Raw genomic sequence first — 53,739 nt, 5'->3', positions numbered from 1 at the left:
CCAGGGCTGCGCCGCATGGATGGCGGCGATCCGCGCGAAATCCACGGAGATGCCGTCGAGGAACGCTTCCAGTGCCGCGCGGGCACCTTCGGAAGCAAGCGCGCGGAACAGGACCGCCGTGCCTTGCGGGTCATCCCGCGGGCTTGCCTTTATTTCCAGTTCCTCATGCCCGTCGAGCACCTGCCGGTAGGTACCGGGGTGCAAGGGGTAGAAGCTGTCGTAGTAGCGGAGCGCGAGGGCATCGTGCTTCGGGTCGAGCGCGAGGCGGATGGCGCCGTCCGACAGTTCCTCGGCAAAGTCCTTTCCAAGAAAGGGCAGGGTCAGCCTCTCCGACCAGTCGATATCGAAATAGGTGGAGAACGGGCTTTCCGCGCCCCAGGCGATGACGCTTCGCCACCACGGGTTTTCGAGGCTCGCGGCCATATGGTTCGGCACGATGTCGAGGATGAGGCCCATGCCTCGCGCGTGGAGATCGCCCGCCAGCCGGCGCAAGCCTTCGAGGCCGCCGAGGGATGGGTCGATTTCGTCCGTGCGGGTGACATCGTATCCGTGCGTCGATCCGCCGACCGCCGTCATGACCGGCGAGGCATAGAGGTGGCTGATACTCAGCCGTTCCAGATAGGGCAGAAGCCGGCGCGCGCCCTCGAAGTCCATGCCGTTGCGGAATTGAAGGCGATAGGTCGAGCGGGGAAGTTTCATGGGGCCCTGGAAGGTACGATGACGGCGGTGCGCAACGTGCCCTCCCCACGATTTGTTCCAGCGGCGGCCTCAGATTCGGTGGCGGGCGAAATCGGTTCGCGAAACGACGCCCGACAGGCGGTTCTGCCGGTCGAGCACGGCAAGGCGGCGAAGGTGCAGCGACTGCATGTTGGCAAGCACGCCGGCGGCCTCCTCGTCGTCGTAGCAATAGGTGATGTTGGTCGTCATGATGTCGGCGACCTTGGTCGTCTCCGCGTCCAGTCCGGGCGCCACCGCGCGCAGGATGATGTCCCGGTCCGTCAGCGTCCCCACGAGGCCGCTCGCATCCGCCACAGGCAGGAAGGCGATGTCCCATTCCGCCATCAGGCTCGCAGCATATTGCAAGGTCTCCTCCGGTCGGACGAGGTGGACATTGCGGGTCATGATCTCACCGATATGCATTGGGGGGACCTCTCGCTCAACCTTTCGTCTAAGAACAGATGAGGGGCATGTTGGTTCCCGCCCTATCGCGGCGACCGGTCGACGGCGGCGACGAACGACGGACCGGCCGTGCCCCCCGTGGAAAGCTCGAAGATCGCATCGCCCGCGATCGCCGGCCAGGGCTTGCGCTCGTTCGTCAGGTTGGCGCGGATGCCGAGCGTTGCGTCCCGAAAGCGCCAGTCGATGGCGAGGACGCCGTCTTCGGAAGGCAGGACATGCGGTTCGGCCGTTCCGGGGCCGGCCAGCAGCGGCGCGACATGCGCCTGCCGCAGCCGGATCAGTTCACGCACGAAGCCCATCTGCCGCCGGCCGTCGGGAGAATCGGCGCGCGGCCAGTCGAGCTTCGAGCGGCGGAACGTCTCTTCGGCAATGGGATCGGGAAGGTCCGCCACCGTCTTTCCCTCGGGCATGCCGCCGAAGTTCTCCGCTTCCGCCTCGCGGCCCTTTCGTATCGCCTGGGCGAGTTCGCCCCCGAAATCGGCGAAGAACAGGAAAGGCCGCTGCTCGCCGTATTCCTCGCCCATGAAGAGCATGGGCACCGCCGGGGCGAGGAGCAGGAGCGCCGTCATGACGTTGAGGAGCGCGGGATCGACGAGGGTCGACAGCCTTTCGCCGAAAGCGCGATTGCCGACCTGGTCGTGGTTATGCAGGAAGTTGACGTTGACCTGCGGCGGCAGGGGATCCTGCGGCGGCGGGCCGACCCGGTCCTTCGTGCGGTCCGTATGGACGAAGCCCTTGGCCGTCGCCTCCCGAAGGATTTCGTCGGTGTTTTGCGCGAAAGGCGCGTAGTGGCCCCGGCTTTCTCCCGTCGCAATGACGTGGAGCGCATGATGGAATTCGTCGTTCCAGCCGGCGGTGTAGTGGTGCACGATGCCACCGTCGCGGTTCAGCAGGCTTTTGCGGCTCGTCTGGTCCTCGACGACGAGGTGGACCTGGCGGTCCGGCACGGCCTGCCGGATCGTTTCCGCCATTTCGATCAGGGCATGCCTTTCGCTTTCATCCTCGATCTCCTCGGTCGCGTCGAAGCGCAGGCCGTCGAAGCGGTAGTCGACGATCCAGTGAAGCGCGTTCTCGATGAAGTACCGCCGCACCGCCTCCTGCTCGAAGGCCAGCGCCGCGCCCCAGGGCGTATGGCGCTCCGGATGGAAGAAAGGCGGCGCGATGCGGGGAAGGACATTCCCGACCGGGCCGAAGTGATTGTAGACGACATCGAGCAGCACCATGATGCCATGGCCGTGCGCCGCATCGATGAGCGCCTTCAAATCGTCCGGCGTGCCGTAGGCGGGATGCGGGGCATAGTGCAGGACGCCGTCGTAACCCCAGCCGCGGCTTCCGGCGAACTGGGCGACGGGCATGATCTCGATGGCCGTGATGCCGACATGGCGCAGATGCGGCAAGCGGCCGATGGCGGCGCGGAACGTGCCCTCGGACGTGAATGTGCCGATATGCAGCTCGTAAACGACCGCCTCTTCCCAGGCCCGTCCCCTCCAGCCAAGGTTCTGCCACTCGTAACCGGTGTGGTCGACGATGACGGAAGGCCCCTCGACGCCGCCCACCTGGGCGTGGGAGGCAGGGTCGGGTATGATGGAGCCGTCGGCGAGCAGGAAAGCGTAGGTTTCTGCGGGGCGGGCAAGGTCCGTCTCGACCTCATGCCAGCCGTCATCCGCGCGGTGCATGGCGATCTCCCGCCCGCCGGAAAGAAGCGTGACGGCCTTTTCGGCGGGAGCCCAGAGACGGAACCGCACCCTGCCATCCTTCAATACGCTCGGTCCCCAGGTTCTCGGCGTCGTCGATGGCTGTGTCATCCCCGTCCTCTCCTGCTGTTCAACCGAGGGTCGGAACCGGGCGGCGGCTAAAAAGTTCCGGAACAATCCGTGTCTTTTCGCGTTGCACCATCGCATTTTCGTGCTCTGGCAAGCGGCCTTCATTCCAGGAGGCCGCTTCTCATGTTCATTCTGGGGAGGCCACTTGCTCGACCGAAGGGGACCGATCGCATGAGCTACTCATTTTCCGAACTCGACTTCATGAAGCCGGAGCTCGGCGCCGAATTCACCGGCGAGGGCACGCATTTCGCCGTCTTCTCCGCCCATGCCGAACAGGTGGAGCTCTGCCTCTTCAGCGAGGACGGCAAGGAAGAGACCGCGCGCCTGCCGCTGCCCAAGCGCGAAGGCGACGTCTGGTCCGGCTATATCTCGGGGCTGAAGCCCGGCACCGTCTACGGCTACCGGGCACACGGACCCTACGACCCGAAGGCCGGCCACCGCTTCAATCCGAACAAGCTGCTGCTCGATCCCTATGCAAAGCAGGTCCTCGGCGAGATCACCTGGGACGATGCGCTCTACGGTTATCGCATCGGCGATCCGGACGGCGACCTTTCCTTCGATGAGCGGGACAGCGCGTCCTTCATGGTCAAGGGCGTGGTGCAGGACCCGGATTTCGACTGGGCGGGCGATGCCGCCATCCGCCGGCCCTGGACGGAGACGATCATCTACGAGGCGCACGTGCGCGGCATGACGATGCGCCATCCCGGCGTGCCGGAGGAGCTTCGCGGCACCTTCATGGGCATGGCGAGCGACCCGATCATCGAACATCTCGTGGACCTCGGCATTTCCGCCGTCGAGCTCCTGCCGATCCAGTATTTCCCCGACGACCGCCATCTCCTGGAAAAGGGCCTGCGCAACTATTGGGGCTACCAGACGCTCGGCTTCTTCGCGCCGCAGCCGCGCTTCCTTTCCGGCCGCGCCATCACAGAGTTCAAGACCATGGTCAAACGCTTCCATGCCGCCGGCATCGAGGTGATCATGGACGTCGTCTACAATCACACGGCCGAAGGTTCGGAACGTGGCCCGACCTTGAGTTTCAGGGGCCTCGACAACCTCAGCTACTATCGCCTCTCGCCGGACGATCCGCGCCATACCTACGATACGACCGGCACCGGCAACACGGTGAACATCGCCCATCCCATGGTGCTGCGCATGGTGCTCGACAGCCTGCGCTACTGGGTCGGCGTCATGCATGTCGACGGCTTCCGCTTCGACCTTGCCAGCACGCTCGGCCGCACGCGGCACATCGAGTTCGACCGCGCGGGCACGTTCTTCGATGCGATCCGCCAGGATCCGATCCTGTCCGGGGTGAAGCTGATCGCCGAGCCGTGGGACGTCGGCGACGGCGGCTATCAGGTCGGCGGCTTTCCCCATCCGTTCCGCGAGTGGAACGACAAGTACCGCGACGACGTGCGCCGCTTCTGGAAGGGCGACGGCGGGCTGGTATCCCGGCTTGCGGCGCGCCTCACGGGCTCCGCGCCGCAGTTCAACCATTCCGATCGCGGCGCGACGTCCTCGGTCAACCTGCTCAGCGCCCATGACGGGTTCACCCTCATGGACACCGTCTCCTACGACGGCAAGCACAACGAGGCGAACGGCGAGGACAATCGCGACGGCCATTCCGACAACCATTCGCACAATATGGGCGTCGAAGGACCGACGGACGACCAGGGCATCCTTTCCGCCCGCGACCGCCGCCGGCGCAACATGATCGCGACGCTGATGCTCAGCCAGGGCGTGCCCATGCTGCTCGGCGGCGACGAGCTCGGCAACAGCCAGAACGGCAACAACAACGCCTACTGCCAGGACAACGAGATCGGCTGGACGGACTGGAGCGGTCTTGACGATCCGTTCCTGAATTTCTGCAAGGGCGCCATCGCTTTCCGCAAGGCCCATCCGGCGCTGAGGCAGGAACGCTTCCTGACGGGCGAGGCGGCGGAGGACGGCACGATCGAGATCGCCTGGTATCGGCCCGACGGCGCCTTCATGGACGATGCCGCCTGGAAGGACGGCGATCTGAGGGCGCTCGGCCTCTTCCTCTGCAAGCCGGCGAACGGAGAGGGGCTGGACCAGCTCTTCCTCGTCTGCAACGCCGGCGGCGACTGCGAGGTGACGCTGCCGGAGGTGAATGGCATCACGGCCTGGAAGCGGGTGCTCGATACGGGCGCGCAGGACGGCGCCTTTACCGACCACCCCGCGGAAAGCCCGGCCATCGTCTATGGCGCCAGCGTCGCGGTTTTCGAGCCGGCGGTCTAGCATCCGACATGGCGCCGGAGGATCTCAAGGAGACCGGTCTCGTCTATGTCTCCGACAGCGAGCCCGGAATCCGGCGCCGTCGCACGGGCCGCAGCTTCTGTTATCGCCTGCCGGACGGTTCGCTCGTGCGGGATGCCGCGGTGAAGGCGCGCATCGCCGCCCTCGGCCTGCCGCCGGCCTACGAGAATGTCTGGATATGCATCGAGGACAACGGCCATCTCCAGGCAACCGGTTACGATGCGCGGGGCCGCAAGCAGTATCGCTATCACGCCGACTGGCAGGCGCTCAAGAGCGGCGACAAGTTCGACCAGCTCATCGCCTTCGCCCGGGTGCTGCCGAGAATCCGGCGCGCGGTGCGGCGCGACCTCGACGGCCCGCCCGGCACGGCCGACGCGATGCTGGCGGCGATCACGGTCCTGCTGGACGAGGCGCAGCTTCGCGTCGGCAACCGGGCCTATGCCGAGGAGAACAAGACCTATGGCGCGACGACGCTTCTGAAGCGCCATGTTTCGCTCGCCGATGGCCGCATAGAGCTGCGTTTCACCGCCAAGGGCGGCAAGCGGGTGCGCCGCACGCTGAAGCATCCGCGCCTGCAGCGCCTGCTGGAGGACTGCGCCGACCTGCCGGGCCGCCAGCTTTTCGTCTGGAAGGACGAGGCGAACCTGGTGCGGTCGATCGATTCCGGCCGGCTCAACGCCTACCTTGCCGATATTTCCGGCACCGTCGTTTCCGCAAAGACCTTCCGCACCTGGGCCGGCAGCCTTGCCGCCTTCTCCACCGCCCGCCATGCGGTCGAGGAAGGCAGGCGGCCCGTCATCAAGGACATGGCGGCGGCCGCCGCGGAGATCCTGCACAATACGCCGGCCATCGCGCGCTCGAGTTACATCCATCCGGAAATCATCGCGCTTGCCGACGCGCCGGAGGCCCTGCGCCTTGCGCTTCGCCGCCCTGCGCTCAACATTGCGGGGCTGCGGGCGGAGGAGGAGCGCTTGCTGCGTTTCCTCGAAAGCCGGAAGAACGCAGCGCGTCGACCTGCGCGCAGGAAGACGCCGGCTGCGCGCAAGGCGCAGCCGGCGTCGCAGTAGCGTGGAAAAGGATGGTCAGGCCGCGCGGCGTTCGTGGCGGCCTTCCTCGATTTCCTCGACGATCTTGGCCACGAAGGCATCGAGGTCTTCCGGCGAGCGCGACGTGATGATGCCCTTGTCGGTCACGACCTTTTCATCGCGCCAGTCGGCGCCGGCATTCTTCAGGTCGGTGCGGATCGACGCATAGGACGTCGCCTTGCGGCCGCGCAGCGCATCGGCCTCGACGAGCAGCCACGGCGCATGGCAGATGGCGGCCACGACCTTGCCGGAGTCGAGAAAATCCTTCACGACGCGCATCGCCTTTTCGTCCTTGCGCAGAACGTCGGGATTGATCTGCCCGCCGGGGAGCACCAGGGCGTCGAAATCCTTGGACGACGCTTCCTCGGCAGTGAGGTCCACATCGACCGTGTCGCCCCAGTCCTTCTCGTCCCAACTCTTGATGGGACGCTTTTCCAGCGAGGCGATCTTCACCGCCGCGCCGCGTTTCTTCAGTTCGTCGAGCGGCACGCGCAGTTCGGAACGCTCGTAGCCGTCGGTGGCAAGAATGAGTATGCGTGCTTCCTTGATGGAGGGCATGACTTTTCCTTTCTCATGATAGGGCGGGCCTCGGGGGCACCGCAGATGCCTTCGACGGACCGGCTGCTCGGCGGACGGAAGGCTTTTCGACGCTGCCCTCGGACAGCGTGTCGCGGGTCAGGTCGACAGCTCTGCGCGTGGCGGCGTCGGCCTCATCCGAATTGCGTTTCTTCCTGAAATGTTCCGGGAGGGCGACCCTTTCGAGTTCGGCGCGTTCGCGCTCGGCCTGTTCCCAATGTTCGCGGTCCTTGCCTTGCGGGCGGCCTTCCGCCTCCCACAGGACGTAGGCGCGCTTGCTGATCCATTCCTGGCGTTCGTCGTCCACGATGATGTCCCTTCGAGAGTGGCAGCGGTCTACGCCGCCGTCCAGGTGTTCACGCGGAAGCCGGCTTCCTTCGCCGCTTCGATGAAGGCCCGGCGGGCGAATGCCGGGTCGTCGTCACTCGTCAGCCCCTGCTCGCAGACGCTTTTCGCCGTCAATGCCGCAGGTCCGTCTTCGATCGGCCAATGATTCTTGAGACACAGCAGGGCATCGCGTGTGCTTTGCACGCGGATGACCTGCCTGTCGCCCTCGAGCACGACGGCTTCGTCCCAGAGCCGGTCGGTTGCAAAGATCGTCATTGCAGGCCCTCCTCGGCGGCTTTCTCGGCGGGAATGTCGACAAGGCTGACGATGCCGACGACGCGCCGGTCGTCGTTCACGACCACCAGGCGGCGCACCGCAAGCTCGTGCATGCGGGCCGCCACCGCTGCCGTGTCGTCGTTCTCGTTACAGACTTCGGGCGACACGGTCATGAATTCGGCGATGGCCGTGGAGGTGGAAAGTCCCCGCGCCAGCACCGACACCACGATGTCGCGGTCCGTGATGATGCCGACGATGGCGCCGACGCCCGGAACTTCGACCGGGAGGGCGCCGACTTCGGTTTCGAGCATCAGCCGGGCGGCCGATTGGGCGGTGTCATTGGGCGAGACCGTAACGATTTGAGCGGACATCACGTCCTTCACACGCATCTCGTGCCCCTCAGAAGCGCCCGTTGATAAGGCTGCGGCCGTTCGGGGCGGCGGGAACGACCACCTCATCCCGGTCCGGCTGGTTGAGCGGCAGGTCGACCTGTTGCGGCACGATCACCTGCGGCTCCCAGGAATTGCGGCGTTTGCGGGTGTTGCGGAGGTCGGCGTCCGGGTTGACGGCGGGTTTGCGTGGTAGCGGCTTCTTCTTCTGGCGCACGTTATCCTCCTGCGAGCTGGCTTCCTCATTGACGCAAACGCGAGGGGTCCCGCTTGGTTCCGAAAAAATCGGGGAACCGACGCGCGGTCCGGGCATTTCTGTCGAGCCGAACCCTCACGTCGCACGACACACGAATGGAGTCGCCCATGCTGTTTGCCGGAAAGGTCGCCCTCGTCACCGGTGCCGGATCGGGGATCGGCAAGGCCACGGCGCTGGCGCTGGCCCGCCATGGCGCCAGCGTCGGCGTGCTGAGCCGCACCGGGAACGAAATAGAGGCCGTCGCGACGGAAATCCGCTCGCTTGGCGGGGAGGCGCGCGTGCTTGAGGCGGACGTGGCGGACGAGGCGTCCATGCGCGCCGCAGTCAAGGAGCTTGCCGACACTTTCGGCGGTCTCGACATCGTGGTCGCCAATGCGGGCATCAACGGCGTCTGGGCGCCCATCGACGACCTGAAACCGGATGAGTGGGACGAGACGATCGCCATCAACCTGCGCGGCACCTATCTCACGCTGCATCTGACGGTGCCGTATCTCAGAAAGGCAGGCGAGGGCGCCATCATCGTCGTCTCCTCGATCAACGGCACCCGAACCTTCTCCACGCCCGGCGCGACCGCCTATTCCGCCACCAAGGCCGCGCAGGTCGCGATGGTGCAGCAGCTGGCGCTGGAACTCGGCAAGGCCCGCATCCGCGTCAACGCCGTCTGTCCCGGCGCCATCGAGACGAACATCGACGAAAACACCGAGCAGCGCGGCGCCGGCGAGGCCGGCATTCCCGTCGTCTGGCCGGAAGGCGACATTCCCGTTTCGCACGGCAAGCCCGGAACGGCCGACGAGGTGGCCGACGCGATCCTGTTCCTCGCCTCCTCCAAGGCCAGGCACATTACCGGCATTCCCCTGTGGATCGATGGCGGGCAGGGCCTGCTTCGCTGATCGTATTGTCCCGGCCGCCGCCTCACGCTGAAGGCTGGCGCCGTTCCCGCGCAAAATGCCGCTTGAGGATGTCGAGCACCTCGCCAGCAAGCTCGCCGACGATGCCGTTCCGCTCCCAGGAGTAAAGCGAGGCGACAACCGGCGGCTCCGCGCCGAAATCGGCGAACGGCTTCACCCGCCATCCTTTCGTGGCGTCGACGGGAAGCAGCGAGAGGCCAAGGCCCGCCTCGACGGCCATCAGGACGTTGCGCAGGCTTGCCGAGGTGAAGGCGACGTACCAGCGCCGGCGCTCACGCTCCAGCCGCTCGAACATGGCGTCGCGATAGAGACCGCCCGGAGGGAAGGTGACGAGGGGGACCGGATCGGGCAGGTCGCCGGTCCCATCCATGGCCGCGAACCAGGCGATCGGCTCCTCGAAGCTCGCCCAGCTGTCGGCGCTCGGCGTGTCTTCTTTCAGCACCACGATGTCGAGCTCCCCGGAGCGGTAGCGGCGCGTGAGATCCGAGCGCAGCCCCGTCGTCACGTCGAGACGGGCCTCCTTGTGGCGCTTGGTGAAGGCGGCGAAGGCGCGGGCCATTTCGGGCGTCGCGATATCGTCCGGCATGCCGATCCGGACGGAGGTCGTGCCGGAGGTTTCCGCCACCAGCGCCATCGCCTCGTTTTGCAGCGCAAGGATGCGCCGCGCGTGGCCGAGCAGCCGCTCGCCCGTCACAGTCAGGCGTACGGGGCGGGCAGCGCGGTCGACCAGCTCGCGCCCGACCGCCTCTTCCAGGCGCGCGATCTGCTGGCTCATGGTGGACTGGGTCATGTGGAGCCGGTCGGCCGCGGTTGTGAAGCTGCCGGCGTCGGCGATCGCCACGAAGGCCCGGAGCAGGCGCGGGTCGAGCATGACACCTCCATCGAAACTCGGAATACCGTCTATCTCAACATCCAATTTGCGCATGATTCAAGCCGATGATGGCGATAGGGCATGACGGGCCGATGCGCTGCGGGCAGGTGATGCCCTCTGCGGCTGAACGAAAAACCCGCGCCGGCCGGGCGCGGGTTCGTTGAGGGGCCGGCCGATGCCTAGCGGCGCGAGCCGAAGGGTTTCAGCGCCATGTGGCGGTTGACGTCCTTGTAGAGCAGGTAGCGGAACGGCTCGGGGCCGCCGGCATAACAGGCCTGCGGGCAGAAGGCGCGCAGCCACATGAAGTCTCCCGCTTCCACCTCCACCCAGTCCTGGTTGAGGCGATAGACGGCCTTGCCTTGCAGCACATAGAGGCCGTGCTCCATGACGTGGGTTTCCGCGAACGGAATGACCGCGCCAGGCTGGAGCGTGACGATCGTCACATGCATGTCATGGCGCAGATCCGACGGGTCGACGAAACGCGTCGTCGCCCAGCGCCCTTCCGTGCCGGGCATGGCGGCCGGGGCGACGTCCTTTTCGTTGAGGACCAGCGGCTCGGGATGATCGAGGCCGTCGACCGCCTCGTAGGCCTTGCGGATCCAGTGGAAGCGGGCATGGGCGCCCGAGCGGTTGTGCAGCGACCATTGCAGGCCGGGCGGCAGGAAGGCATAGCCGCCCGGTTGCAGGGTATGCCTGCCGCTTGGCAGCGTCAGCTCCACGTCGCCGTCGACGACGAAGAGCACGCCTTCGGCTTGCGGATCCTGCTCGGGCCGGTCGCTGCCGCCGCCCGGCGCGACCTCCATGACGTATTGCGAGAAGGTCTCGGCAAAACCGGAAAGGGGGCGGGCGATCACCCAGCAACGCGTGTCGGTCCAGAAGGGCAGGTAGCTGGTGACGATGTCCTGCATCACCCCCTTCGGGATCACGGCGTAGGCCTGCGTGAAGACGGCGCGGCCGGTCAGGAGGTCGCTCTGCGGCGGATGGCCGCCGAGAGAGGAATAGTAGCTTCGTTGCATCGTCTCAGGCCCTTTGTCTTGAGTGTTTCCGGTGTTTTCGGCGGATTTGGCCTCCGCCTTGTTCCTGGGAGCGGCGTTACTTCGCCCCCGCATCCTCCAGCAGCGCCACGATCCCGCCATAGCCGCGTCCCCGGGCATGCTGGAGCGGCGTCACGCCGTCATTGTCGGCAAGGTCGACGTTCGCGCCGGCCTTGATCAGCAGTTCGACGATCTTCACGTGGCGCGGCCCGCCGTCGCCGAGGAGGATCGCCTCCAGGAGCGCCGTCCATCCGAGGCGGTTGACGTGGTCCACGTCGACGCCAGCCTCGATCAGCGTGTCGACCGTCTCGACGTGGCCGCGCTCGGCGGCCGGGATGAGGGCGGTGCCGCCGTAGCGATTGACGCTTCTGAGATCGGCGCCATGGGAAAGCGTGAGCTTGAGGATCTCGAGATGGCCGCGTGCGCCGGCGTAGAGATAGGGACTGTCGTCGATGCCGTCCTTGGCGTTGACGTCGGCGCCGGCCTCGATCAGCGCGCGGGCCGCGTTCACCTTGTTGCCGTGCGCGGCGACGAGGAGCGCGGTTGCGCCGCTGGCGTCCCGGGCGTCGATCTCGGCGCCCCCGGCGAGCAGTGCCCGGATGGCCGTGACGTCGTCGGCCGCGGCCGCTTTGTGTAGTCGAATATCCATGGCGTCATCGGCGGCAAGAAGGGGAGGGCAGAGCGCCGCGAGGAAGAGCCAGGCCGAGAGCAAAGCGAGTTTCAGCATGCGCTATCCCGTTGGTTTGCGGAGGCGAAACTAGCAGGCGGCGGCGCCATTAGAAAATTAAATGTGTAAATCCATATCATTCAGAAGATGGAAGTCGGCCGGCTGCCGGCAACAAGCCGGGACCATTTCGCCGGCTCACCATCGCATTCACGGGCGGTCGAAGAAAACCCGGGGCGGATCGCTCCGTCCCGGGTTCCCGCCCCGCCCCCGAAGGAAGAGTTTACAGCCCCAAGGCCGCGATGGCGGCGTCCATGCGCTCGCGGGCCTTCTTCGGCAGCTTGCCGGTCTTGACCGCATCGAGATTGGCCGGCGCATCGCCGACGACCACGACGCCCACCATGCCCATGCCGAGATGCGGCGTGCATTTCAGGCCGTAGGCGCCCGCCTTGTCGAAGGTGACCTTGTAGGTCTCGTTCATCTTGCTCTTGAAGGCCTCCGCGCCGTCGGGGGTCATGCCCTTGATCGTCTCGACATTGTGCCCCTTGTCGGTCGGGATGAAGGTGACGGTGTCACCGGGGGCGACCTTCAGGAAAGCCGGCTCGAACACCATGGCGCCTTCGGCGCCCTTGTTCAGCATATGCACTTCAAAATCCGCCGCCGCTGCCGGAAGTGCGAGCGCCAGGATGACTGCTGCCGCGCCGACGATGCTCTTTGCCATGGTATGCACTGGAATTCTCCTTGCTGACGAACGTCTCTCGTTCATGAGCAAGGAGGTAGACCCGCCGGGTCGCGCTTTCTTTGACGTTGATCAAACAAGCCCGCGATGGCGCGTGGCGTCCTGTCGCAGGTTGGCGGCCGCCGGTCAGGTGACGATGACGGTGATCCCGTCCAGCCCGTCGACATGCGCCTGCATCACGTCGCCCCTCGCGATCGCGCCGACGCCGGCAGGGGTGCCGGCGAAGATGAGGTCGCCCGGCGCGAGCGTGAAGAGACGGGAGAGATAGGCTATCATCTCCGGCACCTTCCAGATCATCTGGTTGAGGTTGCCGTCCTGGCGGACGGCGCCGTTGACCGCAAGCCGGATCGTGCCCTCCCGGGGATGGCCGACCGTGGCGGCGGGATGGATCGGCCCGCAGGGGGCGGAATGCTCGAAGGCCTTGGCGACCTCCCAGGGCCGGCCGTGTTTCTTGGCTTGCGCCTGCAGGTCGCGGCGCGTCATGTCGAGGCCGACCGCATAGCCATAGACGCAGTCGAGCGCGCTGTCGGCGGGAATGTCGCTGCCGCCGCTTTTCAGGGCCACGACCAGCTCCACCTCGTGGTGCACGTCCTTGCTCGCAGCAGGATAGGGAAAGCCGTTTTCGGGCGGAACGAGCGTATCGGGATTCTTCTGGAAGAAGAAAGGCGGCTCCTTGTCCGGATCGTGGCCCATCTCGATGGCGTGGTCTGCAAAATTGCGGCCGACGCAGTAGATGCGGTGCACCGGAAAGAGCGCGGATGTGCCCTTGATCGGCAAGACCGGAACCGGTGCCGGTTTGAAGATGTACTCCCGGTCGGGCGTGTTTTCAGATGTCATGGCGTGCGGGGCTTTCGGGTAGGCATGATTGCAGCGCGGACGCTAGCATGCCGCAGGGCGGTGATCGATACCGTCTTTCGATTGCGTGGACCCGAAAAATCGCCGATAGAGGCAGAATGACGAACGGTGCCCCTGCGGACATGAACGCTCCCGACAAGACGAAAGACATGCCGCAGCGCGACCGCCGGCGCTCGCTGGCGATCGGCCTGCTGAAAGCCCGCGAGGCGGTGATGAGCCATTTCCGACCGATCCTGGCCGATCACGACGTGACCGAGCAGCAATGGCGGGTGCTGCGCGTGCTGTCGGAAGCGGGTATGCTCGACGCGTCGGAAGTCGCGGAAAAGGCTTTCATTCTCGCGCCGAGCCTGACGCGCATGCTGCGCTCGCTGGAAGAGCGCGGCTTGATTTCCCGGCACAAGGACAAGGGTGACGGACGCCGCGTGTTGCTGAGGCTCGCGCCGGCCGGGCAGGCGGTCATCGACGAGGTGATGCCGGATTCCCGCCGCGTCTATGCGGATATCGACGCCCGTTTCGGTGCCGAAAGGGTCGAACGGCTCCTCGACATGCTGGAAGAGCTTGCCGCCCTCAAGCTCGACGGCAAGGCGGGCGGCGAGGAGTAGCGTCAGCCGCCGAAGCTGCCGGCCTGCGTCGGCACGTGAACGTAGTTGCGGTCGAAGTAGAGCAGCGCATGCCCGTCGCGCCGGCAGCGAATGTCCACGACCTCGCCGATGAGGATGTTGTGCGTGCCGACGAGCCGCGCTTCCGTCAGCCGGCAGTCGAAGGAGACGATGGCATCGGCGAGCGCCTGGTTGCCGGAAGGCAGGTCCAGCCATTCGGCTTCGCTATAGCGCGCCTCCATGTCCGCCTCACGCCCCGCGAACGAGGCGGCGAGCGTCTTGTGCTCCTGGGTCAGCACGTTCACGCAGAACCGGCGGTTCTCGATGAAGAGGCCCGTCTGCGCCGAGCGGCTGTTCATGCAGACGAGCAGCGTCGGCGGCTCGTCCGTCACCGAGCACATGGCGGTGGCGGTGAAGCCGCCGCGCCCGGCGGCGCCCTTGGTGGTGATGACGTTGACGGGGGCGCAGACCCGCGCCATCGCATTGCGGAATTCCGTCTTGGAAACGCTGAGGTTCATGGCGCTGCCCTCACTCGGCGGCGTTGCGCACGGCGTCGGCGCCGAGCGGCGCGAGCCAGGTGTCGCCCGTCCAGCCGTTCTCGTCGTAGTCGGCCATGCACTGGTCGACGAGCGCCTCCATCTCCTTCAGCCGCCCGCCCCGCTCGGCGCCCTTCAGCACCTGGAGGCGCACTTCCTCCGGCGCGCCGGCATAGTTCAGCTCGTACAGCGCATGGCGGCCGCCGAATTCCGTGCCGGTGGCATCCCAGAGTAGCTTCATGATCTTGATGCGCTCGATATGGCCCATGTCGTTCGAGCCGCGGACATATTGCGCGAGATAGCGGTCGATCTCGGGATTGGAAAAATCCCTGGCGGAGGAGGGCAGGTAGATGAGGCCCGAGGCGACCGTGCGGCGTACGATGTCGATGACCCTCGGGTAGGCCTCCGACATGAAGGTGCGGTAGCAGAGCGCGGCTTCCAGGTTCGGCAGCACCGCGCCGCTCGCCCAGGGGATCGGGTTGTAGGCCATGGCGTTCGAGAAGGACCAGAATTGATGGCGGATGGCGATCACCTCGCCGAGCATCGCCTGGTTGCCGCGGAAGGCGTCGCCGCCGGTGGCGCGCAGCGCCTTGGCCAGCAGACCGGCGAGGAAGTCCATCTTCACCGCGAGGCGCGTGCAGCCCTGGAAGCAATAGCCGTGCATGAATCCGGAAGCCGGGTGGAAGGAAAGGATCTTGGCCGCATCGCGCAGCACGAGCACGTCCTCCCAGGGCACGAAGACGTTGTCGAGCACGAGGATGGCGTCGTTCTCGTCGAAGCGGGAGGAGAGCGGATAGTCGAAGGGATGGCCCTCGGCGTTGGCCGTCTGCTCGTAGGAGACGCGGCAGAACATCTTTATCCCCGGCGCGTTCATCGGCACGATGAACATGACGGAAAGCGAGGGATCCTCGGTGACGGTCGCCGAGCTCTGGGCGAGGAAATTGTAATGCGTCAATGCCGAGGAGGTGGCGACGACCTTGGCGCCCGACACGTAGATGCCCGCGTCCGTCTCCTTGGTGATGTGCACGAAGACGTCCTTGACGGCGTCGGCCGGCTTGTGGCGGTCGATCGGCGGATTGACGATGGCGTGGTTCATGAAGAGCACGCTTTCCTGGGCCCGCCTGTGCCAGGCGAGCGCATTGTCCTTGAACGGGCCGTACCAGTCGGCATTGGCGCCGAGCGTGTTCATCAGCGCGGCCTTGTAATCCGCCGTGCGTCCCATCCAGCCGTAGGACATGCGTGCCCAGTCGGCGATGGCGCCCTGCTGGGCGACGAGATCGGCCGAGGAGCGGGCGACACGGAAATATTTGTGCGTGTAGCCGCCGGAGCCGGTGTCGGTCGGGGATGTAAGCCTTTCCTGACGCTTCGGATCGTGCAGCGCATCGTACATGCGGGCGATGGAGCGCGCCGAGTTGCGCATCGAGGGGTGGCTGGTGACGTCGGCGATGCGCTCGCCGTTGATATAGACTTCGCGCCCGTCGCGCAGGCTCGCGAGATATTCGGCGCCGGTGAACGGCCGGGTCCTGTCGTTGCGATGCTCTTCCGCGCGCATGGGTATCTCCTCCTCGAAATCCTGACGAACGCTAAGTCGGAGGCGGGCGGCGCGCCATGGACAAACCAGCCAATTCGCTGGTACTTTTTCCGGTATGAGCACGCGCAACGAGGTCCCTGCCTTCTTCGTCTACGGCGAGCCGAGCCGCGCGCTCGACGTCGGTTTCCTGCATGTCGAAACCGTCATGGAACGCAAGGGCCTGCATTTCGGCCGCGTGGCGCCGCACAAACATCCGCTGATGGGACAGATCACTTATTGGTTCCAGGGCGGGGGCCGGTATCAGATCGAAGACCGTACTTGGAATTTTTCCGCTCCGGCGATCAGTTTCGTGCCGAGCAACGTGGTGCATGGATTCGATGTCGGCGAGCAGTCGGACGCGATCGTCGTCTCGATCTCGGACGACCTCCTGCGGGCCATGGCGCCGCAGGTGGATCTCGCGCTCGATGCGCCGGTGCTGCTCACCGGCAAGGCTGGGGCGCCGGGCTGGGCGCGGATCGGTGCCCTGCTCGGCATGGTGATGGAGGAATATCGCGGCGAGGCGGCGGCGGGCGAGCGTGTCTTGGCGGGGTTGATCGGCGTCGTGCTGTCGATGATGGCCCGCCTGGGCGGCAATGTCGGTTTCGAGGCGGCCTCGCCTTCGCTCGCGCTCGGGCTGGAACTGCGCCGGGCCATCGACCGCCACTACAGGGAGGATTGGCCCGTCGGCCGCTATGTCGAGGCGCTGGCGACGACGCCGCATCTTCTCGACAAGGCGGCGCGCACGGTCTTCGGCCAGACGGTGAAGGGCATGGTGCTGGAGCGGCGCCTGCTGGAGGCCAAGCGCCTGCTGCGCTTCACTATCCGCCCGGTGGAGGACATCGGCTGGGAGATCGGTTTCGAGGATCCTGCCTATTTCTCCCGCTTCTTCCGCAAGCGCACGGGCCTTTCTCCGACGGAATGGCGCCGGCGGAATTCGGAGGCCGCCGGCCCGGGCTGATCAGCCGGTCTGCCAGTCGATCCGCAGTTCCTCGCGGAAGGCGAAGCGGACGAGGTGGCGCACGACCACGTCCTTCAACTGCTCCAGGTCGTCCGCGCCCGGCGCGGTGAGGTCGATCAAGAGGGCGTCGCGCTCTGCCTTCAACCGGCAGTCGCCGATGGGGAAGGAAATCTCTCCCGCCTGTTCGTCGAAGGTGACGGGACGCTTGTGCGCAAAGTGCTTGCAGAGCTGTTGCAGGTAGCGGCTCGCGTGCCCGGTGGGAACGGCGGCTTTGCTGTTAAGGGTGGTCATCAGCTCTTCTCCACGGTGCCGGCGGCAAGATCGAGGGCTGCGGCAATGGCTTCGGCCGCTTCGTCGCTGAGGTCTCCGCGCCGCAAGCGCAGCCGCATGGCGAGTTTGAGGTTTTCCATGGCGCGGACGACGGGCGCGGGCACGCCCTCGCGCCCGCCGGGACCCCTGCCGCCGGCGCGGGCCATGAGTTCGTCGATGGCCGCGCGGTTGGCGGCAAGGAAAGCCCTGCCTTCCGCCGTGATGCTGTAGCGCTTGCGCCCGCCCTCAGCCGGTTCGATCACGGCGTATCCCATGTCGTCCAGCCAGGACAGCGTCGGGTAGATGACGCCGGGGCTCGGGCTGTAGCTGCCGCCGAAGCGGTCCTCGATGGTCTTGATCAGCTCATAGCCATGGCTCGGCGCGTCGGCGATGATGGCGAGCAGGAGAAGGCGCAGCTCGCCGTAGTCGAAGAGGCGTCCGCCATGCCGGCCGCCCCGGCCGTGATGCCGGCCGCGATGGAAAGGACCCGACCTGTCGTCGGGAGGTGAAAAGTGGCGGTAAGGGCCGCATCCCATTCTGTGCTTCATGATTTCGATATAAATCACGATATATCGAAAGTCAAGATATATCGGAATTTATATCTTTCAACGGGTGCCTTCGGACGCTATCGTCGTATTTCAGGGAATATACCGATTGGAGAGGCGCATGGTCCGGCTGAACGAAATCCGCCAGAACGAGGTTGCGGTCACGCCGCCGGCGGCGGCGGACGCGGAACTCGTCTTCATCGGCCGGATCTCGGCCCCCTGGACCTCCCGCATGGAGACGCCGCGGCAGGGGCGCCATGACGGGCCGGTCTGCACGATCGAGATTTTCGACCCCTGGGTGCAGGCGCTTGCGGGCGTGGAGCGTTTCGAGCGGCTGGAGGTGCTCTACTGGCTGCACCAGTCGCGCCGCGACCTCGTGCTGCAGAGCCCGGCCTCGAACGGCGAGGTTTACGGCACCTTCTCGCTGCGCTCGCCGGTGCGGCCCAATCCGATCGGCACGTCGATCGTCCTTCTGGAAAAGGTCGATGGTGGCCGCCTCTTCGTGCGGGGCCTCGATTGCCTCGACGGCACGCCGCTGATCGACCTGAAGCCGGACCGCACGCTCTTCAAGCCGATAGCGCCGCCGCAGCCGGGCGATTTCCAGGCCGGCCAGGCGCATATGTGCAAGAAGATCGGCGATTAATCGTCCACGGCCACCATCACGTCCGATGCCTTGATAAGCGCATAGGCTTCCTGGCCGGCGGCAAGGCCGAGTTCGTTCACCGCATCGTTGGTGATCGAGGCGGTGATGACCGATCCCCCGATATCGATGCGGACGTGGGCTGTCGTCGCGCCCAGGACGACTTCGACGACCTTGCCCTTGAAGCGGTTGCGTGCGCTGATCTTCATCCGTTTTCTCCCGTGGCTGGAACAGGAAAACTAGCAAGGCCGCGCCGGATTGAAAGGTCTTGGGGCCTGTTTTCCTACGGCCGGAACGTATAGGCTTCGATCGATTCCGGTTTCATCTCGATGGAAAAGCCCGGCAGCGACGGCGGCATGTAGGCGGCATTGCGGATGCGGCACGGATCGATGAAGTGCTCGTGCAGGTGGTCGACATATTCGATCACCCGGCCCTCCTTCGTGCCCGAGACGGCGACATAGTCGATCATCGAGAGATGCTGCACATATTCGCACAGGCCCACGCCCCCGGCATGCGGCCAGACCGGCAGGCCGTATTTCGCCGCCATGAGCAGCACGGCGAGCACCTCGTTGAGCCCGCCCATGCGGCACGCGTCGATCTGCACGATGTCGATCGCGCCGCCGGCGATCATCTGCTTGAAGACGATGCGGTTCTGGCACATCTCGCCCGTCGCCACCTTCACCGGGTGCACGGCCTTCCGGATCGCCTTGTGGCCGGCGATGTCGTCCGGGCTCGTCGGCTCCTCGATGAAGAACGGCTTGTAGGGCTTCAACGCGTTCACCCAGTCGATCGCCTGCCCGACCTCCCAGACCTGGTTGGCGTCGATCATCAGGAAGCGGCTGTCGCCGATCACCTCACGGGCGATGCGCAGGCGCCGCCTGTCGTCCTCCAGATCGCGGCCCACTTTCATCTTGATATGCGTGAAGCCCTGGTCGACGGCTTCCTGGCAGAGCCGGCGCAGTTTCGCATCGTCGTAACCGAGCCAGCCGGCCGAGGTCGTGTAGCAGGGGTAGCCTTCGCGCTCGAGCGCCGCGATGCGCTCGGCCTTGCCCGCTTCCGCCTTCCTCAGGATGGCGAGCGCCTCTTCCGGCGTCAGCGCGTCCGTCAGGTAGCGGAAATCGACGATGGAGAGGATGTCCTGCGGACTCATCTCGGCAACGAGGCGCCAGACGGGCTTGCCGGCCTCCTTGGCAATGAGATCCCAGACCGCATTGACCACCGCGCCCGTTGCCAGGTGCATCGCGCCCTTGTCGGGGCCGATCCAGCGCAACTGGCTGTCGCCGGTGACATGCCGCCAGAAGCGGCCGGGATTTTCGCGCACCCAGCCAAGATCGAGCCCGACCACCAGATGCTCGAGCGCGTCGATCGCCGCACAGCAGATCTCGTTGCCGCGGCCGATGGTGAAGGTGAGGCCATGGCCCTCCAGCCCGGCCTTGTCCGTGCCGAGCACGACGTAGGCGGCCGAATAGTCCGGATCGGGGTTCATCGCATCCGAGCCGTCGAGGCTTTGCGAGGTGGGAAAGCGCAGGTCGATCGAACGAAGGCTGGTGATCTTGGTCATGGACGTCCCCTGCGTGATCGATGGCTTGGCCGGCGGTGGCAAACGACCTTTGCCTTATCGATTGCTCATAAATGAGTAATCGATTTATATACAAGGCAAATGCATGTTTTCGTCAAGCGTAATCCCCATGCCGGGAGATTGTCGGGCGAAGACGCTGTGCCTGTGAATTCCGCCATTTACGAGGGGGCAGACCATGTCGGACGCGGAAAACGATCGTTATCGGGCGCCGGCGCTCGACAAGGGGCTCGACATCCTGGAATTGCTGGCGGGCGTCGACGGCGGCCTGACGCAGGCGGAGATCGCCAAGCGGCTCGGCCGCAGCCCGAACGAATTCTACCGCATGCTCGACCGGCTGGTGAAGCGCGGCTACGTCACGCGCATCGACGGCGACCGTTTCTCGCTGACGCTCAAGCTCTTCGGCCTCGCCCAGCTGCATGCGCCGGTGCGCCGCCTCGTCTCCTTCGCCGTGCCGGTGATGCGCGAGCTTGCGGAAGCCTCGCGTCAGGCAAACCAGCTCGTGGTGTTCGACCGCGGCAATCCGGTGGTGATCGCGCAGCAGGAAGCACCGGGCTACTGGGGTATTTCCATCCGCGTCGGCTCGCGCATCGGCCTGTTCGACACGGGGTCGGGCCATGCCCTGCTCGCCTTTCGCCCGCCGCAGGAGCGCGCGCGCATGATCGCCGAGCATGTCGGCGACGGCGGCGCGGACGGGCGCGTGACGCCGGAATTCCTGGCGCGGCTCGATCTCATCCGCGCACGCGGCTACGAGATGATGCCGAGCGCCCAGACGGCGGGCGTCATCAATCTCTCCGCGCCGGTGCTCGGCGCGGAGGGGACGGCGATCGCGGCGCTGACCGTTCCCTATATCACGCTGATCAATACGCCTGCGGCCCCCGATATTTCGGCGGCCATCCAGCTTGTCGTTGCGGCGACGAACCGGCTATCGGAAATGACCGGCGCAGGCTTCAAGTTGGAAGGTGCATCCTGATTCGTATTTGAACGCTCCATTCTTCCATGCCATCTTCGGATGGTTGGAGGAGCGACAAGCATGATCGTCGATACACACCTGCATCTCATCTACCGGGACAGGCTCTCCTATCCCTGGCTTGCCGGCGTGCCGCCGCTCGACGCCGATTTCACCTACGGGACCTATGCGCGGGAGGCGCGCCGGCTCGGCATCGGCGCGGCCCTGCACATGGAGGTCGACGTGGCGGAGGAGGACATTTCGCGCGAGACGGCGATGGTCGCGGCGCTTGCCGGCGAAGAGGGCAGCCTGCTTGCCGGCGCCGTCGCCTCCTGCCGGCCGGAATCGCCGGATTTCCCGGCCTATCTCGAAAAGGTGCTGGGCGATCCCTTCGTGCGCGGCTTGCGCCGCGTGCTGCATGTCGTGCCCGACGACGTGTCCGAAGGCGCATTGTTCCGGAAGAACATCCGGCTTCTGGCAGGCACGAACCTCAATTTCGACCTTTGCGTGCTGCCGCATCAGATCGGCAAGGCGATCGCGCTCGCCGACCTGGCGCCGGACGTTTCCTTCGTGCTCGACCATTGCGGCGTGCCGGACATCAAAAGCGGCGGCTACGACCTCTGGAAGGGCCCCGTCGCCGAGATCGCCCGCCGGCCGAACGTGTCCGTCAAGTTATCCGGCATTCCGGCCTATGGCTCGGAAAACTGGACGCTGGAGGACCTGAAACCTTACTTCGCCCATGTAGCGGAAAGTTTCGGCTTCGGCCGCATGGTCTGGGGCAGCGACTGGCCGGTCTGCACGCTCGGCGGCGGGCTTTCCACCTGGGTCGGTGCCACCCAGGCCCTGCTTTCCGGCGTCGGCCAGGAGGACAGGCAACGCGTCTTCCGCGAGAATGCGAAGCGCCTGTGGAGGCTTGCCTGACCGCGTCCGCTTGGCGCTCTATCGCCACTGCGCCGTGCGCGCGATCCATTCGCGGGTGCGTGCTTCCGGATCGGCGTTCAGCGTGATGTCGGTCACGACGGCGGCGCTGTCGGCGCCGCTCGCGAAGACGGCGGGCAGGCGGTCCGGGTTGAGCCCGCCGATCGCGACGAGAGGCAGCGGCGCGATGCGCGCCTTCCAGTCCCGCAGCCGTTCGACACCCTGCGGCGCCCATTTCATCTTCTTGAGGATCGTCGGCCAGACGGGGCCGAGCGCCACATAGTCGGGCCTTGCGGCCAGCGCCGTTTCGAGCTCGGCGTCGTCATGGGTGGAAAGGCCGAGCTTCATGCCGGCCGCGCGGATGGCATCGACATCCGCCGCGGCCAGATCCTCCTGCCCGAGATGCACGAAGTCGCAGCCTTCCTCGATGGCGATCTGCCAATGGTCGTTGACGATGAGCTGGCAGCCATGCGCCGCGCAGGCGGCTTTCGCGCGGCGGATTTCATCGCGCAGCCGGTATTCGGGCGTGTTCTTCATGCGCAGCTGCACGAGCTTGACGCCGAGCGGCACGAGGCGTTCGATCCAGCCGGCGCTGTCGACGATGAGGTAGAAGGGATCGAGCTTCATGAGAAGACGGCCTTTCCGATGACGGGGGTGGAGGGAACGGCCATGTCGCGCGGCTCGAGCGGCACGGCCCCGTGCGCCAGCCGGCCTGCCTCGATGGCGAGCGCGAAGGCTTCGGCCATGGCGGCCGGATCGCCGGCGCCGGCGACGGCCGTGTTGAGCAGCACGGCATCATAGCCGAGTTCCATGACCGCGCTTGCATGGGAGGGCCGGCCGATGCCGGCATCGACGATCAGCGGAACGTCCGGGAAATGGGCGCGGAAGGAACGGAGCGCCATCGGGTTCACCGGCCCCAGTGCCGAGCCGATCGGCGCGCACCAGGGCATCAGCACGCGGCAGCCGGCCTCCAGCAGCTTTTCCGCGACGACGAGGTCGTCGGTCGTATAGGGGAAGACTTGGAAGCCCTCGCCCGTCAGGATGCGCGCCGCCTCGACGAGGCCGAAGACGTCGGGCTGGAGCGTGTCGTGATGGCCGATCACCTCCAGCTTGATCCAGTCCGTGCGGAAGACGTCGCGCGCCATCTTCGCCGTCAGCACCGCCTCCTGCACGCTGTGGCAGCCGGCGGTGTTCGGCAGCACCCGCACGCCAAGCTCGCGGATAAGCTCGAAGAAGGCGCCGCCCGCCTTGCCGCCGGCCGTCTCGCGGCGCAGGGAGACGGTGACGATCTCCGCCTTCGAGCGCCGCACCGCTTCCGCGAGGACGGCGGGGGAGGGATAGCGCGCCGTGCCGAGCAGCAGGCGGGATGCGACCTCGACGCCATAGAGTTCCAGCATGTCAGCCTCCCTGCATGGGCGAGAGGATTTCGATGCGGTCGCGCTCGCCGAGGGTGAAGGCGGCGCGGTCCTCGCGGTGCACCAGCTCGCCGTTCACCGCGGTCGCCAGCCACTCGCCCTCGTAGTCGAGGGCGGAAAGCAGGTCTGCGAGCGTGGCGGCCGCGACTTCCTGCTCCTCGCCGTTGATGATGAAGGTCATGATGCCCTCCTTTCCGGTTGTCTCTGTTCCGCAAGCAGAAGCCGCGCGACCTCGCCTGCCATGGCGGGAGCCAGCAGGAAGCCGTGGCGGTAGAAGCCGTTGACGTGGAGGGTGCTTCCCTCCTTCGTCACGCGCGGGAAATTGTCGGGATAGGCGGGGCGTATGCCCGCGCCGGTTTCGGTGAGCCGCGCCTCGCCGAAGGCGGGATGCAGGGCGTAGGCGGCGTTCAGAAGCTCCATCAGGGAGCGGGCGGTGATGGGGCCGGCATCCTCGCTTTCGATCATGGTCGCGCCGACCATGAAGCGGTTTTTCTCCCGCGGCACGATGTAGATCGGGTGGCGCGGATGCAGCAGGCGGACGGGACGGGAGAGGTTTATCTCGGCGGTTTCCAGATACAGCATCTCGCCGCGCACGCCCCTGAGATCGGGCAGGCGGCCGATCTGCGCGGAGCCGGTGCAGTCGATGACCCGGTCGTAAGGACCGTCGTCCCCACTCGTTGCGAAGAGAAGGCGCATGCGGGCTTCTTCGAGCCCCGCGGTCAGGGCCGAAAGCGCCTGCCGTGGGTCGAGATGGGCCTCCCGGCGGAAGAACAGGGCCTTGCGGAAACGGCCGGCGAGATCGGGCTCCAGCGCTGCAATCGCCGCCTCGTCCAGCCATTCCCAGCCGCTCGTCCGGCGGGCGAAGCGGTCGAGCTCGCCGGCATCGCGGCCGCTCGCGACGACGAGCGTTCCCCGCCGATGCACCTGGCCGGGCACCGCCGCCTCCCACCAGTCGACGGCAAGGCGGCCGAGCGCCAGCACCGGCTCCTCCGCGCTCTCGCGCTCGCACCAGGGGGCGAGCATGCCGCCGGCAAAACCGGAGGCGCCCGTGCCGACCTTTCCGGCACGCTCCGCGACGGCGACGTCGAAGCCGTGGCGGTAGAGCTGCCAGGCGACGGTGAGGCCGGCGACGCCGGCCCCTTTGACGAGAATGCGCATGGTCATTCTCCCGCTGTTGCTTCGAGCGGCATGTAGAGGTCGCCGCCCTCGCGATACTTCGCCGCCATGGCCTCCAGCCCCTCCTTCTGCGCCTCGGCGCGGATGTCGTGCGAGATGCGCATGGAGCAGAATTTCGGGCCGCACATGGAGCAGAAATGCGCCACCTTGTGCGCCTCCTTGGGAAGCGTCTCGTCGTGGAAGGTGCGCGCCGTCTCCGGGTCGAGCGAGAGGTTGAACTGGTCCTCCCAGCGGAACTCGAAGCGGGCGCGCGACAGTGCGTCGTCGCGTATCTTCGCGGCCGGATGGCCTTTCGCGAGGTCGGCGGCGTGGGCTGCGATCTTGTAGGTGATGACGCCCACCTTCACGTCGTCGCGGTCGGGCAGGCCGAGATGTTCCTTGGGCGTCACGTAGCAGAGCATGGCCGTGCCGAACCAGCCGATCATCGCCGCGCCGATGCCGCTGGTGATGTGGTCGTAGCCGGGGGCGATGTCGGTCGTCAGCGGGCCGAGCGTGTAGAAGGGCGCCTCGCCGCAGGTCGCAAGCTGCTTGTCCATGTTCTCCTTGATCTTGTGCATCGGCACGTGGCCGGGGCCTTCGATCATGACCTGGCAGTCCTTCTGCCAGGCGATCTGCGTGAGTTCGCCGAGCGTTTCGAGTTCGGCGAACTGCGCGGCGTCGTTGGCGTCGGCGATCGAGCCGGGGCGCAGGCCGTCGCCGAGCGAGAAGGAGACGTCGTAGGCGCGGCAGATGTCGCAGATCTCCTCGAAATGCTCATAGAGGAAGCTTTCGCGGTGGTGATGCAGACACCACTTGGCCATGATCGAGCCGCCGCGCGAGACGATGCCGGTGACGCGGTTGACCGTCAGCGGGATGTAGTGCAGGCGCACGCCGGCATGGATGGTGAAGTAGTCGACGCCCTGCTCGGCCTGTTCGATCAGCGTATCGCGGTAGACCTCCCAGGTGAGGTCCTCGGCAATGCCGTTTACTTTCTCCAGCGCCTGGTAGAGCGGCACGGTGCCGATCGGGACGGGCGAGTTGCGGATGATCCATTCGCGGATGTTGTGGATGTTGCGGCCCGTCGAAAGGTCCATGACCGTGTCCGCGCCCCAGCGGATCGCCCAGACCATCTTCTCGACCTCCTCCGCCATCGAGGACGTGACGGCGGAATTGCCGATATTGGCATTGATCTTCACCAGGAAATTCCGGCCGATGATCATCGGCTCGGATTCCGGATGGTTGATGTTGGCGGGGATGATGGCGCGCCCGCTCGCGACCTCCTGGCGGACGAATTCCGGCGTCACGAAATCGGGGATATGGGCGCCGAAGCTCTCTCCGTCGCGGGCGAGCGCCTCTTTTGCCGCCTTGCGGCCGAGGTTTTCGCGGATGGCGATGAACTCCATCTCGGGCGTGATGACGCCGGCGCGCGCATAGGCGAGTTGGGTCACGGCCTTGCCGTCCGTCGCGCGGCGCGGGCGGTTCCGGACCGGGAATTCCGGCGTCAGGCGCTCGCCGGACGCAAAGCCGTTGTCCTCCGGACGCACATGGCGGCCTTCGTAGCTCTCGGTGTCGCCGCGGGCGGCGATCCAGGCCTCGCGCAGCCGCGGCAGGCCGCTGTCGATGGAGACGACATGGGCGGGATCGGTATAGGGGCCGGAGGCGTCGTAGACGGTGACCGGCGGCTCGCCGGAAGTCGGGTGCAGGGCGATCTCGCGCATCGGCACGCGGATATCCGGATGCCGTTCGCCGGGGACGTGGATCTTGCGCGAGGCGGGCAAGGCGCCCGTGGTGACCGTCGGGGTAATCTTTTGAGCGGCAATGTTCATCGTGAGGCTCCAAGTTCGGTTTGGAGACCCAGTCCTAGAGCCGGAATGATGGAAAGACGCCGATACGGAATCCGGGTGACGGATCACGGTCCTACAGCGCTTTCACCGTCCCTACGCCAGTATGAACTGGATCAGGTTCAACGGGTCACTGCGCTGCGAATGCCAGCAGTATCTCAGCCCCTTGTCGGGACCCCCCTGGTGAATGGCACAAGCAAAGACGCTGTGGGGCGATTTGTCAACGGGGTATTGTGTGTAAGTTAATTGTTACGTTTTACATGCGGCGTGACTTGGCATTTTCCTCGCATGCGCCGCCCTCTCCATCGTCATGCTCGGGCGGAAGAACTGTAGGAGCAAAAGCAAAACGGCGGGGTTTTGCCCCGCCGTTCCATTCGAACCGCTGATCAAGAGTCAGCTGCTCTCCCCGGCTATTCGCGTTCGCCGGTGAAGTTCAGCAGCAGCTGGAAGATGTTGACGAAGTTGAGGTAGAGCGAGAGCGCGCCGAAGACGGCGAGCTTCTGCTGGGATTCCTGGTCGAAGTTTTCCGCATACTGCTCCTTGATGTTCTGCGTGTCCCAGGCGGTGAGGCCGACGAACACGACGATGCCGATCACGGAGATCGCGAACTGCAGCGCGCTCGAACCGAGGAAGATGTTGACGATCGACGCGATGATGACGCCAATGAGGCCCATCATCAGGAACGAGCCGAACTTCGACAGGTCGCGCTTCGTCACATAGCCGTAGAGGCTGGTGGCGCCGAACATGGTGGCGGCGATGAAGAAGGTGCGGGCGATGCTCGTGCCGGTGAAGACGAGGAACACCGAGGCGAGCGACAGGCCCATGACGGCGCAGAAGGCCCAGAAGGTCATCTGCGCGGCGCTGGCCGACATCGTCTGGATGCGGAACGAGAAGAAGAAGACGAAGGCGAGCGGCGCCAGCATCACCACCCACTTCAGCGGGGTGGAGAAGATCGGCACGTAGAGGGCCGGCGTCGAGCCGACGATGAAGGCGACGAGGCCGGTGATGACCAGGCCCGCGCCCATGTAGTTGTAGACGCGTAGCATGTGCTGGCGCAGGCCCTCGTCGAAGAGGGCGGCCGACTGCGCCTGCGCGCCGTAGCCAAATCGCTGTTGTACAGGTTCCATCGATGGTCTCCTTCGGTATGGAAGCGGTTGATCAGTAGAGCGTGCGCGAGAGGTCCCGCGCGGTTTGTGCCAGGTCGTCGGCCTTGCGGCTCTCCGACACCAGCGCATAGGCGACGTCGCCGATCTGCCAGTAGGCGGCACGGGCGTTGTCGGCGTGGAAGAGCAGCACGTGCTGCACGGCGAACGAGCCGGGGCGCACGGCAAAGAGCGACAGGCGCTCGTCCTTCAGCGGCTCCAGCACCAGTTCGACGCTCGGCCCGTAAGCGGACGGGAAGACCTGCGTATCGACGACATTCCAGCCCTTCGGCAGGTCCGGCAGCACGATGGCCGTCGCCGAGCGGATCTCCGCCGGGTCGAAGGTCTCGGTCTCGGGCTGCGAGGCCATCGTGTCGCGCAGAAGCGTGGTCTTGTGCGCCCGCACGGCCTCTTCCACGAAGGCGGGCGGCGGCGTGGAGGCGACGACCTCCGTCGCGCCGAACGGGCCGAGCACCGCATGGGCCGTCCAGCCGGCGGCGACGAAGAGCGCGATGGCGGCGGCGCGTCGGAAGACGGAGAAGATGCGGCGGCGCGAAAGCGAGCGCTCCAAGAGGCGGGCGGCCTCGCGCGTCGCCTGCCGCGTCACGGTGCGGTGGTCGGCAAGCGCCAGGCGCAGCTCGTCGCGTACGCGCAGGTCCTTCATGACCTGCGCCGCGATCTCCGGCCGCTCCGAGAGATAGGCCTCCACCTCGATGCGCCGGCCGACGGCGAGCTGGTCGTCGACATAGGCGTTGAGGTCGGATTCGAGGATGGGATCATTGCTTGTCATCGCCGTTGCCTCCGACTAGCCTGAGATGCGTGACGGGTGCCGCCGCCCCGTTCTGTTCGAAAGCGCGCAGCCTCTCGCGGGCGCGGGCGACGCGCGACATGAGCGTGCCGACCGGAATGCCGAGCGTTTCGGCCGCCTCCTGGTAGGAAAGCTCCTCGATCGCGACGAGATGCAGCGCCTCGCGCTGCTCTTCCGGCAGGGAGAAGAAGGCATTGCGCAGCTGCGTCAGGCGCACCGAATGGTCCTGGTTCGCCGGCACGGACGTCTCCGCCATCTCGGCTGCCGCACCGTGGCGGCGCTCCTGCGAGCGGCGCTGGCGCAGGCGGTCGATATGGGCATTGTGCAGGATCGACATCAGCCAGTTGCGCACGTTTGCGCCGGTGCGGAAGGTCGTCTGCCGCTCATAGGCCTTCACCAGCGCGTCGTGCACGAGGTCTTCGGCCTCGTCCGGATTGCGGACGAGCGAAAGCGCATAGCGCCGCAGCGCCGCAAGCTGTCCGATCACGTTGAAGCCGGGTGTCTTTCCGTTCATGCCCCAATATACGAAAGCCAGATGGCGGTCATTCCATCGCCGGCGAAAAAATCAGAGCCAGTGCAGGACGAGCGCGGCGAGCACGATGTAGCGGCCGAACTTGGCGATCGAGACGACGAGGAGGAAGCGGGCGAACGGCTCCCGCATGATGCCGGCTGCGACCGTCAGCGGATCGCCGATGAACGGCATCCAGCTCAGAAGCAGGCTCCACCAGCCGTATTTGCGATACCAGCGGCCGGCGCGGTCAAGGTTCTTTGCGCTGACGGGGAACCAGCGGGCCTGGCGAAAGCGCTCGATGCCGCGGCCGAGAAGCCAATTGACGACCGAGCCGAGCACATTGCCGATGCCGGCGACGAGGATCAGCATGGCAGGCGCATGGCTGCCTGTGGCCAGCAGGCCCGCAAGCACCGCTTCCGACTGGGCCGGCAGGATGGTCGCGGCGGCGAAGGCCGCGAGAAAGAGGCCGCCATAGGCGGCAAGCGTGCTCATCGGCGCCCGTCGGCGGCGTCGCCCCGGTCGATGATCCTGTTGTCGCCCATGCCGTTCTCCGTCCGGACGCCGGAATGGCGCCGCGCCTTTCCGGTAAACGGTGTCGGCGGCCCGGAAAAGACGGGTGCGGCAATTTCCGGCGGGAAGCGGCGATCCGTAGCGGAAGCGGTCTTGCAGATCGGCGGCGGCCCGCAGGTTCGGGCCGCCGGCGCGATCCGCGCCGCGGAGGAACGGCGGATAGAGCGTTTCCGCCTTCCCCCGAAGCGCGGAAACGCTCTAACCCTGCGTGCGCTCAGCAAAGAGCCGAGCGGTTCATCAGCATGATGTCGTTCGTCGTCAGCGCCATGCGCGAAGGTTCGTCGATCTGGTCGAGCACGGCCCGCAGTGCCTTGTCGAGGCAGAATTCGGCGACCTCCACATCCAGCGTCCTTGCGGATTCCAGCGCGAAGGCGACGAGACGCGCAAGCGCCATCAGTTCATTCCCCCGGTCTTCAGTCTCAATGGTTTCGATTTCCATGTCCCAGCCCCCGGAGCCACACTCACTCTCAGCTCCTGCATCCGAGTATAGGCGTGACTCTTGTCCTCCGCGCGTGACTCGAGCGTGACACACGCGGAATGGGAAACTGCACGTATTTTCATGTTACAGGTTGATCGGCGGCGATACGCCAGAGGGATGTAGCGCGAAATGTCCAGTCCCCGCGTTTTGCAGGGCCTTGCGGCCGAAAACCCGATAGAACATGCATCAATTCCAGGGCGTCCTCGCGTTTCCGGTTGACGGTTGCTGCATGGAGAAGTTGCAGAAGCGACTTCCTCTCTTCCGCCTTCCCGGCCGCTTCAAGGATCGTGGACCACGTCCGCTCCTTGTAGAAGAGGCTGCGCGCACCGGCGCGAAGGCGCGATATGTCGGGCTTCTCCAGCGCCTTGGACGCCTCCAAGCGGTCCAGCGTCGCCTCTACATCGACGAGGGGAAGCGACAGCGCCGGATAGCCGAGTTCGGCCGGGCCATGCAGCAGGGCGACGTCGGCATCGTCGACGCGGCGTCCGCTTGCATAGTCTTCGTAGATGCGGCCGATGCCGACCATGCCGAAGCTGTCGCATTCGGCGGCGCGCAGGGCGCCCATGCTGGCCGCGCCGAAGACCGCGACGCCGCAATCCAGCGCGTGGAGTATTTCCTTGTGCCAGACGGGCGCGAGATGCTCGAAATTGCCGTCGACGAGCCCGACCGCCGTTGCGCCCGCGCGCACGGCGGAAAGAACATCGCCATGCGCCGCAGGCGGGCGGGCGACGATCTCGCCGCCGCAGAGCGCGGCGGCATCGGGCAGGCTGGGGCCGACGAAGAGGATCTTCATGGCGTTCCGAACAGCATGCGCGAGAGAGCCCTCGGACCGACGGCATGCCGGCGTGCGCCCTCGGGATTTTCGAGCGCGGGTACGACCATCTTGACAACGGATACCGGGAGCGACGCGTCCGCGAGCGGTACGGCGACGACCGGTTTGATGCCGGATGCCGCCAGCCTGTCCAGGCACCAGTCAAGCAGGGCGGCGGCATCGCCGGCAGGCGGCGCGTAGGTTCTTGCCGCACCGGGCCAGGCTTCGAACAGGGCGAGGGTTTCCGGCGCCAGCGGCCGGGTGAACGTTTCGGCGAAGAGGTCGTCCCGCGCGCCGCTGATATAGGTCAGGCGCGACTGGGCAACCTCTGTCAGCGCCCGGATGACGGCTCGCGCGGCGACGGGATGCGTGCCGTAGCCGATCGTCGCGTCATGGAAGAGAGGCTGCTTCCTGGCAAGGATGCCGGCATCGCCGAGCACTGCGGCATAGGTGGGAACGGCAAGGTCGCTGGTGATGTCGAAGAGCCGGAGCTCCAGCCCCGCCTCGGCAAATCGGCGAACGAGGGTTTCGACGACAGGATCGCGCACGGTGGCGGGATCGATGGCGGTCGCAAGGCGCCGTGCGCGCGGCAGCAGGCGCCACAAGCGGTCGGCATCCCGCTCGATGCGCTCGAGCAGGCCGTGCAGAACGGCCTCGGTTTGCGAATTGCCGGAGGCCAGGCCGTCGGAGGATTGCCAGAAACGCGGCGCCGGATCGGTCCGGTCGAGCAGGACGGCGTCGCGCGGCACCCAGACGCGCTCGCCGGTCACCGCATCGTGTCCCGCCAGCCAGTCGAGCGCCTCGTCTTCGGTGAGAAGCGGCTGCCCTGCGGCGACGAAGGTGTCGAGCGGCAGGCAGGCCTCGCCTGCCGCAGCCAGATCGCGCCGCGACGCCCGGCGCGCCGGGACGGACGGATCGCCCGCCACGGCCCGTTCCAGGGCCTCCATCGCGGCGGAGACCTTCGCGTCGATATCCGTGATGCCCTTGCCCTGGTTGATGACGATCGAGCGGGCATTGGGGCTGACGGCATTCCAGACCGGAATGCCGACACGGTCGAGCCCCGTCAGGCGGGAGAGCCGCGTGATGCCGAACCGGGGCAGGAGCGCCTCGATCCGGCTCCAGGTCTCACCGGGGGCGCAGATGCGGTCCGAATAGGCCGGCGCGGCCGAAGCCGGACGATGGCTCACTTGTCCATGAAGCCGCCGGAAGTGTCCATGAACCCGCCGGAGACATCCATGAAGCCGCCCGAGATGGCGTCCGCGGAGGAGGCCAGAGCGGCGAGGTTGACGCCCTTGGTTATCGTCGCGCCGGCTTTGCGCAGGTCATCCGCCGCCTTGAGGGCGCCGGTCGTCGGCGCACCGATCTGCGTGACGGTGCCGGCATCGAGGTCGGCGACCCACAGTCCGTCGTCTCCCTCAATGCCCAGAACAACGAGTCTTGCCATGGTCAGATCCTCTCCAGTTGATTGATTGCTCGATCTTCAGAAACCGGCCTTCTTCAGCCCCTCGTAATAGTGCTGGCGCTGCCATTCCTCCTTGAAGGGGACGATCGTCATCCAGGTTTCGAGGTCGAAGTCGGGATGGATGTCGTAGGTCCGGCGGATGAACTGGCGGGCCTTCTTCATGTCGCCCAGCATGGCCCAGCAGGCGGCGGCAAGGCGGTGGACGGGCGCCTTGTCCTTCATGCGGGCGATGTAGTCGAGCGCCTGCTGGTAGAGGCCGAGCGAGTAGTTGGCGCCCGCGGCGGTCCAGAAATATTCGTCGGGCGGCAGCGGGTTGAGGTCGATGGCATGCTCGATCTTCCGCAGGCCGACATCCGGCCGCGAGGCCTGCACGAGCGTGTCGGCATAGCTCGCGATGACATTGGCATAGTGCGGGCTCAGCGCCTCGGCCCGATCGAGATAGGCGGCGCTTTCGTCGAACTGGCGGGCGTAGAGCTTGACGACGCCGAGTTCGCGGTAGCCGGAGGGCAGGCGGTCGTCGGCCCGGATGGTCTCCTCGGCATGGAGCTCGGCCTGGCGCAGCAGGTCCTGGTCGCCGCGGGCCGTGACCAGCCATTCGAGGAAATAGCTGCGTGCAAGGCCGCCGATGGCCGGCGCGAAGCCGGCATTCACCTGCAGCGCCTCGCGAAAGCTCTTGCGGGCGCGGCGGATGTCGCGCAGGTCGAGGTTCTTCAGCTGCCCCTGGCCGATCAGGAAGCTGCGGTAGGCATCGGCGTCGCGCTCGTAGTCGCCGCGCACCAGCTCGTTGCGCTCGATCTCCGTCGCGATGGCGCCGGCGATCTGATGGGCGATCATCTGCCGCGAGCGGGCAAGCCCCTCGGCCGAGAGCGGAAAACGCTCGGCCCAGATGACCTCGTCGCTGCCGAAGAAGACGAGCTGGGCGAAGAGCGTGTGGCCGTCGCCTTCGTCGCGAAGCCTCGTTTCCAGGATGTAGCTGATCTTGTGGCGCGCGTAGGTGGCGGAGCGCTCGGCTTCCAGCGAAATCTGCGCGGCGGTGTGCGGCGCGATGATCGAGATCGAGCGCAGCGCGCAAAGCCCGATCGTCACGTCCTCGATCAGCGCTTCGGAAAAGCGTGCGGCAGGTCGCGAGGCGAGCGTGGTGACCGGCGGCAGCAGCACGACGCGCGGCGGGGCCTGCCGCGGCAGCGGGGTGGCCGCCTCCTCCCCAGGCAGGACGCGCGCCGGAGGATGCAGCGTCATGAGGGGCACCGGAACGGCCGCGCGACCCGTCAGCACGCTGCGCACCTCCTCGTCCTCGGGGTTTGCCTCCAGCAGACGGAGCGCCGCTGTCGCCCGAACCTGCCGGATGCCGTTTCCGTCGATCGCCGTTTCTTCGAGGAGGGCCCGGCGGAGCGTGGCCATGTGGGCCGCCCGCTGCAGGGCGATCCAGTTCTTGAGCGCGCGATTGCCCGGCTTGACGTGTTTCAGGAAATCCTCGTTGAGCAGGCCGGCGAGCACGCTCAGGCTTGCGCCCTCGCGAACCTGTTCCACATCGCTTTCGATGGGCTCCGGCCCAAGGACGATCGACGTATCGGTGAAGGTGAGGTAGGTGCGGCCGAGATCCCGCTGGCGCTTCTGGACGCGGGACACGGTTTGCCGGAGGCTGGCATAGGCGGCGGCGGAGTTCGCATCGTCCCAGAAAAGGCCCGCTGCGTCGGCCCGGGGCATCTCCGTCAGGCCGCGCGTGTGGAGATAGCAGAGGATCAGAAGCGCCTTTTCGGGAAAGACGATGTCGTTACCGCCCTCGTCGAGCAGGCGCAGATGGCCGAGCGTCTGCAGCCGCGCCGGCATTGAAGGTCAGATCCGCAGTTCCGGCGAATTGTCCGTGCGTTCGTTCGCATGTTCGCTGGCGCTCGCCTTGGAGAGCGCGGTCGCGAGCGCGATGATCGACTTGCGCACGCCGGCGTCCTCGATCTTCAGGAAGGCGCGATTGAGGTCGAGGCCTTCCTTGGAGGAAACGAAGGTGGAGACGTCGCCGGTCTCATGGGCGACCCCTGCGGTCGGCACGGCGTTCTCGTCGTCCTGGAAGAAGAAGCTCGGCGGCACGCGGAAGACGTCCGAGATCGCCTGGAGGCGGCTGGCGCTGATGCGGTTGGTGCCCTTCTCGTATTTCTGTACCTGCTGGAAGGTAACACCCAGCCGATCGGCGAGCGCCTCCTGGCTCATGCCGACCATCAGCCTGCGCAAGCGGACGCGGGAGCCGACGAAGACGTCGATCGGGTTCGGTGTTTTCTTGGTCATGAGACTTTCTCCCCTGTAACACATGCCGGGGCATGGCGAGATGCGGATACCTCGTCACTCTGCTTGAATCGCAGGCCCGATGCAACTGCCGCGAACGGATTTCCCCGCTACCGCAGCGTGAAGCGGCGCGCATCCTAGATGTCGTAGCTCTGCGGCGCGCTGAGCGAGGCGATGAACTTTTTCGTTCTATCCCTTTCGGGTGTCGAGAAGATGGCGCGGGGCGGCCCCTGCTCGACGATCACCCCGCCGTCGAGGAAGACGACGCTGTCGGCAACGCGCGAGGCGAGGCGCAGGTCGTGCGTCGCCATGACCATGGTGGTGCCCTCGCGGGCAAGGCGGCCCAGGACCTCGACGACCTCCTCGGCAAGCTCCGGATCGAGCGCGGAGGTCGGCTCGTCGCAGAGCAGGACGCGCGGGGAGGGGGCGAGCGCGCGGGCGATGGCGACGCGCTGCTGCTGACCGCCGGAAAGCGTCGCCGGCCAGGCATCCGCCTTGTGCGCCATGCCGACCTTCTCCAGGAGCTCGAGGGCACGGGCGCGCGCCTTGTCGGCCGGCCATTTCAGGACGGTGACGAGGCCTTCCATCACGTTGGCGATCGCCGTCTGGTGCGGAAAGAGCTGGAAGTTCTGGAAGACCATGCCGGTCTGACGGCGCAGTTTCTGGATCGAGTCCCAGCCGACCTTGCGGCCGGGCGCGAAGTCGATCGTCTCGCCGCCGAGCCGGATCGAGCCGGAGGTCGGGATCTCCAGGAGGTTGATGCAGCGAAGCAATGTGCTCTTGCCGCCGCCGGAGGGGCCGACCAGCGCGGTCACCGTGCCTTCGGCCAGCCTCAGGCTGATGTCGCGCAGCACGTGGTTGTCGCCGAAGCGTTTCTCGATATGCTCAAGCTCGATCATGTGCGTGCCTCCAGGAAGCCGCCATAGCGGGCGAAACGCCGTTCGAGCCGGACCTGGAGCGCGGAGAGCACGGAGCTCAGCGCGAGATAGATCAGCGCCGCCTCGATATAGAGGATCAGCGGTTCATAGGTGGTGGCGACGATGCGCTGCGCCGTCTGGAAGAGTTCCGGCACGGTGACGGCGGCGGCAAGCGAGGTGTCCTTTACGAGCGAGATGAAGGTGTTGGAGAGTGGCGGCACGGCGACGCGTGCCGCCTGCGGCAGGATCGTGCGGCGCATGGCTTGCGACCAGCTCATGCCGATCGAGTAGGCCGCCTCCCACTGGCCGCGCGGCACCGAGGAGATGACGGCGCGGATGATCTCGGACGTATAGGCGCCGACGTTCAGCGTGAAACCGATGAGGGCGGCCGGAAAGGCATCGAGCAGGATGCCGATGCTCGGCAGGCCGTAGAAGATGACGAAGAGCTGGACGAGCAGCGGCGTGCCGCGGATCACCCAGACGTAGAAGCGCGCGATATCGGAGAAGGGGCGCGGCGCGAACAGCCGCACGACGGCGGTGACGAGGCCGAGCGCAAGGCCGAGCACGAAGGAGGCGAGGGTGAGCGGAATGGTGAAGACGAGCGCGGCCCACAAGAGGGGCGCAAGCGAGTCCAGCATCAGTTGAAGCCAGGGCGGCACGGCGAACATCCTCCGAAATGCGGCTGGCCGGGGTGATCCCCGGCCAGTTTCACGATCTATCTATAAGCGAGGAACGGGCCGCCGCGAAGCGGCCCTCGGCGGAGGCCTACTTCGAGACGTCCTGGCCGAAATACTTGTCCGCGATCGCCTGGTAGGTGCCGTCGGCCTTGATCTCGGCGAGCGCCTTGTTGATCGCTTCGAGCAGTTCCGGCTCGCCCTTGCGGATGATGACGCCGGAATAGTCCGCGTCCGCTTGCTCGGCGGCGATCTTCACGTTGGCGTCGGGCTTGTGCTTCTTGAAGTCGAGGAAGGAGAGGCTGTCGTTGATCGTCGCGTCGGCGCGGCCGGTGAGCACGAGCTGGATCGACTGGTCGAAGCCGTCCGTGCCGACGAGCTCGGCGCCGGATTCCTGGGCGAGCTTGCCGAAGTTGCTGGTCAGCGACTGGGCCGATTTCTTGCCCTTGAGGTCGGCGAAGCTCTTGATGCTGTCGTCGTCGGCACGCACGATCAGCACCGCCTTGGAGGCGATGTAAGGCTCGGAGAAATCGTACTTCTTCTTGCGCTCCTCGGTGATGCCGACCTGGTTGATCACGGCGTCGTAGCGGTTGGCGTCGAGGCCGGCGATCAGGCCGTCCCACTTGCCTTCGAGGAACTCGGCCTTGACGCCGAGGCGCTTGGCGATCGCCTCGCCGATCTCGACGTCGAAGCCGACCAGCTTGCCGCTGGCGTCGTGGTAGGTGAAGGGAGCGTAGGTGCCTTCGGTGCCGATCTTCAGCGCGCCGGCGGACTGGATGGCGGCGAGGTTTTCGCCGGCAAGGGCGGGGGCGAGAACGGCGGCCTGGAGCGCTGCAGCGGCGGCGAGGGTCTTCAACCAGTTCATCTTGGGACTCCGTTTCTGGCTCAGGTGTTCGATGGGCGATCAATCGCAGAAATCGGTGTGAAACGATGGGCAGAAAACTGCGATTTATTTATGCAAACGCAAATATTTTTCTCATTTCCCGATGCAGGCGAGCGTCGCGGGCCGGGTTTATCGCCGCCGCGCCGGGCCGCGCGGAGGTTGTGCATTTCCTGTTTTTGGGGACTTGCCAAGCGGGAAAACAGGGACAATTGATTGGGCACCCAAAAAAACAACGGGGAAGGAAAACAAAAATGGCAAACAGACTCATTGGCTTCCGTGCGGCCCTCCTGGCCGGTGCGATCCTCCTTTGCGCAGGCCCGGCCCTCGCAGAAGCGGTGCTCCACCGCGGCAATGCCGGCGAGCCGCAGACGCTCGACCAGGCCCATACTTCCATCAACATCGAGGAGTTCATCCTGAAGGACCTCTACGAGGGCCTGACGATCTATGACGCCGCCGGCAAGATCGTTCCCGGTGCGGCCGAAAGCTGGACGATCTCCGAAGACGGTACGGTCTATACCTTCAAGATCCGCGAGAACGCGAAATGGTCCGATGGCTCGCCGGTGACGGCGGAAGACTTCGCCTTCTCGTTTGCGCGCATCGAGGACCCGAAGACCGCGGCCGGCTATGCGAACATCCTCTACCCGATCAAGAATGCGGAAAAGGTCAATAAGGGCGAGCTCGGCCTCGACCAGCTCGGCGTGAAGGCCGTCGACGCCAAGACGCTGGAAGTCACGCTCGAGCGCCCGACGCCCTTCTTCCTCGAACTGCTCGCGCACCAGACCGCTCTGCCGGTCTCCAAGGCCAGCGTCGAGAAGAACGGCGCCGACTTCGTCAAGCCCGGCGTGATGGTCTCGAACGGCGCGTTCAAGCTGGTCAGCCACGTGCCGAACGACAATCTCGTCGTCGAGAAGAACGAGAACTACTGGGACGCCGCGAACGTCAAGCTCGACAAGGTGATCTTCTATCCGATCGACGACCAGGCCGCGTCCGTGCGCCGCTTCGAAGCGAAGGAAATGGACCTCGTCTACAACTTCTCGGCCGACCAGATCGACCGCCTGAAGCAGAGCTACGGCGACCAGGTCCATGTCTCGCCGACGCTTGCGACCTACTACTACGCCTTCGACACCCGGCAGGAGCCTTATAGCGACGTGCGCGTGCGCCGGGCGCTCTCCATGGCGGTCGACCGCGACTTCCTCGCCAAGGAAATCTACTCCGGCTCGCAGATACCGGCCTATTCCATGGTGCCTCCGGGCATCGAGGGCTACGAGCCGGCGACCGCCGATTTCGGCACGCTCTCCCAGCTCGACCGCGAGGACAAGGCGGTCGAGCTGATGAAGGAGGCCGGCTACGGCGAGGGCGGCAAGCCGCTGAAGATCGAGATCCGCTACAACACCAACCCGAACCACGAGCGCGTGGCGACGGCGGTGGCCGACATGTGGAAGAACACCTTCGGCGCGGACGTCTCGCTGGTGAACCTCGACGTGTCCTCGCACTACGCCTACCTGCAGGAAGGCGGCGCGTTCAACGTGGCGCGCGCCGGCTGGGTCGCCGACTATGCGGATGCCGAAAACTTCCTGGCGCTCAGCACCAGCGGCAACAAGACCTTCAACTACGGCCAGTTCAAGAACGCGGAATACGACGCGCTCATGAAGAAGTCGTACGAAGAGCTTGATCCGGCGGCGCGCGCCAAGGTGCTGCACGAGGCCGAAGCCCTTCTCATGAAGGAGCAGCCGATCGCGCCGCTCCTCACCCAGGCAGACCTCTGGCTCGTCTCCAGCAAGGTTCAGGGTTGGCAGGACAATGCCCCGAACCAGCACCTGAGCCGCTTCCTCAGCGTTTCGGAATGATCCGTTGGCGGTGCGCGGCCTGATGCCGCGCACCGCATCACTGGGGAGTCCTGGTCATGCTTGCCTTCGTTCTGCGGCGCCTTGCAAGCACCGTGCCGACGCTGTTCATCGTCGTCACGATTTCGTTCTTCCTGATGCGCTTTGCGCCCGGCGGACCGTTCAACCTCGAACGGCCCCTGCCGCCCGCCACGATGGAAAACCTGATGCGGGCCTACCAGCTCGATCAGCCGCTCTGGCGACAGTACCTCACCTATATCGGCAACGCCGTCACCGGCGATTTCGGCCCGAGCTACATCTACAAGGACAACACCGTCGCCGAGCTGATCGGCAAGGGGTTGCCCTATTCGGTGGAGCTCGGCTTCTATGCTCTGCTGCTTGCGCTCGTCGGCGGCGTCATCGTCGGCACGGTCGCGGCGCTGCGCCAGAACAGCGCCCTCGATTTCGCGGTCATGTCGGTCGCGACGATCGGCGTCACGGTGCCGAACTTCGTCGTCGGCCCCGTGCTGACGCTGATCTTCGCCATCGTGCTCGCCTGGCTGCCGGCCGGCGGCTGGGGCGACGGATCGCTGCGCTTCCTCATCCTGCCGATGATCGCGCTCGCCCTGCCGCAGCTTGCCGTCTTCGCGCGCCTCACGCGCGGCTCGATGATCGAGGCCCTGCGCACCGACCATATCCGTACCGCGCGCGCCTACGGCTTGCCGGCGCGATCGGTGGTCGTCGTGCATGCCATGCGCGGCGCGCTGCTGCCGGTCGTCTCCTATCTCGCGCCCTGCGCGGCGGCGCTGCTCACCGGCTCCGCGGTCGTCGAGACGATCTTCACCATTCCCGGCGTCGGCCGCTACTTCGTGCTCGGCGCGATCAACCGCGACTATACGCTCGTCATGGGCACGGTCGTGCTGATCGCCATCTTCGTCATCGTCTTCAATCTGCTGGTCGACATTCTCTATGGCCTGCTCGATCCGAGGGTCCGCCATGACTGAGGCCATCGTTTCCGCCATGCCGGAGAGCGAGGTGAAGGGGCGCAGCCTCTTCCAGCTCGCGCTCCTTCGCTTCCGCCGCAACCGCCCGGCCATGGCCGGCTGCGTCCTGCTGGTGCTGATCGCCTGCTTCTCCTTCCTCGGCCCGTTCTTCGTCAGCCACACCTACGACCAGGTCTTCTCCTCCTACGTCACCATCCCGCCGAGCCTCGAGCCGCGGCCGGGCGAGGACACGCTGGAGGCGGCGATGGAAGGCGTCGCGGCGCGGGCGCGCGTCAAGTTGCAGTCCTTCTCCGTCGAGGGCGAGACCTTCACTGCCGTCGTGACGGCCGAACAGCCGATCGACCCGCGCACGACGCGCTACTTCGACCGTGCCAACGAATTCGACGGGACCGAGGTCGTCTCCACCGAGGACGACGGCCGCAGGCTGACGCTCTCCGGCATCGTCGACCGGGAGTATTTCCTGTTCGGCACGGATACGAACGGGCGCGACCTCATGGTGCGCGTCATGCTCGGCGGGCAGATCTCGATTGCGGTCGGCTTGCTCGCCAGCCTGGTCTCGCTCGGCATCGGCGTCGTTTACGGCGCGATTTCGGGCTATATGGGCGGGCGCGTCGACAATGTGATGATGCGCTTCGTCGAAATCCTCTATTCGCTGCCCTTCGTCTTCCTCGTCGTGGTGCTCGTCGTCTTCTTCGGGCGCAGCTTCGTGCTGATCTTCATCGTCATCGGCGCTGTGGAATGGCTCGACATGGCCCGTATCGTGCGCGGCCAGACATTGTCGCTGAAGCGGCGGGAATTCATCGGCGCGGCGGAAGCGCTCGGCCTGACGGACTGGCAGATCATCCGCCGGCACGTCATCCCGAACACCATCGGCCCCGTCGTCATCTTCGTGACGGTCATCGTGCCGAAGGTAATCCTGCTCGAAAGCTTCCTCTCCTTCCTCGGCCTCGGCGTCCAGGCGCCGCTGACGAGCTGGGGCTCGCTGATCGCGGAAGGCGCCAACAACATCCAGTCGGCGCCCTGGCTGCTCATCTTCCCCGCCATCTTCTTCGTCGTCACGCTCTTCTCGCTGAACTTCGTCGGCGACGGCCTGCGCGACGCGTTCGACCCGAAGGACCGCTGACATGGCAGAGACGAAAAAGTCCATGGAGCCGATCCTCGCCGTCCGGGGCCTGAAGGTCTCCTTCACCACGCCGGACGGCCAGGTCGATGCGGTCAAGGGCATCGACCTCGACGTGCGCCCCGGCGAGACGCTGGCGGTGGTGGGCGAATCCGGCTCCGGCAAGAGCCAGACCATGATGGGCATCATGGGTCTGCTCGCCGCCAACGGCACGGTCACCGGCTCGGCGAAATACCGCGGGCAGGAGATGGTCGGGCTTGCCCCGAAGGCGCTCAACGCGATCCGCGGCGCGAAGGTCACCATGATCTTCCAGGAGCCGATGACCTCGCTCGACCCGCTCTACCCGATCGGCAAGCAGATCGCCGAGGTGATCGTCCACCACCGCGGCGGCACGCGGAAGGCGGCGCGCCCGCGCGTGCTGGAGCTTCTGAGGCTCGTCGGCATCCCCGATCCGGAACGGCGCATCGACAGCTACCCGCATGAAATGTCGGGCGGCCAGCGCCAGCGCGTCATGATCGCCATGGCGCTCGCCAACGAGCCGGACATCCTGATCGCCGACGAGCCGACGACGGCGCTCGACGTGACCATCCAGGCGCAGATCCTGAAGCTGCTCCGCGACCTGCAGAAACGCTTCGACATGGCGATCGTGCTGATCACGCACGACCTCGGCATCGTCCGGCATTTCGCCGAGCGCGTCGTCGTCATGCGGCGGGGCGAGGTGGTCGAGCAGGGCGCGACGGCGGAGATTTTCGGCAATCCGAAGGCCGATTATACGCGCATGCTGATCGAGGCCGAGCCGTCCGGCAGCAAGCCGGCGCCGCCGGACGACGCGCCGATCATCCTCGAAGGCCGCAATGTCGTCGTCGACTACAAGATCGACGGCGGCCTCCTGAAGAAGCGGGCCTCCACCTTCCGCGCCGTCGACAATGTCAGCATCAGCCTGCGCGAAGGCCAGACGATCGGGGTCGTCGGGGAATCGGGCTCCGGCAAGTCGACGCTCGGGCGGGCGCTCCTGCGGCTCATCTCCAGCAAGGGCGCCTACCGCTTCGGCAGGAAGGATATTTCCGGCCTCGACCGAAACGGCATGCGGCCGCTCCGGCGCAGCATGCAGCTCGTCTTCCAGGACCCCTACGGTTCGCTCTCGCCGCGCCAGACCGTGGGCGAGATCATCACCGAAGGCCTCTATGTGCACGAGCCGCAGCTTTCGCGCGCCGACCGCGACAAGCGGGCGATCGAGGCGCTGAAGGAAGTCGGGCTCGATCCGGCGGCGCGCAACCGCTATCCGCACGAGTTCTCCGGCGGCCAGCGCCAGCGCATCGCCATTGCCCGGGCGATGATCCTGAAACCGCAGGCGGTGGTGCTGGACGAGCCGACCTCGGCGCTCGACTGGTCCGTGCAGGGGCAGGTGATCGAGCTCCTGCGCGACCTCCAGGCCCGCCACGGGCTTTCCTATGTCTTCATCAGCCACGACCTTTCGGTGGTCCGCGCCATGTCCGACTACGTGGTGGTGATGAAGGACGGCAAGATCGTCGAGGAGGGGCTGACGGACGCCATTTTCAGCGCGCCGCGCGAGGCTTATACCAAGGCCTTGATCGGCGCGGCCTACAACGTGGCGCCATGAGCCCAAAACAGAGGGGAACGGATGGCCGGACGCCGCTTGCCGCATATCGTGCTCTTTTCGGGCGGCACGGCCTGCCGCTCGACCAACCTTGCGCTGTGCGCAAAGCCCGTCCGGCTGACCCGCATCGTGCCGGCCTGGGATAGCGGCGGCAGTTCCCGGATCATCCGTGAAAACCTCGGCGTGCTCGCCGTCGGCGACATCCGCCAGGCGCTGATGACCATGGCGCATGGCGAAGGTCGGGCGGGCGACGTGGTGAAGGTCTGCAACGAGCGCCTGACGAGCGGCACGCAGGACGACGCCCGCACGGAGTTCGCGCTCTATGCGGCCGGCCGGCATCCGCTCCTGGAGCGCATGGAGCCGGGCCTGCGCGGGGCGATCCTCAACTATCTGCGCACCTTCCGCTCCGCCGCCGGATCGGACTTCGACTTCCGCAACGGCAGCATCGGCAATTTCATTCTCGCCGGCGCGCATCTTGCCCACAACAGCGACATCAACACCGCCATCTTCGTCTTCCGCAAGCTTTGCGATGTCGCCGGCCATGTCTGGCCGTCGACTGCCGCCGACGGTGTGGATCTGTCCGCCGTGCTCAATGACGGCACGCGTGTCGAGGGGCAGCACCGGGTGACGGCGCTTGACGACGGGCAGGGCAGGACAGGCATCCGCGAGATAGCGCTTTCGGTCGGTGGCGGCGCCGTTCCGGCCAACGAGGCGGTGATCGAGAGCCTGGAAAGCGCCGACGCCATCGTTTTCGGGCCGGGCAGCTTCTTCACCAGCATCCTGCCGCACCTGCTCGTCGAGGACATCGTGCCGGCGATGGCGCGCAATGTGCATGCCCGCCGCATCTTCGTCGGCAATATCCTGCAATGCCGTGAGACCCGCGGGCTGGACGTGGCGCGCATGCTGGAGATCGCTGCCGGCCTCTGGCATGCCCGCGGCGGATCGGATGCGCGGCCCTTCACCCATGTGCTGGCGAACCGGCAGCTGCTGCCCTTCGAGAAGACGGTCGGCGCCTTCGCCTATCTCGGCAACGGGGCGTTGCAGGAGGTTTGCGCGCGGCTCGGCGCCGAGGCGGTGATCGGCGAGTTCGAGGACCCGTGGCAGCGCGGCCATCATGACGGCCTGGCCGTCGCGGACGTGCTCAGCTCGCTTGCGCCTTCGTGAGCCTGTCCGCCGCCGGCATCCATGCGCGCGCCTTGGCAAAGGCGAGGAAGTCGTCCGCCGCCATCGGCCGCGCGAATGCATAGCCCTGCAGGACATGGCAGCCGAGGCTCCGAAGCAGCTCGGCATGCGCCAGCGTCTCGACCCCTTCCGCAACCGTCTCGATGCCGCGCACCTTGCCGATGTCGATGATCGAGCGGACGAGGCTCTGCTGCGAGGCCGATTCCAGGAGCGGCTGCACGAGCCGGCGATCGATCTTCAGCCGCTTGGGCGACAGTTCCAGGAGGCTGACGATCGAGGCATGGCCGGTGCCGAAATCGTCGATCTCGATATCGATGCCGAGCGCCTTGATCTCCTCGATCGCCTGCCTCAGCCCGTCGTCGGCCGTGTCGAAGGAGATCGATTCCAGGAGCTCGAAGGTGAGCGAACCGGGCCGGATGTTCATGGCGCGCAGCTTGCCGGTCAGGTTCTCGTCGCGCAGGCGCTGGCAGGAGACGTTGACGGAGACGCGCCCTATGCCGAGCCCCTGGCCTTCCCAGCGGATGGTCTGGAACAGCGCCTGGTCGAGGATCGCCTCGTCGATCTGCGCGACCACGTTCAGGCTTTCGGCCACCGGGAGGAAAACGTCCGGCGCGATGAAGCCGCGCGTCGGATGCTCCCAGCGGGCAAGCGCCTCGACGCCGACGATCTCCAGCGTCTCGGCGTCGAACTGCGGCTGGAAGAAGGGGCGGAACTCCTGCCCTTCGAGGCCGCGCAGGATGTCGTCGCTGAGCCGCTTGACCTCCACGGTGCGCAGGCGCAGTTCGTCGTTGAAGGCTTCGACGCGGTTGCGGCCGCGGCGCTTGGCCTCGTAGAGCGCGATGTCGGCATTGACGAGCAGCTGCTCGGCCGATTCTTCCGCGTCGTTGCGCGTGGCGATGCCGATGCTCGCACCGATGCGACAGTCGTGGCCCTCGATCGTCATCGGCTCGCTGATCGCCTCGATGAGGCGGGCCGAAAGGGCGGGGAAGTCGGCAAGGGCCGGGTCGCGGCGCGACAGGAGCACGAATTCGTCGCCGCCGATACGGGCGATGAAATCCTCCACCGGAACTTCTGCGCGCAGCACGCCGGCCGCCTGCTTCAGCACTTCGTCTCCGGCGGCATGGCCGAGCGTGTCGTTGATGTCCTTGAACCGGTCGAGGTCGATGTGGAGCAGGGTCAGCGGGCGCCCGTCGTCGCCGGCAAGGGCGATCTGCTGGTCGAGGAAACGGCGGTTCGGCAGGCGCGTCAGTGCATCGTGCAGCGAATTGTGCTCCATGACGCGGCGCGCTTCCTCGAGCGCGCGGTTCTGCGCCTCGGCCGTCAGCTTCGCCTGCAGCAGCTCGGCCTGCAGCTGATTGTCTTCCGTCACGTCCCAGTTCGCGCCGACGATGTGCTTCGCGCCGGAAGACGTGCGGTACGTCATGCCGTGCGCGCGGATATGGCGGACGCCGCCGTCGCGCCTCAGCACGCGGAATTCGGTGATATAGGGCTTTTCCGTCTCGATGGCGGCGGCGAAGACGCGCTCCGCTTCCTCCAGGTCGTCGGGGTGGAGTGCCGCGCGCCAGTCCTCGTAGCCGCAGACCGGCTGCGCCGGCGGGACGTTGTAGAGCTCGCGCATGCGCGCATCCCAGGAAAGCGCCTTGCTCTCCGAATTGTATTCCCAGACGCCGACCTTGGAGGCATCGAGCGCGAGTTGCAGACGCTGGGAAACGGTTTCGAGCCGGTCTTCGCGGTCCTGCAACGCGAGAATATGGCGATGGCGGTCCTTCATCAGGTAGCCGACCCAGAACATCGGCGCGACGATGATGAGGGCGAGCAGCGCGAGGCCGCCGCGGAAGAGGCCGAGATCGGCGGACGGCTGATGCCAGCCCTTCAACGGTGCGGCCGACATGGTCCACACCTCGTGGCCGATGTCGATGCTCATCACCACCGGATCCGCATCGACGGCCGCGGCGGTCCTGAAGACGGTCCTTGCCTCCCCGCCGTCCCGTGCGCGGCTGGAAATGGCGACGGCGATCCTCAGGCCGTCCTTGAAGCCGCTGCTGGCGAGCAGCTTGTCCAGGTCGATGACCGCGGAGGCGATGCCGAAGAAGGCATTGTCGGTGCCGGCATGGACGGGATAGCGCGCGATCAGGCCGCGGCCGCCCTGTACGAGATCGACCGGCCCCGTGACGATCAGCCGGTCGCGCTCCTTCACCTGGAAGGCGGCGGCACGCTGCTGCTCGTTCTTGCGGTAGTCGAGCCCCAGGCTGCGTTCGTTGCCCTCCAGCGGATAGACGAGGGAGACGACGAAATCCGGGGCGATGGCGAGGTTGCGGAGCTGGTTGTCCTCCTTGAAGATGCGGGCGGCGAGATCGGCGAAGCGGGCCTGCGGCATGTTCGGCTCGGTCGACAGCGTTGCGACGAGGCCCTGCACCAGCTTGATGTTGCCGAGGATGTTGCCTTGCAGGCGTGAGCGCAGCAGGCCGAGCTGTTCGGTCGTGTAGGAGCGCAGGTATTGCTCCTCCAGCCGTCGCTTCTGCACGTCGGCGAGGAAGACCGCGATCAGGACCGCGAACGCGACGACTATGGCCGGGACGTAGTATCCCAGCCCCCGGAAGGATAGATGCGCATTCCGGTCGTCCATCGTGTCCGTTCGTCTCCGTGCGCTCGCGCCTGCGCCAAGAAGGTTGATCCGAGGTTCGGCTATCGGCGGACGATGACAGATGCGGCTTAACATTTACTGACGAGAACGCGCCTTCTTCCATGAGGCGCCGGGATGCGTCCTCTCGCCGGGGGCTTTCCGCGCCGGCCTGTTATGCGCTAGTCCTCGGTGCGGCGAAGCGGAAACGAAGGCGAGGGCGGATTGCCGGCGGACAGCGACAGGGCGGAAAGCGCATTCGGCATGCTGATGCGGGCGATCCTTGCGGAAGGCCCGCTGAAGGCGGCGGGCTTCATCGTCACCATCTACGGCGACGTGGTGGAACCGCGCGGCGGCGTGGTCTGGACCGGCAACCTCATCGAGACCTGCGCTGCGGTCGGCATCAGCGAGACGCTGGTGCGCACCGCCGTCTCGCGCCTCGTCGCCGCCGGGCAACTGTCCGGCGAGCGCGAGGGGCGCCGCAGCTTCTATCGTCTCGCCGCGCCTGCCCGCACCGAATTCGCTGCCGCCGCCCGGCTGCTCTTCGGCCCGCCGGAAGCGGCGGACTGGCATTTCGTGCAGCTGACCGGCACGGCGCCGGACGAGGCGATGCAGGTCCTCGAACGGGCCGGCCATGCGCGACTCGGCCCAAGGCTTGCCGTCGGCGCGCGGGCGCTGCCGCCGCTGAAGCAGCCGGCCGTCGTCTTCCGGGCGGAAGTGGTGAGCGGCGAGCGGGACCTCGGCGCCTTCGCCGCCGACCACTGGAACCTTGCCCTGCACGCCGATGCCTATCGCAGCTTCCTCGGCCGGTTCCGGCGCCTTGCCGGATTGCTCGCCGGCGGTGCGCGGCTGAGCGCGGCCGAAAGCCTCGTCGCCCGGCTGGTGCTCGTCCATCAGTTCCGCCTCGTCGTGCTGCGCGACCCGCGCCTGCCGCAGGCGGCGCTTCCGGTCGAATGGCCGGGGGAGGAGGCCCGCCGCCTCTTCAACGACCTCTACATCCGCCTCTCGCCGGGCGCGGACCTTCATGTCGCGCGCAATTTCGTGACGGCTGATGGCCCGTTGCCGGAGGCAAGCGAGGCGACGCTGCGCCGACTTTCGTTGCTGCGCGCCTCGGCCTGAGGCACTTTCCCGTGCGGAAACGCGGTGTTTGTGCTACGATACACTCCGTTGGAATTAAACATCACAGAATTTGGAGAAATTGCCATTGATTTGTGATGTGTCGAGTGATAAATAAGTAACCGATCGGTCGGTCAATCTTTCGAGGAGGATGATCGGCCTTGGATGCCAGGGAGGAAGCCGCGTGTCCGAAGCCTTTATCTGCGATGCCGTTCGCACGCCCATCGGCCGTTATGGCGGGCTGCTGTCGTCGGTTCGTGCCGACGACCTCGCGGCCGTGCCGCTTGCCGGGCTGATGGCGCGCAATCCGGGCGTCGACTGGTCGAAGGTGGACGATCTCATCTACGGCTGCGCCAACCAGGCCGGCGAGGACAACCGCAATGTCGGCCGGATGGCCGTGCTGCTCTCCGGCCTTCCCGTTTCCGTTCCCGCCACCACCGTCAACCGCCTCTGCGGCTCCGGCATGGACGCCGTGGGCATGGCCGCGCGCGCCATCCGCGCCGGCGACTGCGATTTCGTCATCGCCGGCGGTGTCGAGAGCATGAGCCGCGCGCCCTTCGTCATGCCGAAGGCGGAAAGCGCCTTTTCCCGGGCCAATGCCGTCTACGACACGACGATCGGCTGGCGCTTCGTCAATCCGAAGATGAAGAAGGCCTTCGGCGTCGATTCCATGCCCGAGACGGCCGACAACGTCGCCGCCGACTTTGCCGTCAGCCGTGAAGACCAGGACGCCTTCGCCGCGCGCAGCCAGGCCCGCTGGGCCGCCGCCCACGAGGCCGGCGTCTTTGCCGAGGAGATCGTGCCCGTCCATGTGCCGCAGAAGAAGGGCGATCCGCTCGTCGTCGACCGAGACGAGCATCCCCGTCCCGGCACGACGGCAGAGCAGCTTGCCAGGCTCAAGGGTGTCAACGGCCCGGGCCTTTCCGTCACCGCCGGCAATGCCTCCGGCGTCAATGACGGCGCGGCCGCGCTTCTCATCGCCAGCGAAGCCGTTGCGAAAGCGCAGGGCCTGACGCCGAAGGCACGCATCGTCGCCATGGCGGCGGCCGGCGTCGAGCCGCGCATCATGGGCGTCGGCCCCGCGCCGGCGGCGCGCCGCGTGCTGGAGCGTGCCGGCCTTTCGCTCGGTCAGATGGACGTGATCGAACTCAACGAGGCTTTCGCCTCGCAGGCGCTCGCCGTGCTGCGCGATCTCGGCCTGCCGGACGATGCGCCGCACGTGAACCCCAACGGCGGCGCCATCGCCATCGGCCATCCGCTCGGCATGAGCGGCGCGCGCCTCGTGACCACCGCCGCCTACCAGCTCCACCGCCAGGGCGGGCGCTATGCACTCTGCACGATGTGCATCGGCGTCGGCCAGGGCATCGCCATGATTATCGAGCGCGTCTGACGCGTCAGGACAGGAGGAAAGACCATGTATGCCCAGATGGTGAAGACCGATGCCGCCCGCGTCCGCTCCCTCGACGAGATGGACCCGCAGGAACGCGCCTTCCAGGAGCGCATCGATGCCGGCCAGAAGATCGAGCCGAAGGAATGGATGCCGGAAGGCTACCGCAAGACGCTCATCCGCCAGATCAGCCAGCACGCCCATTCGGAGATCGTCGGCCAGCTGCCGGAGGGCAACTGGATCACCCGCGCGCCGACCCTGGAGCGCAAGGCCATCCTGCTCGCCAAGGTGCAGGACGAGGCGGGCCACGGCCTCTATCTCTATTGCGCCGCCGAAACGCTCGGCATCAGCCGCGACGAGATGTACGGGCAGCTCCATTCCGGCAAGGCCAAGTATTCCTCGATCTTCAACTATCCGACGCTGACCTGGGCCGACATCGGCGCCATAGGCTGGCTTGTCGACGGCGCGGCCATCATGAACCAGGTGCCGCTGCAGCGCTGTTCCTACGGCCCGTATTCCCGGGCCATGGTGCGCATCTGCAAGGAAGAGAGTTTTCACCAGCGCCAGGGCTACGACGTGCTCATGAAGATGGTGAAGGGCACGCCGGCGCAGAAGGCCATGGTACAGGATGCGCTGAACCGCTGGTGGTGGCCGTCCCTGATGATGTTCGGCCCTTCCGACGACGCCTCCGTGCATTCGGCCCAGTCGATGGCCTGGAAGATCAAGCAGAACTCCAATGACGAGCTGCGCCAGAAGTTCGTCGACCAGACGGTGCCGCAGGCCGAATATCTCGGCCTCACCATCCCCGACCCGGATCTCAAGTGGAACGAGGAGAAGGGCGGCTACGATTTCGGCGAGCCGGACTGGGAAGAGTTCTTCAACGTGATCGCCGGCAACGGTCCCTGCAACGCGGAGCGCCTCGCCGCCCGCAAAAAGGCCTGGGAAGACGGCGCCTGGTTCCGCGACGGCCTGACGGCGCATGCGGAAAAGGCGGCCGAGCGCCGCGCCGCCGCGAAGATCGCGGCCGAATAGGTTTGGGGAGTGAGAACCATGTCCAGCGAATGGCCGCTTTGGGAAGTCTTCATCCGGGGCCAGCACGGCCTCAACCATCGCCATGTCGGCAGCCTGCATGCGCCCGACGCCGAAATGGCGATCAACAATGCCCGCGACGTCTATACGCGCCGCAACGAGGGCGTCAGCATCTGGGTGGTGAAGTCCGCCGACATCACCGCCAGCGCGCCGTCCGAGAAGGGCCCGCTCTTCGATCCGTCGAATTCCAAGGTCTACCGCCATCCGACCTTCTTCGACATTCCCGATGAAGTGGGGCACATGTGATGGCGACCGCGGCGCTCGACCCGGCGGCCCGTCAGGCCGCGCTCTTCGAATTCCTGCTGCGCATCGGCGACAATGCGCTGATCCTCGGCCACCGCGTCTCCGAATGGTGCGGTCATTCGCCGGCGCTGGAAGAGGACATCGCGCTCGCCAATACCGCGCTCGACCTGATCGGCCAGACGCAGCTCTGGCTCGGCCTTGCCGGCGAGGTGGAAGGCAAGGGCCGCTCTGCCGACGACCTTGCCTATCTGCGCGACGGCTACGAATTCCGCAACATCCTCCTCGTCGAGCGCCCGAACGGCGATTTCGGCAAGACGCTGATGCGCCAGTTCCTGTTCGACGCCTGGCACTATCTGCTGCTCAAGGCGCTGAAGGAGTCCTCCGACAGGCGCATCGCCGAGATCGCGGAAAAGGCCTTCAAGGAGGTCTCCTACCATCTCGACCGCAGCCGCGACCTCGTCATCCGCCTCGGCGACGGCACGGCCGAAAGCCACCGCCGCATGCAGGCGGCGCTGGACGACCTCTGGCCCTTCACCGGCGAGATGTTCATGAGCGACGCCATGGACGCCGCGCTGGTCGAGGCCGGCATCATCCCGGCGCCCGAGAGCCTCAAGGCCGGCTGGGACGAGATCGTCGCCGACGCGCTCGCCGAAGGCACGCTGAAGAAGCCCGCCGACGGCTACATGCACAAGGGCGGCCGGCGGGGCGTGCACACCGAGCACCTCGGCTACATCCTCTCCGAGCTGCAGTTCCTCCAGCGCGCCTATCCGGGCGCCACCTGGTAGGGAGGCGGCGATGGACCCGGCGCTCCGTCCCTCGGTCGACGAGGTCTGGCACTGGCTTTCCGAGGTGCCGGACCCGGAAATCCCGGTCATCTCGCTCACCGACCTCGGCATCATCCGCGATGTCGCCTGGCAGGACGATACGCTGGTGGTGACGGTGACACCGACCTATTCGGGCTGTCCCGCGACCACGGTGATCAACCTCGACATCGAGGCGGCGCTTGCCGGAAGGGGCCTTTCCAAGGTGCGCCTGGAGCGCCGGCTCTCGCCCGCCTGGACGACGGACTGGATCAGCGCCGAGGGCCGGGAAAAGCTCAAGGCCTACGGCATCGCCCCGCCCATCGACGGCACGGCCGCCGACGGCGTCTTGATGAAACGCATCGACCGGCTGTCCGGCCGCTCGAACCTCACCATCGCCTGTCCGCGCTGCGGATCGACGAACACCGAGAAGATCAGCCAGTTCGGCTCGACGCCCTGCAAGGCGAGCTACCGCTGCACCGACTGCCTGGAACCGTTCGATTACTTCAAGTGCATCTGACCCAGAGGGAGAGGGCCCGCACATGGCACGTTTTCATCCCCTGACCGTGACCGACGTTCGCCGCGAGACGCGCGATGCGGTGGTGGTCACGCTCCGGCCGTCCGACGAGGACCGGGCCGTCTTCGATTTCACGCAGGGCCAGTACCTGACCTTCCGGCGGAAGTTCGAGGACGAGGAACTGCGGCGCTCCTACTCGATCTGCGCCGGCAAGGACGAGGGCGTGCTGAAGGTCGGCATCAAGCGCGTCGACGGCGGCTGCTTCTCCACCTGGGTCAACGAGAACCTCAAGGTCGGCGACACGCTGGAGGCCATGCCGCCGATGGGCGCCTTCTTCACGGCGCTTGAGCCGGACGTGGCTAAGCATTACCTCGGCTTTGCCGGCGGCAGCGGCATCACGCCGGTGCTTTCCATCATCAAGACGGTGCTGGCGCGCGAGCCGCGCTCCCGCTTCACGCTGGTCTACGCCAACCGGCAGATCAGCTCGATCATGTTCCGCGAGGAGCTGGAGGACCTGAAGAACCTCTATCTCGGCCGCCTCTCCGTGCTGCATGTGCTGGAGAGCGAGGCGCAGGACATCGACCTCTTCACCGGCCGCGTCGACGGCGAGAAATGCGCCGCGCTTTTCAGGAGCTGGATCGACGTCAAGTCGGTCGCCACCGCCTTCATCTGCGGCCCCGAGCCGATGATGCTGGCGATCGCCGCGGCGCTGCGCGCGCACGGGCTTCGGGACGACCAGATCAAGTTCGAGCTCTTCGCTTCCTCGCAGCCGGGCCGGGCGCGCCGCAAGGTCGAGCAGGCGAACGGCGCCGACCATGGCGCGGCCTGCGAGGCGACCGTCACGCTGGACGGCGCGACCCGCACCTTCAAGTTCCCGAAGCACGGCCAGAGCCTGCTCGATGCCGCGCTCGAAAACGCGATGGACGCGCCCTATGCCTGCAAGGCCGGCGTCTGTTCCACCTGCCGCGCAAAGGTGCTCGAGGGCGAGGTCGAGATGGAAACCAACCATGCGCTCGAGGACTACGAGGTGCGGCAGGGCTATGTGCTGACCTGCCAGTGCTACCCGCTCACCGACCGCATCGTCGTCAGCTACGACCAGTAACCGCAGAGGGAGGGCAGCATGTCCGATACGATGCCGATCGAGGACTACCTGGCCAAGGGCGGCGTGCTGTCGTCGCCGGCCAACGTGCCGCCGCGCTACCGCGGCGAGCTTTTGCGGCTGATGGCGAGCTTCGTCGACAGCGAGCTCGCCGGCTCCGCCGGCTTTGCCGATACGATCAACGACGCGCCGGGCATCCAGGAGCGAATCTCCGCCGCCCGCATCGTGCTGGAAAAGGCCGACCACGCCGGCAAGGTTCTGCGGATCATGGAGACCTTCGGCGCCGATGGCGGGCGCTATGCCGTGCACCATCCCTGGGCCGCGCGGCTCGCCCGTGAGGCCGATATCGGCGCGGCCCGGCAGGGCGGCGACATGCGCCTTTCCGTCTTCCACTACCCGCTGGAGGGCTGGGTGGACGCCGTGGTCATGAACGTGCTGATGGGCCGGGCGAGCGTCGTGCAGCTCAAAGAGCTGTCGCGCGTCTCCTACCAGCCGCTTGCCGAGGTCTTCCGCGCCATCCTGCCGCGCGAGACGCGCCATGCCGAGCTCGGCCTCGCCGGCCTCGTGCGCATCGCCGACGACGCGGAAGGCCGCGCGAAGGCGCGGGCTTCGGTCGCCTACTGGTATCCCCGTGTCGCCGCGAGCTTCGGCCATTCCGGCTCGGCCCGCTTCGAGACGCTGTCGCGTTTCGGCCTCAGGCACACGCCCAACGAGACCCTGCTTGCCGAATGGCGGGCGGAAGCCGATGCGCAGCTTTCTGCGCTCCGCCTGAACTGAGTCGATCCCAGGAAGAGTGTGAAGCGGTTTTCCGTCCGGGATCGCGTGAATAGGAAGGAAGAAAGATGAACGTCATGGCAAACCGCCCGCGCCGGCTCGAAAGCTATGTCGGCGGCCAGTGGGTCGCCGGTGCGAAGGAAGGCGTGCCGCTGCTCGACGCCTCGACGGGCGCGCCGGTCGCCTTCATCGATTCCACCGGCATCGACTTCAAGGCGGCCCTCGCTTACGGCCGCGACAAGGGCGGGCCGGCGCTCAGGCGGATGTCCTTCCACGAGCGCGCCACGATGCTGAAGGCGCTCGGCCAGGCGCTGATGGAGAAGAAGGAAGAGTTCTACGCCCTCTCGACGGCCACCGGCGCCACGCGCGCAGACAGCTGGGTCGATATCGAGGGCGGCATCGGCACGCTGTTTTCCTATGCGTCCAAGGGCCGGCGCGAGCTGCCGAACACCCGCGTCCTGCTCGACGGCGACGTGGAGACGCTTGCCAAGGACGGCACCTTTGCCGCGCAGCATATCCTGAGCCCCCTGCAGGGCGTCGCGATCCA

General features: G+C 66.4%; 60 protein-coding genes and 1 riboswitch (2 of these 61 only partly in view). Of the genes, 22 read left to right on the top strand and 38 right to left on the bottom strand.

Annotated elements, in window-relative coordinates:
- The 3 genes from treY to treZ all read right to left on the bottom strand — a co-directional run.
- On the bottom strand, positions 1-699 hold the start of the coding sequence (treY, locus tag ACIIOY_RS05680) for a malto-oligosyltrehalose synthase (protein ID WP_411033653.1). 1,923 nt of this gene lie to the left of the window's left edge; only the first 699 of its 2,622 coding nucleotides appear in the window; its start codon is at positions 697-699; the stop codon falls past the left edge of the window.
- A 69-nt stretch (positions 700-768) separates the two neighbouring features.
- A complete protein-coding gene (locus tag ACIIOY_RS05675; protein WP_411033652.1) occupies positions 769-1,122 on the bottom strand; it encodes a CBS domain-containing protein in 354 nt (117 codons plus the stop codon).
- Between the two features lie 80 nt (positions 1,123-1,202).
- Positions 1,203-2,984 (bottom strand): malto-oligosyltrehalose trehalohydrolase, encoded by a 1,782-nt coding sequence (gene treZ, locus ACIIOY_RS05670; RefSeq protein ID WP_411033651.1) that lies wholly within the window; start codon positions 2,982-2,984, stop codon positions 1,203-1,205.
- Positions 2,985-3,173: 189 nt separating this feature from the next.
- On the opposite strand from treZ, the gene glgX reads away from it, so the two are divergent.
- Positions 3,174-5,258 (top strand): glycogen debranching protein GlgX, encoded by a 2,085-nt coding sequence (glgX, locus tag ACIIOY_RS05665; protein ID WP_411033650.1) that lies wholly within the window; start codon positions 3,174-3,176, stop codon positions 5,256-5,258.
- 8 nt (positions 5,259-5,266) lie between these two features.
- Positions 5,267-6,343 (top strand): DNA topoisomerase IB, encoded by a 1,077-nt coding sequence (locus tag ACIIOY_RS05660; RefSeq protein ID WP_411033649.1) that lies wholly within the window; start codon positions 5,267-5,269, stop codon positions 6,341-6,343.
- A gap of 15 nt (positions 6,344-6,358) precedes the next feature.
- Here ACIIOY_RS05660 and ACIIOY_RS05655 read toward each other — a convergent pair whose 3' ends face one another.
- The 5 genes from ACIIOY_RS05655 to ACIIOY_RS05635 are packed head-to-tail and all read right to left on the bottom strand — an operon-like array spanning position 6,359 to position 8,146.
- A complete protein-coding gene (locus tag ACIIOY_RS05655) occupies positions 6,359-6,919 on the bottom strand; it encodes a type 1 glutamine amidotransferase domain-containing protein (RefSeq protein ID WP_411033648.1) in 561 nt (186 codons plus the stop codon).
- Positions 6,920-6,932: 13 nt separating this feature from the next.
- A complete protein-coding gene (locus ACIIOY_RS05650) occupies positions 6,933-7,244 on the bottom strand; it encodes a DUF2934 domain-containing protein (protein WP_411033647.1) in 312 nt (103 codons plus the stop codon).
- Between the two features lie 29 nt (positions 7,245-7,273).
- Entirely contained in the window at positions 7,274-7,540 is a 267-nt protein-coding gene (locus tag ACIIOY_RS05645) for a DUF982 domain-containing protein (protein ID WP_411033646.1), read from the bottom strand.
- Positions 7,537-7,929, bottom strand: coding sequence for a CBS domain-containing protein (locus ACIIOY_RS05640; protein WP_411033645.1), 393 nt, complete (start codon positions 7,927-7,929; stop codon positions 7,537-7,539). The genes ACIIOY_RS05645 and ACIIOY_RS05640 overlap by 4 nt, the downstream gene beginning before the upstream one ends.
- Before the next feature lie 10 nt (positions 7,930-7,939).
- Positions 7,940-8,146, bottom strand: coding sequence for a hypothetical protein (locus ACIIOY_RS05635; protein WP_411033644.1), 207 nt, complete (start codon positions 8,144-8,146; stop codon positions 7,940-7,942).
- Positions 8,147-8,292: 146 nt separating this feature from the next.
- Between ACIIOY_RS05635 and ACIIOY_RS05630 the strand changes: the two genes are divergently transcribed.
- Positions 8,293-9,075 (top strand): SDR family oxidoreductase, encoded by a 783-nt coding sequence (locus tag ACIIOY_RS05630; protein ID WP_411033643.1) that lies wholly within the window; start codon positions 8,293-8,295, stop codon positions 9,073-9,075.
- 22 nt (positions 9,076-9,097) lie between these two features.
- On the opposite strand, the gene ACIIOY_RS05625 is transcribed toward ACIIOY_RS05630, so the two are convergent.
- The 5 genes from ACIIOY_RS05625 to ACIIOY_RS05605 all read right to left on the bottom strand — a co-directional run bounded on the left by ACIIOY_RS05625 (position 9,098) and on the right by ACIIOY_RS05605 (position 13,238).
- Entirely contained in the window at positions 9,098-9,964 is an 867-nt protein-coding gene (locus ACIIOY_RS05625; RefSeq protein WP_411033642.1) for a LysR family transcriptional regulator, read from the bottom strand.
- 179 nt (positions 9,965-10,143) lie between these two features.
- Positions 10,144-10,980, bottom strand: coding sequence for a bifunctional allantoicase/(S)-ureidoglycine aminohydrolase (locus ACIIOY_RS05620; protein ID WP_411033641.1), 837 nt, complete (start codon positions 10,978-10,980; stop codon positions 10,144-10,146).
- 76 nt (positions 10,981-11,056) lie between these two features.
- On the bottom strand, positions 11,057-11,725 hold the full coding sequence (locus ACIIOY_RS05615; RefSeq protein WP_411033640.1) for an ankyrin repeat domain-containing protein: 669 nt from the start codon (positions 11,723-11,725) through the stop codon (positions 11,057-11,059).
- A gap of 220 nt (positions 11,726-11,945) precedes the next feature.
- Complete coding sequence (locus ACIIOY_RS05610; RefSeq protein WP_411033662.1) at positions 11,946-12,383, bottom strand: pseudoazurin; 438 nt, start codon at positions 12,381-12,383, stop codon at positions 11,946-11,948.
- Between the two features lie 144 nt (positions 12,384-12,527).
- Positions 12,528-13,238: a fumarylacetoacetate hydrolase family protein gene (locus tag ACIIOY_RS05605; RefSeq protein WP_411033639.1), complete on the bottom strand. Its 711-nt coding sequence runs from the start codon at positions 13,236-13,238 to the stop codon at positions 12,528-12,530.
- Positions 13,239-13,354: 116 nt separating this feature from the next.
- Between ACIIOY_RS05605 and hpaR the strand changes: the two genes are divergently transcribed.
- Positions 13,355-13,858 carry a homoprotocatechuate degradation operon regulator HpaR gene (hpaR, locus tag ACIIOY_RS05600; RefSeq protein ID WP_411033638.1) on the top strand — a complete coding sequence of 168 codons (504 nt, stop codon included), beginning with the start codon at positions 13,355-13,357 and terminating at the stop codon, positions 13,856-13,858.
- Positions 13,859-13,860: 2 nt separating this feature from the next.
- Here hpaR and ACIIOY_RS05595 read toward each other — a convergent pair whose 3' ends face one another.
- Both ACIIOY_RS05595 and ACIIOY_RS05590 read right to left on the bottom strand, forming a co-directional pair.
- Positions 13,861-14,373: a flavin reductase gene (locus ACIIOY_RS05595; protein ID WP_411033637.1), complete on the bottom strand. Its 513-nt coding sequence runs from the start codon at positions 14,371-14,373 to the stop codon at positions 13,861-13,863.
- A gap of 10 nt (positions 14,374-14,383) precedes the next feature.
- On the bottom strand, positions 14,384-15,943 hold the full coding sequence (locus ACIIOY_RS05590) for a 4-hydroxyphenylacetate 3-hydroxylase N-terminal domain-containing protein (RefSeq protein ID WP_411033636.1): 1,560 nt from the start codon (positions 15,941-15,943) through the stop codon (positions 14,384-14,386).
- Between the two features lie 94 nt (positions 15,944-16,037).
- Here ACIIOY_RS05590 and ACIIOY_RS05585 point away from each other — a divergent pair, with 94 nt between their 5' ends.
- Positions 16,038-16,919 carry a helix-turn-helix domain-containing protein gene (locus ACIIOY_RS05585; protein WP_411033635.1) on the top strand — a complete coding sequence of 294 codons (882 nt, stop codon included), beginning with the start codon at positions 16,038-16,040 and terminating at the stop codon, positions 16,917-16,919.
- Here ACIIOY_RS05585 and ACIIOY_RS05580 read toward each other — a convergent pair whose 3' ends face one another.
- Together ACIIOY_RS05580 and ACIIOY_RS05575 are read right to left on the bottom strand one after the other, a co-directional pair.
- Complete coding sequence (locus ACIIOY_RS05580) at positions 16,920-17,210, bottom strand: DUF2218 domain-containing protein (RefSeq protein WP_411033634.1); 291 nt, start codon at positions 17,208-17,210, stop codon at positions 16,920-16,922.
- Positions 17,210-17,764 carry a PadR family transcriptional regulator gene (locus ACIIOY_RS05575; protein WP_411033633.1) on the bottom strand — a complete coding sequence of 185 codons (555 nt, stop codon included), beginning with the start codon at positions 17,762-17,764 and terminating at the stop codon, positions 17,210-17,212. The genes ACIIOY_RS05580 and ACIIOY_RS05575 overlap by 1 nt, the downstream gene beginning before the upstream one ends.
- A gap of 130 nt (positions 17,765-17,894) precedes the next feature.
- Between ACIIOY_RS05575 and tsaA the strand changes: the two genes are divergently transcribed.
- Complete coding sequence (tsaA, locus tag ACIIOY_RS05570; RefSeq protein ID WP_411033632.1) at positions 17,895-18,416, top strand: tRNA (N6-threonylcarbamoyladenosine(37)-N6)-methyltransferase TrmO; 522 nt, start codon at positions 17,895-17,897, stop codon at positions 18,414-18,416.
- Here tsaA and ACIIOY_RS05565 read toward each other — a convergent pair.
- Together ACIIOY_RS05565 and ACIIOY_RS05560 are read right to left on the bottom strand one after the other, a co-directional pair.
- On the bottom strand, positions 18,413-18,622 hold the full coding sequence (locus tag ACIIOY_RS05565; protein WP_411033631.1) for a TOBE domain-containing protein: 210 nt from the start codon (positions 18,620-18,622) through the stop codon (positions 18,413-18,415). The genes tsaA and ACIIOY_RS05565 overlap by 4 nt on opposite strands.
- 74 nt (positions 18,623-18,696) lie before the next feature.
- Complete coding sequence (locus tag ACIIOY_RS05560; RefSeq protein WP_411033630.1) at positions 18,697-19,974, bottom strand: L-fuconate dehydratase; 1,278 nt, start codon at positions 19,972-19,974, stop codon at positions 18,697-18,699.
- A gap of 193 nt (positions 19,975-20,167) precedes the next feature.
- Between ACIIOY_RS05560 and ACIIOY_RS05555 the strand changes: the two genes are divergently transcribed.
- A complete protein-coding gene (locus tag ACIIOY_RS05555; protein ID WP_411033629.1) occupies positions 20,168-20,962 on the top strand; it encodes an IclR family transcriptional regulator in 795 nt (264 codons plus the stop codon).
- A gap of 60 nt (positions 20,963-21,022) precedes the next feature.
- A complete protein-coding gene (locus ACIIOY_RS05550) occupies positions 21,023-21,859 on the top strand; it encodes an amidohydrolase family protein (RefSeq protein ID WP_411033628.1) in 837 nt (278 codons plus the stop codon).
- An 18-nt stretch (positions 21,860-21,877) separates the two neighbouring features.
- Here ACIIOY_RS05550 and ACIIOY_RS05545 read toward each other — a convergent pair whose 3' ends face one another.
- The 18 genes from ACIIOY_RS05545 to ACIIOY_RS05460 form a co-directional block, all read right to left on the bottom strand.
- The gene (locus ACIIOY_RS05545) at positions 21,878-22,483 is read right to left on the bottom strand and encodes a thiamine phosphate synthase (protein ID WP_411033627.1); all 606 of its coding nucleotides are present in this window, start codon (positions 22,481-22,483) and stop codon (positions 21,878-21,880) included.
- Positions 22,480-23,253 carry a thiazole synthase gene (locus ACIIOY_RS05540; protein WP_411033626.1) on the bottom strand — a complete coding sequence of 258 codons (774 nt, stop codon included), beginning with the start codon at positions 23,251-23,253 and terminating at the stop codon, positions 22,480-22,482. Before ACIIOY_RS05540 ends, ACIIOY_RS05545 begins: the two co-directional genes overlap by 4 nt.
- A 1-nt stretch (position 23,254) precedes the next feature.
- Entirely contained in the window at positions 23,255-23,452 is a 198-nt protein-coding gene (thiS, locus tag ACIIOY_RS05535; protein WP_411033625.1) for a sulfur carrier protein ThiS, read from the bottom strand.
- Positions 23,449-24,429: a glycine oxidase ThiO gene (gene thiO / locus ACIIOY_RS05530; RefSeq protein WP_411033624.1), complete on the bottom strand. Its 981-nt coding sequence runs from the start codon at positions 24,427-24,429 to the stop codon at positions 23,449-23,451. The genes thiS and thiO overlap by 4 nt, the downstream gene beginning before the upstream one ends.
- A gap of 2 nt (positions 24,430-24,431) precedes the next feature.
- Positions 24,432-26,252: a phosphomethylpyrimidine synthase ThiC gene (thiC, locus tag ACIIOY_RS05525; protein WP_411033623.1), complete on the bottom strand. Its 1,821-nt coding sequence runs from the start codon at positions 26,250-26,252 to the stop codon at positions 24,432-24,434.
- A gap of 90 nt (positions 26,253-26,342) precedes the next feature.
- Positions 26,343-26,459, bottom strand: a riboswitch (TPP riboswitch).
- Between the two features lie 218 nt (positions 26,460-26,677).
- Positions 26,678-27,394 carry a Bax inhibitor-1/YccA family protein gene (locus tag ACIIOY_RS05520; protein WP_411033622.1) on the bottom strand — a complete coding sequence of 239 codons (717 nt, stop codon included), beginning with the start codon at positions 27,392-27,394 and terminating at the stop codon, positions 26,678-26,680.
- Positions 27,395-27,425: 31 nt separating this feature from the next.
- Positions 27,426-28,199, bottom strand: coding sequence for an anti-sigma factor family protein (locus ACIIOY_RS05515; protein WP_411033621.1), 774 nt, complete (start codon positions 28,197-28,199; stop codon positions 27,426-27,428).
- Positions 28,186-28,731, bottom strand: coding sequence for a sigma-70 family RNA polymerase sigma factor (locus tag ACIIOY_RS05510; protein WP_411033620.1), 546 nt, complete (start codon positions 28,729-28,731; stop codon positions 28,186-28,188). Before ACIIOY_RS05510 ends, ACIIOY_RS05515 begins: the two co-directional genes overlap by 14 nt.
- 51 nt (positions 28,732-28,782) lie before the next feature.
- Positions 28,783-29,220: a YqaA family protein gene (locus ACIIOY_RS05505; protein ID WP_411033619.1), complete on the bottom strand. Its 438-nt coding sequence runs from the start codon at positions 29,218-29,220 to the stop codon at positions 28,783-28,785.
- A 292-nt stretch (positions 29,221-29,512) separates the two neighbouring features.
- Positions 29,513-29,692 carry a hypothetical protein gene (locus ACIIOY_RS05500; RefSeq protein WP_411033618.1) on the bottom strand — a complete coding sequence of 60 codons (180 nt, stop codon included), beginning with the start codon at positions 29,690-29,692 and terminating at the stop codon, positions 29,513-29,515.
- Between the two features lie 163 nt (positions 29,693-29,855).
- Positions 29,856-30,569 carry a TfuA-like protein gene (locus ACIIOY_RS05495; protein ID WP_411033617.1) on the bottom strand — a complete coding sequence of 238 codons (714 nt, stop codon included), beginning with the start codon at positions 30,567-30,569 and terminating at the stop codon, positions 29,856-29,858.
- On the bottom strand, positions 30,566-31,774 hold the full coding sequence (locus ACIIOY_RS05490; protein WP_411033616.1) for a YcaO-like family protein: 1,209 nt from the start codon (positions 31,772-31,774) through the stop codon (positions 30,566-30,568). The genes ACIIOY_RS05495 and ACIIOY_RS05490 overlap by 4 nt, the downstream gene beginning before the upstream one ends.
- The gene (locus ACIIOY_RS05485; protein WP_411033615.1) at positions 31,771-32,031 is read right to left on the bottom strand and encodes a hypothetical protein; all 261 of its coding nucleotides are present in this window, start codon (positions 32,029-32,031) and stop codon (positions 31,771-31,773) included. The genes ACIIOY_RS05490 and ACIIOY_RS05485 overlap by 4 nt, the downstream gene beginning before the upstream one ends.
- Before the next feature lie 36 nt (positions 32,032-32,067).
- Complete coding sequence (locus ACIIOY_RS05480; RefSeq protein WP_411033614.1) at positions 32,068-33,879, bottom strand: AfsR/SARP family transcriptional regulator; 1,812 nt, start codon at positions 33,877-33,879, stop codon at positions 32,068-32,070.
- A gap of 6 nt (positions 33,880-33,885) precedes the next feature.
- Positions 33,886-34,329, bottom strand: a complete 444-nt coding sequence (locus ACIIOY_RS05475) for a helix-turn-helix domain-containing protein (protein ID WP_411033613.1) — start codon at positions 34,327-34,329, stop codon at positions 33,886-33,888.
- A gap of 134 nt (positions 34,330-34,463) precedes the next feature.
- Complete coding sequence (locus ACIIOY_RS05470) at positions 34,464-35,225, bottom strand: amino acid ABC transporter ATP-binding protein (protein ID WP_411033612.1); 762 nt, start codon at positions 35,223-35,225, stop codon at positions 34,464-34,466.
- Complete coding sequence (locus ACIIOY_RS05465; protein ID WP_411033611.1) at positions 35,222-35,902, bottom strand: amino acid ABC transporter permease; 681 nt, start codon at positions 35,900-35,902, stop codon at positions 35,222-35,224. The genes ACIIOY_RS05470 and ACIIOY_RS05465 overlap by 4 nt, the downstream gene beginning before the upstream one ends.
- A gap of 106 nt (positions 35,903-36,008) precedes the next feature.
- On the bottom strand, positions 36,009-36,782 hold the full coding sequence (locus ACIIOY_RS05460) for an amino acid ABC transporter substrate-binding protein (protein ID WP_411033610.1): 774 nt from the start codon (positions 36,780-36,782) through the stop codon (positions 36,009-36,011).
- Positions 36,783-37,051: 269 nt separating this feature from the next.
- On the opposite strand from ACIIOY_RS05460, the gene ACIIOY_RS05455 reads away from it, so the two are divergent.
- Genes ACIIOY_RS05455 through ACIIOY_RS05435 form a run of 5 tightly spaced genes read left to right on the top strand, consistent with a single transcriptional unit; the run spans position 37,052 to position 43,529 of the window.
- Positions 37,052-38,647, top strand: a complete 1,596-nt coding sequence (locus ACIIOY_RS05455) for a peptide ABC transporter substrate-binding protein (RefSeq protein ID WP_411033609.1) — start codon at positions 37,052-37,054, stop codon at positions 38,645-38,647.
- 56 nt (positions 38,648-38,703) lie between these two features.
- Entirely contained in the window at positions 38,704-39,627 is a 924-nt protein-coding gene (gene oppB, locus ACIIOY_RS05450; RefSeq protein ID WP_411033608.1) for an oligopeptide ABC transporter permease OppB, read from the top strand.
- On the top strand, positions 39,620-40,750 hold the full coding sequence (locus tag ACIIOY_RS05445; RefSeq protein WP_411033607.1) for an ABC transporter permease: 1,131 nt from the start codon (positions 39,620-39,622) through the stop codon (positions 40,748-40,750). The genes oppB and ACIIOY_RS05445 overlap by 8 nt, the downstream gene beginning before the upstream one ends.
- Before the next feature lies 1 nt (position 40,751).
- On the top strand, positions 40,752-42,368 hold the full coding sequence (locus ACIIOY_RS05440) for an ABC transporter ATP-binding protein (protein ID WP_411033606.1): 1,617 nt from the start codon (positions 40,752-40,754) through the stop codon (positions 42,366-42,368).
- A gap of 21 nt (positions 42,369-42,389) precedes the next feature.
- Positions 42,390-43,529, top strand: a complete 1,140-nt coding sequence (locus ACIIOY_RS05435) for a gluconeogenesis factor YvcK family protein (protein ID WP_411033605.1) — start codon at positions 42,390-42,392, stop codon at positions 43,527-43,529.
- Here the strand turns inward: ACIIOY_RS05435 and ACIIOY_RS05430 are convergent.
- Positions 43,507-46,173: a bifunctional diguanylate cyclase/phosphodiesterase gene (locus tag ACIIOY_RS05430; protein ID WP_411033604.1), complete on the bottom strand. Its 2,667-nt coding sequence runs from the start codon at positions 46,171-46,173 to the stop codon at positions 43,507-43,509. The two genes, ACIIOY_RS05435 and ACIIOY_RS05430, sit on opposite strands and share 23 nt — an antisense overlap.
- A 219-nt stretch (positions 46,174-46,392) precedes the next feature.
- On the opposite strand from ACIIOY_RS05430, the gene paaX reads away from it, so the two are divergent.
- From paaX to paaZ, 9 genes are all read left to right on the top strand, one after another.
- Complete coding sequence (paaX, locus tag ACIIOY_RS05425; protein ID WP_411033603.1) at positions 46,393-47,286, top strand: phenylacetic acid degradation operon negative regulatory protein PaaX; 894 nt, start codon at positions 46,393-46,395, stop codon at positions 47,284-47,286.
- 181 nt (positions 47,287-47,467) lie between these two features.
- Positions 47,468-48,673 (top strand): 3-oxoadipyl-CoA thiolase, encoded by a 1,206-nt coding sequence (gene pcaF / locus ACIIOY_RS05420; RefSeq protein WP_411033602.1) that lies wholly within the window; start codon positions 47,468-47,470, stop codon positions 48,671-48,673.
- A 24-nt stretch (positions 48,674-48,697) separates the two neighbouring features.
- Entirely contained in the window at positions 48,698-49,702 is a 1,005-nt protein-coding gene (gene paaA / locus ACIIOY_RS05415) for a 1,2-phenylacetyl-CoA epoxidase subunit PaaA (RefSeq protein ID WP_411033601.1), read from the top strand.
- A gap of 18 nt (positions 49,703-49,720) precedes the next feature.
- Positions 49,721-50,005 (top strand): 1,2-phenylacetyl-CoA epoxidase subunit PaaB, encoded by a 285-nt coding sequence (gene paaB, locus ACIIOY_RS05410; protein WP_027675144.1) that lies wholly within the window; start codon positions 49,721-49,723, stop codon positions 50,003-50,005.
- Positions 50,005-50,787: a 1,2-phenylacetyl-CoA epoxidase subunit PaaC gene (gene paaC / locus ACIIOY_RS05405; RefSeq protein WP_411033600.1), complete on the top strand. Its 783-nt coding sequence runs from the start codon at positions 50,005-50,007 to the stop codon at positions 50,785-50,787. The genes paaB and paaC overlap by 1 nt, the downstream gene beginning before the upstream one ends.
- Before the next feature lie 10 nt (positions 50,788-50,797).
- Positions 50,798-51,322 (top strand): 1,2-phenylacetyl-CoA epoxidase subunit PaaD, encoded by a 525-nt coding sequence (gene paaD, locus ACIIOY_RS05400; protein WP_411033599.1) that lies wholly within the window; start codon positions 50,798-50,800, stop codon positions 51,320-51,322.
- A 22-nt stretch (positions 51,323-51,344) separates the two neighbouring features.
- Positions 51,345-52,421 (top strand): 1,2-phenylacetyl-CoA epoxidase subunit PaaE, encoded by a 1,077-nt coding sequence (gene paaE / locus ACIIOY_RS05395; protein WP_411033598.1) that lies wholly within the window; start codon positions 51,345-51,347, stop codon positions 52,419-52,421.
- An 18-nt stretch (positions 52,422-52,439) separates the two neighbouring features.
- Complete coding sequence (locus tag ACIIOY_RS05390) at positions 52,440-53,195, top strand: Phenylacetic acid catabolic protein (protein ID WP_411033597.1); 756 nt, start codon at positions 52,440-52,442, stop codon at positions 53,193-53,195.
- A 65-nt stretch (positions 53,196-53,260) separates the two neighbouring features.
- A protein-coding gene (paaZ, locus tag ACIIOY_RS05385) for a phenylacetic acid degradation bifunctional protein PaaZ (RefSeq protein ID WP_411033596.1) crosses the window boundary here: on the top strand, positions 53,261-53,739 show its 5' end (the start). Its footprint extends 1,579 nt past the window's final position; the window shows 479 of its 2,058 coding nt (coding positions 1-479); it begins with the start codon at positions 53,261-53,263; its stop codon lies beyond the right edge, outside the window.

The sequence above is a fragment of the Shinella agrisoli genome (assembly GCF_046557955.1).
Taxonomy (GTDB): domain Bacteria; phylum Pseudomonadota; class Alphaproteobacteria; order Rhizobiales; family Rhizobiaceae; genus Shinella.
Note: the sequence above shows the minus strand (reverse complement) of the source record. Positions and strands in the feature narration are given on the sequence as shown.

Excerpts from the sequence above, each read along its gene's own strand:
- ACIIOY_RS05655 (WP_411033648.1), bottom strand. The coding sequence starts at position 6,919 with ATGCCCTCCATCAAGGAAGCACGCATACTCATTCTTGCCACCGACGGC.
- ACIIOY_RS05580 (WP_411033634.1), bottom strand. The coding sequence starts at position 17,210 with ATGACCACCCTTAACAGCAAAGCCGCCGTTCCCACCGGGCACGCGAGC.
- ACIIOY_RS05605 (WP_411033639.1), bottom strand. The coding sequence starts at position 13,238 with ATGACATCTGAAAACACGCCCGACCGGGAGTACATCTTCAAACCGGCA.
- ACIIOY_RS05500 (WP_411033618.1), bottom strand. The coding sequence starts at position 29,692 with ATGGCGCTTGCGCGTCTCGTCGCCTTCGCGCTGGAATCCGCAAGGACG.
- ACIIOY_RS05460 (WP_411033610.1), bottom strand. The coding sequence starts at position 36,782 with ATGAACTGGTTGAAGACCCTCGCCGCCGCTGCAGCGCTCCAGGCCGCC.
- ACIIOY_RS05645 (WP_411033646.1), bottom strand. The coding sequence starts at position 7,540 with ATGACGATCTTTGCAACCGACCGGCTCTGGGACGAAGCCGTCGTGCTC.
- glgX (WP_411033650.1), top strand. The coding sequence starts at position 3,174 with ATGAGCTACTCATTTTCCGAACTCGACTTCATGAAGCCGGAGCTCGGC.
- ACIIOY_RS05575 (WP_411033633.1), bottom strand. The coding sequence starts at position 17,764 with ATGGGATGCGGCCCTTACCGCCACTTTTCACCTCCCGACGACAGGTCG.
- ACIIOY_RS05515 (WP_411033621.1), bottom strand. The coding sequence starts at position 28,199 with ATGACAAGCAATGATCCCATCCTCGAATCCGACCTCAACGCCTATGTC.
- thiS (WP_411033625.1), bottom strand. The coding sequence starts at position 23,452 with ATGACCTTCATCATCAACGGCGAGGAGCAGGAAGTCGCGGCCGCCACG.
- tsaA (WP_411033632.1), top strand. The coding sequence starts at position 17,895 with ATGGTCCGGCTGAACGAAATCCGCCAGAACGAGGTTGCGGTCACGCCG.
- ACIIOY_RS05470 (WP_411033612.1), bottom strand. The coding sequence starts at position 35,225 with ATGATCGAGCTTGAGCATATCGAGAAACGCTTCGGCGACAACCACGTG.
- thiO (WP_411033624.1), bottom strand. The coding sequence starts at position 24,429 with ATGCGCATTCTCGTCAAAGGGGCCGGCGTCGCCGGCCTCACCGTCGCC.
- ACIIOY_RS05630 (WP_411033643.1), top strand. The coding sequence starts at position 8,293 with ATGCTGTTTGCCGGAAAGGTCGCCCTCGTCACCGGTGCCGGATCGGGG.
- ACIIOY_RS05430 (WP_411033604.1), bottom strand. The coding sequence starts at position 46,173 with ATGGACGACCGGAATGCGCATCTATCCTTCCGGGGGCTGGGATACTAC.
- paaD (WP_411033599.1), top strand. The coding sequence starts at position 50,798 with ATGGACCCGGCGCTCCGTCCCTCGGTCGACGAGGTCTGGCACTGGCTT.
- hpaR (WP_411033638.1), top strand. The coding sequence starts at position 13,355 with ATGACGAACGGTGCCCCTGCGGACATGAACGCTCCCGACAAGACGAAA.
- ACIIOY_RS05640 (WP_411033645.1), bottom strand. The coding sequence starts at position 7,929 with ATGCGTGTGAAGGACGTGATGTCCGCTCAAATCGTTACGGTCTCGCCC.
- ACIIOY_RS05625 (WP_411033642.1), bottom strand. The coding sequence starts at position 9,964 with ATGCTCGACCCGCGCCTGCTCCGGGCCTTCGTGGCGATCGCCGACGCC.
- ACIIOY_RS05390 (WP_411033597.1), top strand. The coding sequence starts at position 52,440 with ATGTCCGATACGATGCCGATCGAGGACTACCTGGCCAAGGGCGGCGTG.
- ACIIOY_RS05435 (WP_411033605.1), top strand. The coding sequence starts at position 42,390 with ATGGCCGGACGCCGCTTGCCGCATATCGTGCTCTTTTCGGGCGGCACG.
- ACIIOY_RS05675 (WP_411033652.1), bottom strand. The coding sequence starts at position 1,122 with ATGACCCGCAATGTCCACCTCGTCCGACCGGAGGAGACCTTGCAATAT.
- paaC (WP_411033600.1), top strand. The coding sequence starts at position 50,005 with ATGGCGACCGCGGCGCTCGACCCGGCGGCCCGTCAGGCCGCGCTCTTC.
- ACIIOY_RS05540 (WP_411033626.1), bottom strand. The coding sequence starts at position 23,253 with ATGCTGGAACTCTATGGCGTCGAGGTCGCATCCCGCCTGCTGCTCGGC.
- treZ (WP_411033651.1), bottom strand. The coding sequence starts at position 2,984 with ATGACACAGCCATCGACGACGCCGAGAACCTGGGGACCGAGCGTATTG.
- ACIIOY_RS05560 (WP_411033630.1), bottom strand. The coding sequence starts at position 19,974 with ATGACCAAGATCACCAGCCTTCGTTCGATCGACCTGCGCTTTCCCACC.
- ACIIOY_RS05440 (WP_411033606.1), top strand. The coding sequence starts at position 40,752 with ATGGCAGAGACGAAAAAGTCCATGGAGCCGATCCTCGCCGTCCGGGGC.
- ACIIOY_RS05455 (WP_411033609.1), top strand. The coding sequence starts at position 37,052 with ATGGCAAACAGACTCATTGGCTTCCGTGCGGCCCTCCTGGCCGGTGCG.
- ACIIOY_RS05550 (WP_411033628.1), top strand. The coding sequence starts at position 21,023 with ATGATCGTCGATACACACCTGCATCTCATCTACCGGGACAGGCTCTCC.
- ACIIOY_RS05555 (WP_411033629.1), top strand. The coding sequence starts at position 20,168 with ATGTCGGACGCGGAAAACGATCGTTATCGGGCGCCGGCGCTCGACAAG.
- ACIIOY_RS05520 (WP_411033622.1), bottom strand. The coding sequence starts at position 27,394 with ATGGAACCTGTACAACAGCGATTTGGCTACGGCGCGCAGGCGCAGTCG.
- ACIIOY_RS05615 (WP_411033640.1), bottom strand. The coding sequence starts at position 11,725 with ATGCTGAAACTCGCTTTGCTCTCGGCCTGGCTCTTCCTCGCGGCGCTC.
- ACIIOY_RS05485 (WP_411033615.1), bottom strand. The coding sequence starts at position 32,031 with ATGGCAAGACTCGTTGTTCTGGGCATTGAGGGAGACGACGGACTGTGG.
- thiC (WP_411033623.1), bottom strand. The coding sequence starts at position 26,252 with ATGAACATTGCCGCTCAAAAGATTACCCCGACGGTCACCACGGGCGCC.
- ACIIOY_RS05510 (WP_411033620.1), bottom strand. The coding sequence starts at position 28,731 with ATGAACGGAAAGACACCCGGCTTCAACGTGATCGGACAGCTTGCGGCG.
- ACIIOY_RS05610 (WP_411033662.1), bottom strand. The coding sequence starts at position 12,383 with ATGGCAAAGAGCATCGTCGGCGCGGCAGCAGTCATCCTGGCGCTCGCA.
- ACIIOY_RS05595 (WP_411033637.1), bottom strand. The coding sequence starts at position 14,373 with ATGAACCTCAGCGTTTCCAAGACGGAATTCCGCAATGCGATGGCGCGG.
- ACIIOY_RS05590 (WP_411033636.1), bottom strand. The coding sequence starts at position 15,943 with ATGCGCGCGGAAGAGCATCGCAACGACAGGACCCGGCCGTTCACCGGC.
- paaE (WP_411033598.1), top strand. The coding sequence starts at position 51,345 with ATGGCACGTTTTCATCCCCTGACCGTGACCGACGTTCGCCGCGAGACG.
- ACIIOY_RS05480 (WP_411033614.1), bottom strand. The coding sequence starts at position 33,879 with ATGCCGGCGCGGCTGCAGACGCTCGGCCATCTGCGCCTGCTCGACGAG.
- ACIIOY_RS05585 (WP_411033635.1), top strand. The coding sequence starts at position 16,038 with ATGAGCACGCGCAACGAGGTCCCTGCCTTCTTCGTCTACGGCGAGCCG.
- ACIIOY_RS05445 (WP_411033607.1), top strand. The coding sequence starts at position 39,620 with ATGACTGAGGCCATCGTTTCCGCCATGCCGGAGAGCGAGGTGAAGGGG.
- ACIIOY_RS05475 (WP_411033613.1), bottom strand. The coding sequence starts at position 34,329 with ATGACCAAGAAAACACCGAACCCGATCGACGTCTTCGTCGGCTCCCGC.
- ACIIOY_RS05545 (WP_411033627.1), bottom strand. The coding sequence starts at position 22,483 with ATGAAGCTCGATCCCTTCTACCTCATCGTCGACAGCGCCGGCTGGATC.
- ACIIOY_RS05660 (WP_411033649.1), top strand. The coding sequence starts at position 5,267 with ATGGCGCCGGAGGATCTCAAGGAGACCGGTCTCGTCTATGTCTCCGAC.
- paaA (WP_411033601.1), top strand. The coding sequence starts at position 48,698 with ATGTATGCCCAGATGGTGAAGACCGATGCCGCCCGCGTCCGCTCCCTC.
- ACIIOY_RS05505 (WP_411033619.1), bottom strand. The coding sequence starts at position 29,220 with ATGAGCACGCTTGCCGCCTATGGCGGCCTCTTTCTCGCGGCCTTCGCC.
- ACIIOY_RS05620 (WP_411033641.1), bottom strand. The coding sequence starts at position 10,980 with ATGCAACGAAGCTACTATTCCTCTCTCGGCGGCCATCCGCCGCAGAGC.
- paaB (WP_027675144.1), top strand. The coding sequence starts at position 49,721 with ATGTCCAGCGAATGGCCGCTTTGGGAAGTCTTCATCCGGGGCCAGCAC.
- oppB (WP_411033608.1), top strand. The coding sequence starts at position 38,704 with ATGCTTGCCTTCGTTCTGCGGCGCCTTGCAAGCACCGTGCCGACGCTG.
- ACIIOY_RS05495 (WP_411033617.1), bottom strand. The coding sequence starts at position 30,569 with ATGAAGATCCTCTTCGTCGGCCCCAGCCTGCCCGATGCCGCCGCGCTC.
- ACIIOY_RS05565 (WP_411033631.1), bottom strand. The coding sequence starts at position 18,622 with ATGAAGATCAGCGCACGCAACCGCTTCAAGGGCAAGGTCGTCGAAGTC.